55 protein-coding genes, 1 tRNA gene and 1 riboswitch are annotated in these 54136 nt (G+C 59.7%); of the genes, 25 read left to right on the top strand and 31 right to left on the bottom strand.

Annotated features, from left to right (window positions below):
• Positions 1-75: 75 nt before the first annotated feature.
• From tolA to AQ12_RS07550, 9 genes are read right to left on the bottom strand one after another with little or no spacing between them, the layout of a single operon-like run.
• Entirely contained in the window at positions 76-1080 is a 1005-nt protein-coding gene (gene tolA, locus AQ12_RS07590; RefSeq protein WP_048439280.1) for a cell envelope integrity protein TolA, read from the bottom strand.
• Between the two features lie 3 nt (positions 1081-1083).
• On the bottom strand, positions 1084-1509 hold the full coding sequence (locus AQ12_RS07585; RefSeq protein WP_048439279.1) for a biopolymer transporter ExbD: 426 nt from the start codon (positions 1507-1509) through the stop codon (positions 1084-1086).
• 1 nt (position 1510) lies between these two features.
• Positions 1511-2203: a protein TolQ gene (gene tolQ / locus AQ12_RS07580; RefSeq protein WP_048439278.1), complete on the bottom strand. Its 693-nt coding sequence runs from the start codon at positions 2201-2203 to the stop codon at positions 1511-1513.
• Positions 2200-2604 (bottom strand): tol-pal system-associated acyl-CoA thioesterase, encoded by a 405-nt coding sequence (gene ybgC / locus AQ12_RS07575; RefSeq protein ID WP_048439277.1) that lies wholly within the window; start codon positions 2602-2604, stop codon positions 2200-2202. The genes tolQ and ybgC overlap by 4 nt, the downstream gene beginning before the upstream one ends.
• A gap of 1 nt (position 2605) precedes the next feature.
• On the bottom strand, positions 2606-3790 hold the full coding sequence (locus AQ12_RS07570; RefSeq protein WP_048439276.1) for a pyridoxal phosphate-dependent aminotransferase: 1185 nt from the start codon (positions 3788-3790) through the stop codon (positions 2606-2608).
• 21 nt (positions 3791-3811) lie between these two features.
• A complete protein-coding gene (nusB, locus tag AQ12_RS07565; protein ID WP_048439275.1) occupies positions 3812-4318 on the bottom strand; it encodes a transcription antitermination factor NusB in 507 nt (168 codons plus the stop codon).
• The gene (gene ribH / locus AQ12_RS07560; protein WP_048439274.1) at positions 4318-4779 is read right to left on the bottom strand and encodes a 6,7-dimethyl-8-ribityllumazine synthase; all 462 of its coding nucleotides are present in this window, start codon (positions 4777-4779) and stop codon (positions 4318-4320) included. Before ribH ends, nusB begins: the two co-directional genes overlap by 1 nt.
• A complete protein-coding gene (ribBA, locus tag AQ12_RS07555) occupies positions 4780-5928 on the bottom strand; it encodes a bifunctional 3,4-dihydroxy-2-butanone-4-phosphate synthase/GTP cyclohydrolase II (protein ID WP_048439273.1) in 1149 nt (382 codons plus the stop codon).
• Complete coding sequence (locus AQ12_RS07550) at positions 5925-6566, bottom strand: riboflavin synthase (protein WP_048439291.1); 642 nt, start codon at positions 6564-6566, stop codon at positions 5925-5927. Before AQ12_RS07550 ends, ribBA begins: the two co-directional genes overlap by 4 nt.
• Before the next feature lie 168 nt (positions 6567-6734).
• On the opposite strand from AQ12_RS07550, the gene AQ12_RS07545 reads away from it, so the two are divergent.
• The 7 genes from AQ12_RS07545 (at position 6735) to AQ12_RS07515 (ending at position 13636) form a co-directional block, all read left to right on the top strand.
• Positions 6735-7127 (top strand): type IV pilin protein, encoded by a 393-nt coding sequence (locus AQ12_RS07545; protein WP_048439272.1) that lies wholly within the window; start codon positions 6735-6737, stop codon positions 7125-7127.
• Positions 7128-7180: 53 nt separating this feature from the next.
• Positions 7181-7711, top strand: a complete 531-nt coding sequence (locus tag AQ12_RS07540; protein WP_048439271.1) for a pilus assembly protein — start codon at positions 7181-7183, stop codon at positions 7709-7711.
• A complete protein-coding gene (locus tag AQ12_RS07535) occupies positions 7651-8898 on the top strand; it encodes a PilW family protein (protein ID WP_053076615.1) in 1248 nt (415 codons plus the stop codon). The genes AQ12_RS07540 and AQ12_RS07535 overlap by 61 nt, the downstream gene beginning before the upstream one ends.
• Positions 8895-9386 (top strand): PilX N-terminal domain-containing pilus assembly protein, encoded by a 492-nt coding sequence (locus tag AQ12_RS07530; RefSeq protein ID WP_048439269.1) that lies wholly within the window; start codon positions 8895-8897, stop codon positions 9384-9386. The genes AQ12_RS07535 and AQ12_RS07530 overlap by 4 nt, the downstream gene beginning before the upstream one ends.
• Before the next feature lie 16 nt (positions 9387-9402).
• Positions 9403-12456, top strand: a complete 3054-nt coding sequence (locus AQ12_RS07525; RefSeq protein ID WP_152682719.1) for a pilus assembly protein — start codon at positions 9403-9405, stop codon at positions 12454-12456.
• Positions 12453-12983 carry a GspH/FimT family pseudopilin gene (locus AQ12_RS07520; RefSeq protein WP_048439267.1) on the top strand — a complete coding sequence of 177 codons (531 nt, stop codon included), beginning with the start codon at positions 12453-12455 and terminating at the stop codon, positions 12981-12983. Before AQ12_RS07525 ends, AQ12_RS07520 begins: the two co-directional genes overlap by 4 nt.
• Before the next feature lie 80 nt (positions 12984-13063).
• A complete protein-coding gene (locus AQ12_RS07515; RefSeq protein WP_053076614.1) occupies positions 13064-13636 on the top strand; it encodes a GspH/FimT family pseudopilin in 573 nt (190 codons plus the stop codon).
• A 13-nt stretch (positions 13637-13649) separates the two neighbouring features.
• On the opposite strand, the gene ribD is transcribed toward AQ12_RS07515, so the two are convergent.
• From ribD to AQ12_RS07490, 4 genes are all read right to left on the bottom strand, one after another.
• Positions 13650-14738, bottom strand: a complete 1089-nt coding sequence (gene ribD, locus AQ12_RS07510) for a bifunctional diaminohydroxyphosphoribosylaminopyrimidine deaminase/5-amino-6-(5-phosphoribosylamino)uracil reductase RibD (RefSeq protein ID WP_048439266.1) — start codon at positions 14736-14738, stop codon at positions 13650-13652.
• Positions 14739-14782: 44 nt separating this feature from the next.
• Positions 14783-15232: a transcriptional regulator NrdR gene (nrdR, locus tag AQ12_RS07505; RefSeq protein ID WP_048439265.1), complete on the bottom strand. Its 450-nt coding sequence runs from the start codon at positions 15230-15232 to the stop codon at positions 14783-14785.
• A 6-nt stretch (positions 15233-15238) separates the two neighbouring features.
• Positions 15239-16483, bottom strand: a complete 1245-nt coding sequence (glyA, locus tag AQ12_RS07500; RefSeq protein ID WP_048439264.1) for a serine hydroxymethyltransferase — start codon at positions 16481-16483, stop codon at positions 15239-15241.
• A gap of 20 nt (positions 16484-16503) precedes the next feature.
• Positions 16504-16661, bottom strand: a riboswitch (ZMP/ZTP riboswitch).
• A 16-nt stretch (positions 16662-16677) separates the two neighbouring features.
• Complete coding sequence (locus AQ12_RS07490; protein WP_048439262.1) at positions 16678-17532, bottom strand: lytic transglycosylase domain-containing protein; 855 nt, start codon at positions 17530-17532, stop codon at positions 16678-16680.
• A 756-nt stretch (positions 17533-18288) separates the two neighbouring features.
• Between AQ12_RS07490 and AQ12_RS07485 the strand changes: the two genes are divergently transcribed.
• The gene (locus tag AQ12_RS07485) at positions 18289-21297 is read left to right on the top strand and encodes a DUF349 domain-containing protein (protein ID WP_048439261.1); all 3009 of its coding nucleotides are present in this window, start codon (positions 18289-18291) and stop codon (positions 21295-21297) included.
• A 9-nt stretch (positions 21298-21306) separates the two neighbouring features.
• On the opposite strand, the gene AQ12_RS07480 is transcribed toward AQ12_RS07485, so the two are convergent.
• The 6 genes from AQ12_RS07480 to AQ12_RS07455 form a co-directional block, all read right to left on the bottom strand.
• Positions 21307-22077: a zinc-dependent peptidase gene (locus AQ12_RS07480; RefSeq protein WP_048439260.1), complete on the bottom strand. Its 771-nt coding sequence runs from the start codon at positions 22075-22077 to the stop codon at positions 21307-21309.
• Complete coding sequence (locus AQ12_RS07475; protein ID WP_048439259.1) at positions 22077-22844, bottom strand: UDP-2,3-diacylglucosamine diphosphatase; 768 nt, start codon at positions 22842-22844, stop codon at positions 22077-22079. The genes AQ12_RS07480 and AQ12_RS07475 overlap by 1 nt, the downstream gene beginning before the upstream one ends.
• A gap of 2 nt (positions 22845-22846) precedes the next feature.
• Entirely contained in the window at positions 22847-23353 is a 507-nt protein-coding gene (locus tag AQ12_RS07470) for a peptidylprolyl isomerase (RefSeq protein WP_048439258.1), read from the bottom strand.
• 18 nt (positions 23354-23371) lie between these two features.
• Positions 23372-24067, bottom strand: coding sequence for a peptidylprolyl isomerase (locus AQ12_RS07465; RefSeq protein ID WP_048439257.1), 696 nt, complete (start codon positions 24065-24067; stop codon positions 23372-23374).
• On the bottom strand, positions 24034-25281 hold the full coding sequence (locus AQ12_RS07460; protein WP_048439256.1) for a murein L,D-transpeptidase family protein: 1248 nt from the start codon (positions 25279-25281) through the stop codon (positions 24034-24036). Before AQ12_RS07460 ends, AQ12_RS07465 begins: the two co-directional genes overlap by 34 nt.
• Before the next feature lie 67 nt (positions 25282-25348).
• A complete protein-coding gene (locus AQ12_RS07455; protein WP_048439255.1) occupies positions 25349-26371 on the bottom strand; it encodes a tetratricopeptide repeat protein in 1023 nt (340 codons plus the stop codon).
• A 213-nt stretch (positions 26372-26584) separates the two neighbouring features.
• On the opposite strand from AQ12_RS07455, the gene cysS reads away from it, so the two are divergent.
• Genes cysS through AQ12_RS07440 form a run of 3 tightly spaced genes read left to right on the top strand, consistent with a single transcriptional unit; the run spans position 26585 to position 29619 of the window.
• On the top strand, positions 26585-27958 hold the full coding sequence (gene cysS / locus AQ12_RS07450) for a cysteine--tRNA ligase (protein ID WP_048439254.1): 1374 nt from the start codon (positions 26585-26587) through the stop codon (positions 27956-27958).
• A complete protein-coding gene (locus tag AQ12_RS07445) occupies positions 27955-28602 on the top strand; it encodes a DNA-3-methyladenine glycosylase (RefSeq protein ID WP_048439253.1) in 648 nt (215 codons plus the stop codon). Before cysS ends, AQ12_RS07445 begins: the two co-directional genes overlap by 4 nt.
• 39 nt (positions 28603-28641) lie before the next feature.
• The gene (locus AQ12_RS07440; protein WP_048439252.1) at positions 28642-29619 is read left to right on the top strand and encodes an acetyl-CoA carboxylase carboxyltransferase subunit alpha; all 978 of its coding nucleotides are present in this window, start codon (positions 28642-28644) and stop codon (positions 29617-29619) included.
• Positions 29620-29787: 168 nt separating this feature from the next.
• Here the strand turns inward: AQ12_RS07440 and AQ12_RS07435 are convergent, their stop codons facing one another.
• Positions 29788-30459, bottom strand: coding sequence for a TonB family protein (locus AQ12_RS07435; protein ID WP_082151458.1), 672 nt, complete (start codon positions 30457-30459; stop codon positions 29788-29790).
• A 113-nt stretch (positions 30460-30572) separates the two neighbouring features.
• On the opposite strand from AQ12_RS07435, the gene tilS reads away from it, so the two are divergent.
• The 8 genes from tilS to AQ12_RS22030 all read left to right on the top strand — a co-directional run bounded on the left by tilS (position 30573) and on the right by AQ12_RS22030 (position 39157).
• Complete coding sequence (gene tilS, locus AQ12_RS07430) at positions 30573-31514, top strand: tRNA lysidine(34) synthetase TilS (RefSeq protein ID WP_048439250.1); 942 nt, start codon at positions 30573-30575, stop codon at positions 31512-31514.
• A gap of 112 nt (positions 31515-31626) precedes the next feature.
• Positions 31627-32895 carry an aspartate kinase gene (locus AQ12_RS07425; RefSeq protein WP_048439249.1) on the top strand — a complete coding sequence of 423 codons (1269 nt, stop codon included), beginning with the start codon at positions 31627-31629 and terminating at the stop codon, positions 32893-32895.
• 54 nt (positions 32896-32949) lie between these two features.
• Positions 32950-33042: transfer RNA gene (locus tag AQ12_RS07420), tRNA-Ser, on the top strand.
• 184 nt (positions 33043-33226) lie between these two features.
• Positions 33227-34462 (top strand): tyrosine-type recombinase/integrase, encoded by a 1236-nt coding sequence (locus tag AQ12_RS07415; RefSeq protein WP_048439248.1) that lies wholly within the window; start codon positions 33227-33229, stop codon positions 34460-34462.
• A 7-nt stretch (positions 34463-34469) separates the two neighbouring features.
• Positions 34470-35207, top strand: a complete 738-nt coding sequence (locus AQ12_RS07410; protein WP_048439247.1) for a hypothetical protein — start codon at positions 34470-34472, stop codon at positions 35205-35207.
• An 88-nt stretch (positions 35208-35295) separates the two neighbouring features.
• Positions 35296-35595: an AlpA family transcriptional regulator gene (locus AQ12_RS22435; RefSeq protein ID WP_082151457.1), complete on the top strand. Its 300-nt coding sequence runs from the start codon at positions 35296-35298 to the stop codon at positions 35593-35595.
• Positions 35595-36143 (top strand): hypothetical protein, encoded by a 549-nt coding sequence (locus AQ12_RS22690; RefSeq protein WP_152682717.1) that lies wholly within the window; start codon positions 35595-35597, stop codon positions 36141-36143. Before AQ12_RS22435 ends, AQ12_RS22690 begins: the two co-directional genes overlap by 1 nt.
• A 257-nt stretch (positions 36144-36400) precedes the next feature.
• Positions 36401-39157 carry a DUF927 domain-containing protein gene (locus AQ12_RS22030; RefSeq protein ID WP_053076613.1) on the top strand — a complete coding sequence of 919 codons (2757 nt, stop codon included), beginning with the start codon at positions 36401-36403 and terminating at the stop codon, positions 39155-39157.
• A 316-nt stretch (positions 39158-39473) separates the two neighbouring features.
• Here the strand turns inward: AQ12_RS22030 and AQ12_RS22955 are convergent, their stop codons facing one another.
• Complete coding sequence (locus AQ12_RS22955) at positions 39474-39725, bottom strand: hypothetical protein (protein WP_048439245.1); 252 nt, start codon at positions 39723-39725, stop codon at positions 39474-39476.
• Positions 39726-39863: 138 nt separating this feature from the next.
• Between AQ12_RS22955 and AQ12_RS07390 the strand changes: the two genes are divergently transcribed.
• The 3 genes from AQ12_RS07390 (at position 39864) to AQ12_RS07380 (ending at position 41986) form a co-directional block, all read left to right on the top strand.
• Entirely contained in the window at positions 39864-40604 is a 741-nt protein-coding gene (locus tag AQ12_RS07390; protein ID WP_053076612.1) for a uracil-DNA glycosylase family protein, read from the top strand.
• A 51-nt stretch (positions 40605-40655) separates the two neighbouring features.
• Entirely contained in the window at positions 40656-41384 is a 729-nt protein-coding gene (locus AQ12_RS07385) for a S1/P1 nuclease (protein ID WP_202967492.1), read from the top strand.
• Between the two features lie 119 nt (positions 41385-41503).
• On the top strand, positions 41504-41986 hold the full coding sequence (locus tag AQ12_RS07380; protein WP_193387968.1) for a hypothetical protein: 483 nt from the start codon (positions 41504-41506) through the stop codon (positions 41984-41986).
• A gap of 17 nt (positions 41987-42003) precedes the next feature.
• Here AQ12_RS07380 and AQ12_RS07375 read toward each other — a convergent pair whose 3' ends face one another.
• The 6 genes from AQ12_RS07375 to AQ12_RS23520 form a co-directional block, all read right to left on the bottom strand.
• Positions 42004-42855 carry an SHOCT domain-containing protein gene (locus tag AQ12_RS07375; RefSeq protein WP_048439243.1) on the bottom strand — a complete coding sequence of 284 codons (852 nt, stop codon included), beginning with the start codon at positions 42853-42855 and terminating at the stop codon, positions 42004-42006.
• Between the two features lie 169 nt (positions 42856-43024).
• Complete coding sequence (locus AQ12_RS22025; protein WP_053076610.1) at positions 43025-43966, bottom strand: J domain-containing protein; 942 nt, start codon at positions 43964-43966, stop codon at positions 43025-43027.
• A gap of 104 nt (positions 43967-44070) precedes the next feature.
• Positions 44071-44748, bottom strand: a complete 678-nt coding sequence (locus tag AQ12_RS07365) for a hypothetical protein (protein ID WP_048439242.1) — start codon at positions 44746-44748, stop codon at positions 44071-44073.
• Between the two features lie 414 nt (positions 44749-45162).
• On the bottom strand, positions 45163-46068 hold the full coding sequence (locus tag AQ12_RS07355) for a restriction endonuclease (protein ID WP_048439241.1): 906 nt from the start codon (positions 46066-46068) through the stop codon (positions 45163-45165).
• Positions 46055-46369 (bottom strand): hypothetical protein, encoded by a 315-nt coding sequence (locus AQ12_RS22430; RefSeq protein WP_082151455.1) that lies wholly within the window; start codon positions 46367-46369, stop codon positions 46055-46057. The genes AQ12_RS07355 and AQ12_RS22430 overlap by 14 nt, the downstream gene beginning before the upstream one ends.
• Before the next feature lie 31 nt (positions 46370-46400).
• Positions 46401-46997 carry a DUF4124 domain-containing protein gene (locus AQ12_RS23520; RefSeq protein ID WP_369798999.1) on the bottom strand — a complete coding sequence of 199 codons (597 nt, stop codon included), beginning with the start codon at positions 46995-46997 and terminating at the stop codon, positions 46401-46403.
• A gap of 256 nt (positions 46998-47253) precedes the next feature.
• Here AQ12_RS23520 and AQ12_RS22020 point away from each other — a divergent pair, with 256 nt between their 5' ends.
• Complete coding sequence (locus tag AQ12_RS22020; protein WP_238587674.1) at positions 47254-47943, top strand: HNH endonuclease signature motif containing protein; 690 nt, start codon at positions 47254-47256, stop codon at positions 47941-47943.
• Between the two features lie 38 nt (positions 47944-47981).
• Complete coding sequence (locus AQ12_RS07340; protein WP_048439239.1) at positions 47982-48659, top strand: hypothetical protein; 678 nt, start codon at positions 47982-47984, stop codon at positions 48657-48659.
• Positions 48660-48786: 127 nt separating this feature from the next.
• On the opposite strand, the gene AQ12_RS22015 is transcribed toward AQ12_RS07340, so the two are convergent.
• The 3 genes from AQ12_RS22015 to AQ12_RS07325 all read right to left on the bottom strand — a co-directional run bounded on the left by AQ12_RS22015 (position 48787) and on the right by AQ12_RS07325 (position 51304).
• Positions 48787-49611 (bottom strand): lambda-exonuclease family protein, encoded by an 825-nt coding sequence (locus AQ12_RS22015; protein ID WP_053076607.1) that lies wholly within the window; start codon positions 49609-49611, stop codon positions 48787-48789.
• Positions 49608-50243 (bottom strand): DUF1071 domain-containing protein, encoded by a 636-nt coding sequence (locus tag AQ12_RS07330; protein ID WP_053076606.1) that lies wholly within the window; start codon positions 50241-50243, stop codon positions 49608-49610. The genes AQ12_RS22015 and AQ12_RS07330 overlap by 4 nt, the downstream gene beginning before the upstream one ends.
• Before the next feature lie 104 nt (positions 50244-50347).
• Positions 50348-51304 carry a DUF932 domain-containing protein gene (locus tag AQ12_RS07325; protein WP_048439238.1) on the bottom strand — a complete coding sequence of 319 codons (957 nt, stop codon included), beginning with the start codon at positions 51302-51304 and terminating at the stop codon, positions 50348-50350.
• 273 nt (positions 51305-51577) lie between these two features.
• Between AQ12_RS07325 and AQ12_RS07320 the strand changes: the two genes are divergently transcribed.
• Entirely contained in the window at positions 51578-53245 is a 1668-nt protein-coding gene (locus AQ12_RS07320) for a P-loop ATPase, Sll1717 family (RefSeq protein ID WP_048439281.1), read from the top strand.
• A 194-nt stretch (positions 53246-53439) separates the two neighbouring features.
• On the opposite strand, the gene AQ12_RS07315 is transcribed toward AQ12_RS07320, so the two are convergent.
• Positions 53440-54136 (bottom strand): type ISP restriction/modification enzyme (locus AQ12_RS07315; RefSeq protein WP_048439237.1); only part of this gene is annotated, 697 nt, incomplete at its 5' end.

The raw sequence follows: 54136 nt of genomic DNA, 5'->3' as shown, positions 1-54136 counted from the left end.
GCAATCCACCGCGAAGCGGCTCCGCCCTCTGAAAGCGTCGATCCCGGGTCAAGCCCGGCATGACAAGCGGCGTGGCTAGTTGCGGCGCTTGAACACAATCACCAGCGGTGTAGGCACCCGGCCGTCGACATCGCGTGGGAGCACTTCAGCTTTTCTCAGCGCGGCAAGCACCGCGTCATCCCATGCCTTGACCCCACTGGGCTTGACGATTCGGCTGCCGACAATCGTGCCGTCGGGTGAGGTGCGCACTTCCACTTCGGCTTGCGGATTGCCCGGAGCGTCTTCGGGGAAGACGATGTAGGGGCGCACGCGCGCTTGCACTCGGCCACCGTAGCTGGCCGACGGACCGCTGGATTGCCGCGCGCTTCCGCCGGATGACGGAGCCCCATCCCCGCCCGTCGCGCTCTGCATCATTCGCGCAATGTTTTCCTTGCGCTGTGCTTCGAGCCGAGCGGCTTCCTGCTTGGCCTTCGCGGCTTTGGCGAGTTCGTCCTTGCGGCGGTCTTCTGCGGCCGCCTTCTCCGCAGCCTTGTCCGCCGCGACTTCTGCCGCCCGCTTTTCGGCCAGCTTCTTTTCGGCGGCCTTCGCCTCCGAGGCCTTCTGGGCTGCCTTCTCGGCTATCTTCTTCTCGGCCAATTCCTCGCGGCGCTCTTCTTCCTTGCGCCGTTTTGCCTCAGCCTTCTTCTGCGCTTCCTGCTCCAGGCGCTTTTCTTCCAGGCGTTCCTGCTTGCGCTTCTCGCGTTCGATGACGATCTGCGCATCGCGCTGCACAGGTGGCTCGATGACCGGTTCTGGCCTGGGAGCAGGTGGAGCAGGGGGCGCCTTGACGACCGCTGGTTCGGGCACGGGTGCAGGAGGGGGCGGGGGAACAGGCGAAGGCGCAGGCGGCGCGGCCTGCTGCGGCATTGCCGACCAAAGCTCTGCCTCGGCCGCGACGTTTTCAACGTCTTTCTTCCAGTTGATGCCCCAGGTAAGCGCTGCCGCAAGCAGCAGGTGCGCAATCACTGCGATCACAAAACCGCGTACCGCTGCCGGTTCATCCGGCGGGGCGAATTCGAGCCGTTCTGCAGCCGCGTCCATTGCCTACTTGGCCAACTGCACCGACAGGCCGACCCGCTGCACGCCGGCTCGCTGCAGGATGTCCATGACCTTCACCACGTTTTCGTAACGCACGTTCTTGTCAGCAGCGATCACGACGGCCACCGAACCCGCAGGTTTACCCGCCTGCGCCTTGCCGATCGCAGCCGCGATGGCGTTGGCAGGCAGGCGCGTGGTGCGCTCGCCGATCTTCACGTCCAGGCCCTCGTCGCGCGCGATGACGACCTGGATCACCTCGGTGGGTTGCGTGGCAGCCTTGCCGATGCTGGGCAGGTCGATCATGCTCGGTGCGATGAGCGGCGCCGTCACCATGAAGATGATGAGCAGCACCAGCATCACATCGATGAACGGGACCATGTTGATCTCGTTGATCGTGCGGCGGCCGCGACCGCGGGAGACCATGGACGGCATGTCAGTGGCCGGACGCCGAATGGGCGCCGAGGTTGCGCTGCAGGATGTTGGAGAACTCTTCGATGAAGGTCTCCAGCTTGATTGCGACGCGGTCGATGTCGCGCGCGAAACGGTTATAGGCAACGACCGCCGGAATCGCCGCGAACAGGCCGATGGCGGTCGCGACCAGCGCCTCGGCAATGCCGGGCGCGACGGTGGCGAGTGTCACGGTCTGCAGCGCGGCAAGGCCGGTAAACGCATGCATGATTCCCCACACAGTGCCGAACAGGCCGATGTAGGGCGACACGGAACCCACCGATGCGAGAAACGACAGGTGCGTCTCGACCGCATCCATCTCGCGCTGGAAGCTGGCCCGCATCGCACGGCGTGCACCGTCGAGCAGCGTGCCTGCGTCTTCGATGCGGCGCTCGCGCAGCTTCTGGTATTCGCGCATGCCGCTGGCGAAGATGCGTTCCATCGGGCCGGAGAGCTTGGCGTTCTGGGCGGCGGCAGCAAAGAGGTCGTTGAGACTTGTGCCCGACCAGAACTCGCGCTCGAACTCATCATTGAGCGAATTGATTCGCTTGAGCGAGAACAGCTTGCGAAAGATCGCCGCCCAGCTCGCAATCGAGATGCCGACCAGAAGCAGCATGACAAGCTGGACCACCCAGCTCGCGTGGAGGATGAGTTGCAGGATCGACAGGTCAGGGGTCATCGTGGGTTCAGTGCTTCCAGGATAGTGGGCGGGATTCTCTCAGGCTTCATCGATTGCGCCTGGACCCAGCCGATACGGATGGTGCCTTCGCAGAGCCGGACACGTTGCGGTGCGAGGAAGGCCTCCTGGACGATTATCAAAGATGCACGCCCTGTTTCTTCGAGACGCGCCGTAACAAGAAGTTCATCGTCCAGCCGTGCGGGGCGGTGGTATTTGATGGCGGTCTCGCCAACGACGAACATGCAGCCCGTGGTCTCGCGCAGTTCGCGCTGGCTGATACCGAGCGCGCGCAGCCATTCGGTGCGGGCGCGCTCGAAGTACTTGAGGTAGTTGGCATAGAAGACGATGCCGCCCGCGTCTGTGTCTTCCCAGTAAACGCGGATGGGGAACTCGAACGCCATGTCAGGCCAGCAGTGCGCGCAGGCGTTGCACCGCTTCCTGCAGGTGTTCCATCGAGCTTGCCGTGGAAAAGCGGATGAAGTTGGCCGTCTGCGCCACGCCGAAATCACGCCCCGGTGTCACAGCGACATGCGCGCGTTTCATGATCTCGAAAGTCAGCTCCCAGCTGTCTTTCACGCCCAGGCGGCGGCAGGCATCGGTGCAGTCGGCCCATGCGTAGAACGCGCCGTCGGGCATCACGGGCACCGCGAGGCCCATCGCGTTGAGCTGCGGTATGAACCAGTCGCGGCGCGCCTTGAACTCTGCGCGGCGGCGTTCGTATTCGGCCAGGCTGTCGGGCTCGAAGCAGGCAAGGGCTGCGTGCTGCGCAATCGTGCTGGGGCAGATGTAGAGGTTTTGCGCAAGCTTCTCGATGCCCAGCGCGACTTCGTCAGGCGCCACGATCCAGCCCAGGCGCCAGCCGGTCATGTTGAAGTACTTGGAAAAGCTGTTGATGCTGATCACCTGGTCGTCGATGCCCAGCGCCGTATGGCCGAAGGTGTCGTCGTAGGAAAGGCCCAGGTAGATTTCGTCGAGCATCGTGATGCCGTCATGCGCCTTCACGAATTCATGGATGCGCCTGAGTTCATCCGGGTGAATCGAGGTGCCGGTTGGATTCGAGGGTGATGCCAGCAGCACGCCGCGCGTCTTCGGTCCCCAATGGGCCTCGATCTTGTCGGCAGTGAGCTGGAAGCGCTCGGCAGCCGTGGCCGGTATGCGAATCGGCTCGCCGCCAGCCACCGTCACGAAGTGGCAGTTGCAGGGGTAGCTCGGGTCGGGCATCAGGATCTGGTCGCCGGGCTCGACGAGCGCCAGGCACGCGAGCTGCAAGGCAGCAGATGCGCCGGCAGTGATGACGATGCGGCGCGCAGGCACATCGACGCCGAAGCGGGTCGCATACCAGCCGCTGATGCGTTCGCGCAGCGCTTCCAGGCCGGTTGCGTGGGTGTACTGGGTGAGGCCGCGCGAGACGGCGCGCGCCGCGGCTTCCTGCACCAGGGGCGGCGCGGTGAAGTCGGGCTCGCCGATGTTCAGGAAGATCATCGGCCTGTCGGTGTGGGCGACTTCGCGTGCCAGCGCGGAGGCGGCCTTGGCGACCTCCATCACGTAGAACGGTTCGATCTGATCGATCAGGCGGGCGAGTCTCATGATTGCGTGGGTGCCATGCCTTCAGCGCGCCTTGCCGCTTTTCTTGTCGGCTTCGACTTCAGCGGGTCGCAAGGCCGGTGCAATGCCGTTCAAGACTGCGTTCACATACTTGTGGCCGTCTGTGCCGCCGAACTCCTTGGCCAGTTCGATGCATTCATTGAGCACCACGCGCCAGGGCACTTCGAGCGCGTGCTTGAACTCATAGGCACCAATCCACATGACGGAGCGCTCAATCGGCGAGATCTGCTCGAGCTTGCGGTCGAGCAGCGGGACGATGAGTTCGTCGAGCTGCGCGGCTTCGGCGATGCAGCCATGCAGCAGCGCGTCGTAGTGGGCGGAGTCGGCCTTGTGGAAGCCCGAGAGTTCGCGGGTGAAGGTGTCGATCGACTGCGCGTCATTGCCGCCGACGATGTACTGATACAAAGCCTGCAACGCAAATTCGCGGGCGCGGCTGCGATCCGATTTGGCGGAAGCCTTGCGCGCGCCGGTAGAAGTGCGGCCAGCGGCTGGCTTGGGGATCTCATTCATCAGATTTCGTCCAGCAGGTTGCACATCTCGACCACCACGCGCGCTGCATCGCTGCCTTTTTCGCTCTGGCGGGCAACGGCCTGTTCCAGGTTCTCGGTGGTGATGATGGCGTTGGCGATCGGCACCTGATAGTCCAGCGAGACGCGCGTGACGCCGGCTGCCGACTCATTGGCGACCAGCTCGAAGTGATAGGTCTCGCCGCGAATGACGCAGCCCAGTGCGATCAATGCGTCGTAATTGTTCTTTTCGGCCATCGCCTGCAGCGCGACGGGCACCTCCAGCGCGCCGGGTACTTTCAGATGGTCGATGCGGTCTTCTTCCACACCCAGCGCGATCAGTTCCGCCATGCAGGCCGCAGCGAGCGCGTCGGTGATGGTTTCGTTGAATCGTGCCTGCACGATGCCGATGGTGAGGTCCTTGCCATCGAGCGTATGGCTCTTGCCTTTGTTTGCGCCGAACATTTACTGGTTTTCTTTCTTCTCTGGGGGTGTGATGTAGCCGGCGATTTCGAGCCCGTAGCCGGCCATGCTCGGCATGCGGCGCGGATTGCCCATGAGGTTCATTCGCTGCACGCCGCATTCGCGCAGGATCTGCGCGCCGATGCCGTAGGTTCGCAGGTCCATGCGGCCGCTTTCGGGTGCTTGCGAGGCGCGCGCCGTGCCTTCAAATTGCCGCAGCAATTGCGCAGCGCTTTCGCCGCAGTTGAGCAGCACCGCCACACCCTTGCCGGCTGTCGCAATGTGGGTGAGGGCGGCGTCGAGATTCCATGAATGCATCGAGCGTCCGGCTTCCAGCGCGTCCAGCAGCGAGAGTGGCTCGTGGACCCGCACCGGCACGACCTCATCGGGCGACCATTCCCCGCGCACCAGCGCCAGGTGAAGGCCGTGGGTCGGCTTGTCTCGCCATGCGTGAGCCGTGAACCCGCCGTGGGCCGTCTGCAACATGCGGGTTGCGACTTTTTCAACTTGCGATTCGCTCTGGCTGCGGTGCTCGATCAATGACGCAATCGTGCCGATCTTCAGGCCGTGCTCGCTGGCGAACTGCTGCAGGTCCGGCAGGCGCGCCATCGTGCCGTCGTCCTTCATGATTTCGCAGATCACCGCTGCGGGCTCCAGCCCGGCCATGCCCGCCAGGTCGCAGCCCGCTTCGGTATGACCGGCGCGCATCAGAACGCCGCCATCGACCGCCTGCAAGGGGAAGATGTGGCCCGGCTGCACGAGGTCGTGCGCACTCGCATTGCGTGCGACAGCCGCCTTGACGGTGCGCGCACGGTCGGCAGCCGAGATGCCGGTTGTCACGCCGTGGGCCGCTTCAATGGAGACGGTGAAGGCTGTTCCCATCTTGGTTCCGTTGCGCGCCACCATCGGCGGCAACTGCAGCAGTTCGCAGCGTTCGCGGGTGAGTGTCAGGCAGATCAGGCCCCGGCCGAAGCGGGCCATGAAGTTGATGGCCTCGGGCGTCACGTGCTCGGCGGCAATGACCAGGTCGCCTTCGTTTTCGCGGTCTTCTTCATCCACGAGGATCACGATGCGGCCTGCGCGCAGGTCATCGACGATGTCCTGTACCGGTGATATGGAGGCGGGAGCGAGGGATGCGGCAGGGGCGCTCATGCGGCGGCTTTCGAAAGTGTGGTGCCCGCTGTGAGCATGCGCTCCACGTAGCGGGCGATCAGGTCGATTTCCAGGTTGACGCGCGAGCCTGCGGCAAGGCTGCCCAGCGCGGTGTTCTGGACGGTGTGGGGAATGAGGTTGATGCTGAGTTCGCAGCCCTGGTCGCTATCGGCCACCGAATTGACGGTCAGGCTGACGCCATTGACGGTGATCGAGCCCTTGTAGGCGAGGAACTTGCCCAGGCTGGTGGGCGCGAGGATGCGCAGTTCCCAGCTTTCGCCGACCTGGGCAAACCGGGTGACCTCGCCCAATCCGTCCACATGGCCCGAGACGATGTGGCCGCCCAGCCGGTCGTGGGCACGCAGGGCTTTTTCGAGATTGATCGGCCCCGGCGTGGAAAGCCCTGCGGTCAGGCGCAGCGACTCGGCGGAGATGTCGATCTCGAAGGTGGAAGATGCCTTGTCGAACGTGGTGACCGTCATGCAGGCGCCGTTCAGGGCGATGCTGTCTCCCGGGCCGACGTCGTCGAGGTACCCGGCTGGCGCTTCGATGGTGAGGCGCTTGCCGTGCTGTAAAGAGCTACCCAGGTCGTGGACGGCGGCGATGCGCCCCACGCCGGTGATGATTCCGGTGAACATGGGCGCCATTTTCCCCCAGAACCAGTTCACCTCCCGAAATCCGTTGCGCGCGCGCCGTGTTGCCGACCGCCCGGCGCGGTCGCGCTACCGGCTGTCGGAGCCCCGGCGGCGCGCTGCAGTCGGCTCGCTACATTCGCTTTCGAGGGCAATTGCGTCAAAGGAGACGGTATGCGACGAGGGATTTCCAGGGGTTTCACGCTGATCGAGCTGATGGTGGCAGTCGCCATCGTCGCCATTTTGTCCAGCGTCGCGTATCCGGCCTACACCAGCCATGTGAAGAAGGGCGTGCGACGCGCGGCGCAGGCCCAGATGATGGACCTGGCCAGTCGCGAGCAGCAGTTCATGCTGTCCAACCGTGCCTATGTGCCTTACAACACCATCACGAACAGCGGCTACGCGCTCCCTGCAGACCTCGCCCAGAAATACACGCCATCGATCACGGTGGGCACCAGCACCGTGCCTTCCTACACGGTCACCTTCACCGCCATCGGCACCCAGGCCAGCGACGGCAACCTCACCCTCAATAGCGAAGGGACGAAGCTCCCGGCGGACAAGTGGTGAGCACGCGGTCAGGCGTGAGATCGCCGCCCCGGCGCGCGATCAGGGGGACTTCCATGGTGGAGGTCCTGGTCACGCTGGTCATCATCGCTTTCGGCCTGCTCGGGATTTCGGGCATGCACCTGCGCCTGCAGACGGTCGAACTGGAGTCCTACCAGCGCTCGCAGGCGCTGCTGCTGCTCAACGACATGGCCAACCGGCTCATGACGAACCGGACGGTAGCCGCGTCTTATGTCACCGGCAGCGGCAATCCCCTGGGCGCCGGCATGACATGCCCGACCACGACGTCAACCGTCGTGCAGCGTGACTTGACCGAGTGGTGCAATGCCCTGCAGGGCGCATCTGAAACGACCACCGTGGGCAGCGTCACCAGCCGGGTCGGCGTGATGGTCGGTGGTCGCGGCTGCGTGGAGACCGTGGGTTCGGACTACCTGATCACCGTGGCATGGCAAGGCATGGGCGCGGTCTCGGCGCCGCCTACATCGGTTGCCTGCGGGCAAGGCAGCTACAACACGGCGGGTACGTCATGCGTGAACGACGCCTGTCGCCGGGTGGTGACGACCATCGTGCGGGTGGCTGCGCTATGAGGCGGCAACTCAGGTCCCTGCGCCAGCGCGGCTTCACGCTGGTCGAGCTGATGGTGTCGCTGGCCATCGGCCTGCTCATCATCCTGGCGCTGTTGACGCTGATGATCAGTGTCAATCGCAGCAACAACGAGATGGTCAAGGCCAACCGGGTCATCGAGAACGGCCGGTTCGCGCTGATGCTGCTGGCGGCGGATGTGTCTCATGCGGGGTTCTGGGGCGGGTACATTCCGCAGTTCGATGACTTGACCGCTTCCACCACGATCGCACCGGCTGATTACCCGACGGCTGTTCCCGACCCGTGCCTGGCCTACGCCTCCTGGACCGCGCAATACAAGACCAACCTGATCGGGATTCCGGTCCAGGGATACGAAATTCCTGCGACGGTGCCGTCGCCCACCTTGTCTGTTTGCGCGACGAAGGTTGTCAGTCCCAAGGCGAGTACCGATGTGCTGGTGATCCGGCATGCCGAACTGCGCGATTTCAAATGTGTGCCAGGTGCGTCCGGCTGCACTGCAGTTGATGGCGATGTCCACTTCCAGATGGACCGGACCTGCGGCACGGCAGCGCCAACGGTTCCGTATGTGATGGATGCGGACAAGACACAGTTGACCCTGCTCCAGCGTGCCACTGCATCGTCGAGCTGCGCTACCACCGAAATGGCGGCGTATCGCAAGGTGATCTCCAATCTTTACTACGTTCGCAACTATGCGGTGACAGCGGGTGACGGCATTCCTACGCTGATGCGTTCACAACTGGGGTCCGGGGGCGGTGTGGTGGAACACAAGGCCGCCGAACCGCTCATCGAGGGCGTCGAGGGTTTCCGTGTTGAGTTCGGTGTCGATTCGCTCAGTGATTCGGGCGCTGCGGTGAATCACGCTGCAGCGATCAACTGGTCCAGCGCCACCACACTGACTTCACCCACCAATCGCGGCGACGGGATTCCCGAAGGGGCCTATGTGCGGTGCACCACGGCCACGCCATGCACCATCGCCCAGTTGGCCAACACAGTCGCCGTCAAGATCTACGTGCTGATCCGCTCCGACAACATCACGCCCGGCTACACCGACGACAAGACCTACACCCTGGGCAGCACGACGCTCGGTCCGTTCAACGACCGCTACAAGCGGCACCTGTTCCAGCAGACCATCCGCCTGCAGAACGTGTCTTCGCGCAGGGAGACGCCATGACGCGCAGTTTCAGCGCCCGCCAGGCGCAGCGCGGCGCGACGCTCATCATCGGCCTGATCATGATGGTGCTCATCACGCTGATCGTGTTGAGCGCGTTCACGCTCAGCTCGACCAACGCGAAGTCGGTGGGCAACATGCAGGTTCGCGAAGAAGCCATCGCAGCCGCGAACCAGGCGATCGAGCAGGTGATGAGCACCGATTTCACCGCAGCTCCAGCGGCTGAGTCGATCGACGTCGATATCAACAAGGATGACACGATCGACTACTCGGTGGCACTTGCAATACCCGTGTGTGTGCGTGCCATCGCGGCGACCACCAGCGTCGGCTGCGATACCGAACACCCCGAGCTTTGCACCGGCTCGACCTGGCATTCCGAATGGGATATCAACGCGACAGTCACCGACGCCGCCAGCGGCGCGAGGGTCAACATCAAGCAAGGGGTCCGCGTGTTGCTGACCGACTCCCGCAAGCAGTTAGTGTGCCCTTGAGGCTCAGGGAAACATCATGAAAACGATTTTCAGGCGGTGCGCCGCCATCCTCTCGATCTTGTGTTGCATGCCCGTGATGGCAGAGGACATCGACCTGTTCGTCGGCACCTCGACCGCCAGCACCGACATACCGAATGTGCTGATCATCCTGGACAACACGGCCAACTGGAACACGGCATTCGTGAATGAGAAGGCTGCGCTGGTGTCGGTGTTCAACGGGTTGACAGCCAACAAGTTCAACGTCGGCCTGATGATGTTCACCGAGACAGGTGGCGGCAACAGCGGCAATGACGGCGCCTATGTCCGAATGGCGATGCGCAAGATGGATGCGAGCACCAAGGCGTCTTACGCCGCCATGATCAATAGCCTGGACCAGACGGCGGACAAGTCCAATGGCGGCAAGATCGGCAAGGCGATGTGGGAGGCTTACCACTACTACAAGGGCCTGGCACCGCACGCCGGCAACGAGAAGGCCAAGACAGACTACCTGGGCAACACGTCCGGCACGACCCAGAGCCAGGCTATCTATGCCATGGCGGCCAATGCGCTGGCCAGCAAGAACGCGACCTCCTACCGGTCGCCGATCGACTGGAGCGGCTGCGCCAAGAACTACATCATCTACATCAGCAACGGCGCGGCGCAGGACAACACTTCTGACACCACCGCTTCAAAAAATGCGTTGGCTGCAGCCGGCGGTGTGACCACAACCATCCCCATCAGCCCCAGCGGCTCGCAGGACAACGTGGCCGACGAGTGGGCGCGCTTCATGAAGAAAAGCACGGTCGGCGCGACTGTCTACACGATCGACATCAACAAGGTGACCACCGGCCAGGGTCCTGGATGGACCTCATTGCTCAAGAGCGTCGCAGGCCAGTCCTCGGGCAAGTACTTCGACGTCGCCAGCACCGGCACCCAGATCATGGATGCCCTGAACGACATCTTCTCGGAGATCCAGTCGGTCAACAGCGTGTTCGCATCGGTCAGCTTGCCAGTCAGCGTGAACACGCAGGGCAATTACCTGAACCAGGTGTACGTCGGCATGTTCCGTCCCGATGCAGACTCGGCACCGCGCTGGAACGGCAACCTCAAGCAGTACAAGCTGGGCCGCACCAACGGCGTTCTGCGGCTGCAGGATGCGGACAGCTCACCGGCCATCAATAACCAGACCGGTTTCGTGACGGAGTGCGCCCGAAGTTTCTGGACGCCCAATGTGCTGGACACTGAATTCGCGTCCAGGGAGCAGGGGGATTGCCTGACCGTCGCCAATTCACGAGCGTCGAACTATCCCGATGGAAATATCGTGGAGAAGGGCGCCCAGGCCTACCGATCCCGGGCCACAGCGACTCGAACGGTCTACACCTGCAGCCCGGTCTTTATTGACTGCACGAACCTGGATCCTTTTGCCGTGTCGTCGGTTTCGACGGCTGCGCTGGGTGCGGCGGACTCCACTGAAAGAAATGCGCTCATCAACTGGGCCAAGGGCACGGACGTCGATGACGAAGACCTCGACGGCAACTCGACGACCGAGCGCCGCCTCACGATTCACGGTGACGTGGTGCACTCCCGGCCGGTTGCCCTGAATTTTGGCAGCGACGATGCGAATGCCAATGTGGTGGTGTTCTACGGCAGCAACGACGGCTGGTTCCGCGCCGTCAATGGCAATCGGACGAACGCCATCGGCACCATCCCGGCCGGCGGTGAGATGTGGTCGTTCATGCCTCCAGAGTTCTACAGCAGCGTGAAGCGCCTGCGTGACAACACCACCCAGGTGAGCACACCGGGCAACAGCGGCGCTGGCACGGCTCCCAAGCCTTATGGCATGGACGGCCCGATCACCGCTTTCAAGGGCACGATCAGCGGCAACGCCAAGGCGTTCGTGTATGCCTCCATGCGCCGCGGCGGCCGCGCGATCTATGCATTTGACGTTACCAACAGCGTCAGCTCGCCCACCTCCCCGGTGCTCAAGTGGAAGATCGGCTGTTCGGCCGACGGATCGTCCTGCTCGACCGGCATGACCAACATGGGCCAGTCATGGTCTTCGGTGCGTACCTTCACCACCACGTCCGTCGGCTCCGGCGCAACACCGCTGTTGATCTTCGGCGGCGGCTATGACACCTGCGAGGATTACGACAGCGGCTCTGCCAATCACAACTGCACATTGACCTCCAAGGGGAATGTGATTTATGTGGTCAATGCCGACACGGGTGCGCTGGTCAAGACTTTCAACACCGGTGGAATTCGCGGCGTCATCGCTGACGTGACTTTTGTGCGCGACTCCCTGGGGCAGGTCGTGTATGCCTACGCGGCAGACCTGGGTGGTGACATCTATCGCATCACCTTTGCCAGCACGGTCGCCACCTGGGCGATGGACAAGATTGCTTCGCTGGGATGCCCGACGATCGTTGCATGCGCCGCACCCCGCAAGTTCATGTTTGCCCCCAGCGTTGTGCAAAACACCGATGGCAGCTACCAGATCATGATCGGCTCCGGCGATCGCGAAAAGCCCCTGTTGACCTACGCCGTGACGAGCAGCGTTTCCAACTACTTCTTCTCGTTCAAGGACAAGCCGACAGTCGCCGCTGCCGTGTACCCCGGACTCACCTCCTGCGGCACGATCATCTGCCTGACGTCGCTGTGGCCCATCACGACTTCGGCGACGCCGACGGACGCCGAACTCGCGACCAAGCAGGGCTGGTATCTTGGCCTGACTTCAACCGAGCAGGTCGTGACTTCGGCCCTGACGGTTTCCGGCACGGTGACGTACAGCACGCACCAGCCTGCGGTTGCGACAGCAGGCTTGTGCAGCGCCAATCTGGGCACCACCCGGGTCTACAACGTCAGTTTCAAGAACGCTGCGAGCGCGAATGGCACCGACGTCCGATATGAAGACGTTTCGGGCGACGGCCTGCCCCCGTCTCCTGTGGCGGGTCGCGTGACCCTGGACGACGGCAGCCAGCTGCCGTTCTGCATCGGTTGCAGCAAGGACTCTCCGCTGGAGGGCAAGGAGCTGAGCGGCGGTGGCGGAATCGTGCAGCCCAAGGCTCGTCTTTACTGGTACATCCAGAAATGAAGCAACGCGGCTTCACGCTCATCGAACTGCTGGTCACCATCGCGATGGTCGGCATTCTGGCGGCGCTTGCCGCGCCATCTTTCAACAATGCGATCCTGAGCAACAAGCTGACGACGACCGCCAACACCTTCATGTCCAGTGCGCTGTTCGCGCGCAGCGAGGCGATCAAGCGCAATGTGCCGGTGACGATGTGCCGTTCCGCCGACGGCCTGACTTGCGCAACTACCGGGACATGGCAGCAAGGCTGGATCGTGATGTGCAACTTCAACACCGCGACACCGGGTGTTTGTGTCACTGGTGGTTCCGATGTTCAGGTGTTGCTGCGGCAGCAGGCGATTTCGTCGGACTATCACTTCACGGGTGATGCCTATAGCCTGTCGTTCGATCCGGCTGGCGCAGGTACGACAACGGCCGCTCTTATCCTGTGCCGGGCGTTGCCTGCCCCCGGCGCGCAAGAACGCACCATCGCAGTCTCGGCCACGGGGCGTCCCACGGTGGCGACCACCAAACTCGGTGTCTGCGCATAGGAAATTTGTCACCGTGCAACCGCGGTAGATTGCGCATCAGTCGCAGGGTCGCAGCGGCGGTAGCGACCTAAATTCCGGGCATGAAAATGCCCCTGCACATTCCTGCGCACTGCCGATCCCGTCACAGCGGTTTCACCCTCACCGAACTGCTGCTTTCCATCGCAATCTCTGGCGTCTTGCTCGCCGTCGCATTGCCCAGTCTGGGCAGCGTGATGTCGTCGACCCGGCTCAATTCGGCATCTGCCGAATTCTTTTCTTCGCTCCTGCTTGCCCGCAGTGAAGCGATCAAGCGCGGGGCTAACGTCACGGTCTGCAAATCGGCCGACGGTGTGGCCTGTTCCCTGGCCGGCGGCTGGGAGCAGGGATGGGTGGTGTTTGGCGACACCAACGAAGACGGGCTGCACGATCCCGCGGAAACCGTCATCCACCGTGGCGCGGCGCTGGACGGCAAGGTGCGCCTGACCGGCAACCTGAATGTCGCGCGCTACATCACGTTTACCGCCGCTGGTGCGACACAGCTGACGAGCGGAGCCTTCCAGGCGGGCACATTGACGTTTTGCCGGGAGTCCGAAACGGCCGGCCCGGCAAGGCAGATCATCCTGAGCGCCGCAGGCCGTCCCAGGCTGCACAAGCTCACGGTTCAGAGCTGCTGAACCTGGCCTTGTGTCAGGCGCTGGTGCCTCGGTCGACCCGGGCGAGGATTCGCAGGTCGTCACCTATCAGTGCGGTCTCTCGAAAAGAGAGCTGCAGCGCCTGGGTCAACGCGGTCAGCGGACCGAAGTCGGCCATCGGCTGGCCGTGTCCGAGCAATTTCGGCGCAAGGTACAAAAGGAACTCATCGACGAGCGCTTCCCGCACCAGCGAGCCGTTGAGCTTGTGGCCGGCTTCGACATGCAGTTCGTTGATTCCCCGAGCGGCCAGGTCGCGCAGCATGGCGGCCAGATCGACCTTGCCGCGCGAATTGGGCATGACAAGGACCGTTGCGCCTTGGGCTTCGAGTGCGGTGCGCCGGTCGGGTTCTGAATTCCCGGCGTAGATCAGCACCGGGCGACCCTCGATGAACACCTTGGCGTCCAGCGCAAGCTGCAGTTGGCTATCGACGATGACGACAGGCGGCTGATGGGTCACCGGAGCCAATCGGACATCGAGCCGGGGGTTGTCAGCTACCACTGTTCCGATGCCCGTGAGGATGGCGCCCCCGCGCGCGCGCCAGGCATGCCCGTCGGCGCGAGCTTGCGCACCGGTAATCCACTGGCTGGCGCCGTTGTCCAGTGCGGTCCTTCCGTCCAGCGACGCAGCGATCTTCAGGCGCACCCACGGCAGTCCGCGTTCCATGCGGCTGAAGAAGCCGATGTTGAGTTCGCGCGACTCATTGGCACCAGGACCGGTTTCGACGGCGATGCCGGCTGCGCGGAGCCGGTCGAAGCCCTGGCCCGCGACCTGGGGATTGGGGTCAGCCAGCGACGCAACGACACGCGCCACGCCCGCTTGCACCAGCGCATCGCAGCAGGGAGGCGTACGGCCATGGTGCGAGCAGGGCTCCAGCGTCACGTAGGCGGTTGCGCCCTGAGTGCTGTTGCCTCGCCGGGCGGCATCGCGCAGCGCCATGACTTCTGCGTGCGGCCCGCCGGCCTGCTGCGTGTGACCTTCACCCAGCACCTGATGGCCATCGGGCGAAACAATGACGCAGCCGACTCGTGGATTGGGCTCTGAAAGACCGATTGCGCAGCGGGCCAGGGTGAGAGCCCGGTCCATTGGCGCAACCTGTTCAGGCGAGAGACTCGCTGGAGTCACGCGACCTACCGCCTCACCTCGTCCACCAGCGTCTTGAACTCGTCGATGTCCTCAAAGCTGCGATAGACGCTGGCAAAGCGCACATAGGCCACCTTGTCCAGCTTCTTGAGTTCGCGCATGACGAGCTCGCCGATCCGGTTGGAGGGCACTTCGCGTACACCGAGGTTCAGGAGTTTTTCTTCGATGCGCTCCACGGCGTTGTCGATCTGCTCGGTGCTGACCGGGCGTTTGCGCAACGCAAGATTCATCGATGCGAGCAGCTTGACGCGCTCGTAGTCGATGCGCCGCCCGTCCTTCTTGACGATCGCAGGAAAGGTGACGTCGGGCCGCTCGTAAGTGGTGAAGCGCTTTTCGCAGCTCAGGCACTGCCGCCGGCGGCGGATGAAGTCCCCGTCTTCGGCGACGCGAGTCTCCACCACCTGGGTCTCGTCGTTGCTGCAGAAGGGGCACTTCATCGCAGCTTATCCATAGACAGGGAAACGGCGGGTCAGCGCGTGCACCTTCTCGCGCACGGCGGCGATGTTGTTGGCGTCGCGCGGGTTGTCGAGCACGTCGGCGATGAGGTTGGCCGTGATGCGCGTTTCTTCTTCCTTGAAGCCGCGCGTTGTCAGGGCCGGTGTGCCGATCCGCACGCCGCTGGTGACCATCGGCCGCTCGGGGTCGTTGGGGATCGCGTTCTTGTTGATGGTCATGTGGGCCTCGCCCAGCACGGCCTCGGCTTCCTTGCCGGTGATGCCCTTGGCCCGAAGGTCCACCAGCATCACGTGGCTTTCGGTGCGGCCGCTCACGATGCGCAGGCCGCGCTCGACCAGCGTCTCGGCCATGACCTTCGCGTTCTTTGCGACCTGTTCCTGGTAAGCCTTGAATTCGGGTTGCAGCGCTTCCTTGAATGCGACCGCCTTGGCGGCGATCACATGCATGAGGGGGCCGCCTTGCAGGCCGGGGAAGATGGCGCTGTTGATGGCTTTCTCGTGCTCGGCCTTCATCAGGATGAAGCCGCCGCGCGGGCCGCGCAGGCTCTTGTGCGTGGTGGACGTGACGACATCGGCATAAGGAACCGGGTTGGGATACACGCCCGCTGCGATCAGGCCTGCGTAATGCGCCATATCGACCATGAAGATCGCGCCGACGTCCTTGGCCACCTTGGCAAAACGCTCGAAATCAATCTTCAGGGAATAGGCCGAGGCCCCCGCAATGATCAGCTTGGGCCTGGATTCGTGGGCCTTGCGCTCCATGGCGTCGTAGTCGATCGCTTCATCGGCATCGAGGCCATAGGAGACGACGTTGAACCACTTGCCGCTCATGTTCAGCGCCATGCCGTGCGTGAGGTGACCGCCTTCGGCCAGGCTCATGCCCATGATGGTGTCGCCGGGCTTGAGGAAGGCCAGGAATACGGCCTCATTGGCTTGCGCGCCGGAGTGCGGCTGCACGTTGGCGGCGTCGGCGCCAAAGATTTTCTTGATGCGGTCGATCGCCAGCTGCTCGGCGATATCGACGTTTTCGCAGCCGCCGTAATAGCGCTTGCCGGGATAGCCCTCGGCGTACTTGTTGGTGAGCTGCGTGCCCTGCGCCGCCATGACGGCCGGCGATGCATAGTTTTCGCTGGCGATCAGCTCGATGTGATCTTCCTGGCGCTGGTTCTCGGCCTGGATGGCGGCCCAGATTTCGGGATCGGTTTGCTCGACGAGATTGTTACGTTGGAACATTGGCAGTCCTATGGCTGGTGGGTAGCTGCCCAGGCGAACGGCTGATCACCGGCATTGAGCCGGCGGTGCGCTTCCCAGTGGTTGATGCGGGGGTTGCCCGCATGGATTTCCACGTCAGCGCCGGCCGTCTGGGGATGAATTCAGAGAGCGGCGCCTATCGCCAGTCGCGCACGGCGCTAGTGTAACGCGCGATCTCAGGAGACCGAGAGCACCGCGATCTTGTCTTCGGCAGCCGGGGAGGGCATCGGAAGGGGAGCCGATTCTGGAAGCGGCATGGCCAGCGGGGCGGCGGGAGCCACGGTGCGAATCACCGTCGGAGCCGCCAGCGGCACTGCACGGCCAGTAGCCACCATGAGCAGGCGCCCATGTTCGGCCATCACCTTTTCTGCGTAGCCTCCGTCGTCGGCCTGGTTGGCTGCGCCTACGTAAAACTTCAGCCCGGCATGCAGTGACCCGGCGCGCTGTATGCATTCCTGCAGCACCTTCACGCCGACACGCAGGTTGGTGACCGGATCGAAAGCCGCGTGCTTGCCGCCAAAGTTATCGTATTTGTCCTTGTGAATGCCGGTCATGACCTGCATCAGGCCCTGGGCACCCACGGGGCTCTGGGCAAAAGGGTTGAAGCCGGATTCGACCGCCATCACGGCGAGGATCAGCGTCGGATCCAGCTTGGCGCGCGCGCCGATTTCATAGGCTTCGGCAACCAGTGCGCTGACCGGTTCAGGCGCGACCCGATATTTCTTGCTGAGCCAGTAAGCCACGGCGGCCTGTTGCTTGGGCAGGTCATGCGGGTTGGCTGCCGTGGCGCGATCAATCGCGTCCAGCTCGATTGGCAAACCGACCACTGCTTCCTGGCGGGCCTGCAGCCAGCCCATGAGGCGGGTTTCGCCTTCCTTGCGCAGATCGTCGCGGGCGACCAGGGTAACCATGCAGAACACGGTCGCGAGGCCTACAAGGGCGAAGCTGTTGTGGGTGATTTCAAAAAAGCCCGATGCGACGTCGGACGCAAACGTCCTGAGGCCCTGAGCGGTTCTTCCTAGCGCTGTCATAGCACTTCCTTTCTACGCGCGGGCCCGGTTAGTAACACTGCCTTTCAGCAGGATCACAGAACGCTCGGGCTCCTCGTTTGGATTGGTACGCCATCGAATGGTCATGAGCTTTCGTGGGTGCTCTTGGGACCGGTTCAACTTAGCCGGGTTCGGCAGCGAATTCGGGTTGTCCCTAGTGCTTTTGCCAGGGACCGGCGGATTTTAGAGGTCAGCTAAATATCAAGTCAAGCATATAAATGCTGTTTTATATGCATCTGGTTGCATGTCGTTAAGCGAATTTACAGCTCGGGCGGTACTATTTCATGTCAGCCCCGAGAGACTTTTCCTGTCGGAAATCGCTGACATGCGCTGGGGTCGACATCAGATTTCACTCACCCCTGCGTGCTGGATGTCAATTCAATCCGTGCAATCGCAGCCCTCGTGCCGATTGAAATTGACTCCTTGAATTGCGCGCGAACGACGACTACCTTGAACAGGTCCGAGCGATCGGGCATCAGCCGGTAGGGCCATCGCAAGGTGGCAGCCCCGGCCCAACTTGGAAGCAATCCCTTGCTTCCGGCGCGACCGGGGACATAGACCTCCCTGTTCGCGAACCCAGGCGGCGAAGGACTTGGAGTCAGCCGTCAAGCCCGGCGGGTGGTTTTGCTGCCCGTCCGGGCTTTCTCTTTTTTTGGGCGCACCCGTTTAGCGGCGAGAATAGCGGTCCTGCCCTCTGCGCGAGGGCAGTCCCTATTATTAGATGGACAGACAAGAGCAGTGACCCAAGCCACCCAGAAGCCCAACGACACCCGTACCCTCGACGCCCTGACTGGTGGCGCCTTTACAGCCCCTACCGCTGGCGAGCGCGCCGCGCGCGTGCGTGACTGGCTGGCGACAAGTCCCGCCGTCGAGCAGATCCAGGAAGTTTTTCGCGAACTGAGCGGGCGCGACAAGGGTGCAGCCAAGCTCCTTCGCGAACGCCTGGACGAGATCAAGCGCACCAAGGGCCAGGAAGCGATTGCCACCGAGTGGGCCGAAAAGGCGACTGCGTTGCTCGCCCTGCCCAAGGTCAATATTGCCGATGCGATGGCCTGGCAGCGTGATGCAGCCAAGGCCGGTGCACCGCTGAGCAAGGAACCGCTTGCGTCGCTCAAGGCCCAGTTGGCCGACCGCATCAGGGGGATCGAAGATCTCCAGCATCGCGTACAGGTCCAGCGCGAGGCCGCAGTGTTGCTGGCCCAGCGGATCGAAGTGCTGTCCACCAAGTCATGGCGCGATGCGCAAGCGGCGGGTGAGGCCCTGGCAACCGACGTGCCTGATTGGCAAGCCCAGGCGCAGTCACTTCTGGCCGACGCGAACTGGGCCAGCGTTGACACCAAGTTCCCTCCTTTGCTCGAGGCATCGCGTACGCAGCTGCAGGCTGTGTGGGACGCCTTCCAGAGCGCGGTGGCACAGGCCATTGCGGCCGCACAGGACGCATCAGCGCCCCTGCCGCCGGTGCCGGTCTGGGCAGACGAGTTGCGCGTTGCTCGCGGCGTACCGGTCGAGGCGCCGTCCAAGCCGTCACGTCCCAAGGTAGATCCTGAAGTGCGCGCCAAGGCGACGGCCGTTGTTCGCGACGTGCTGGCCAAGCTGGAGGCCGAGATTGCACAGGGTCATGGCAAGGCCAGTGCAGGCGCAGCGCTGGCGCTGCGCAATGCGCTGAAGGAACATGGCAAGCTCGTGGACGACAAGCTGGAGAACCAGGCCCATGCGGCGCTTTCGGCTGCCGGCGAGCTCGAAGGCTGGCAGCGCTGGCGTGCAGACCAGTTGCGCCACGAGCTGGTCGCCAAGGCAGAGGCGCTGTTTGAAGATGTGCCAGTGAAAGAGGCGAACGCCAAGGCACGCCCGATCACTGAGGCCCCCGCCGAGGCGGCCGCCGAGCTGGCGACCGAGGCGCCAGTGGATGCGGCAGTTGCCGCGCCTGTGGAAGCAAACACTGAAGCACAGGCCGAAACCATCGAGCCGGTGGAACAAGACGGTGCGGGCGTTGCAGCCGTTGAGCCAGAGGCTACCGAGCCATCGGCTGCGGCACCCGCCGCGCAGGATTCGACGAAACCCCAACCCCGCAAACCTCGCCAGCGTGCAGAGCGGCGTCCCCGCTTTGGCGGACGCAAGATGCAGGAGCAGCTGCGCGCGCTTCGCGAGCAGTGGAAGCAGACCGACCAGGGCGGCCCGCCCAACCACGCGCTGTGGAAGCGCTTCGACGACGCCTGCAACGAAGCCTATAAGGTGGTCGAGGCCTGGCTGGACAAGGTCAAGTCCGAGGCCGCCGAACACAAGGCCCACCGCATCGCGCTGATGGACGAGGTCAAGGCCTGGGCCGCTGACAACGTCACAGCCAAAGATGGCGACTGGAAGGGCTTTGCCCGCATCCTGAACCAGTTTGAATCGCGTTGGCGCGATGCCGGCCACTTGAGCGAGAAGGCGTTTGCTGAAATGCAACCGTTGTGGAAGGCGGCCATGCATGCGGCTGCGGCCCCGCTTGAGGCCGTGCAGAAGCAGAGCCTGGAAATCCGTCACGCGATGATCGACGAGGCCAGGGCTGTCGGTGCAGCGGCGCAGCTTCGGGTGGATGCCGTCCGGGCACTGCAGCAGCGCTGGCAGGCCGAGGCCCAGCGTATTCCGCTGGACCGAAAGCACGAGCAAAAACTTTGGGATGCGTTCAGGAAACCGATCGACGAAGCCTTTGGTCGCAAGGACGAGGAGCGCGAGAAGGCCGCGTCTGCATTGAGCGATCGCGACCGCACGGTGCTGGAGGCATCCAGGGCGCTGGAGGCGGCCAACGCCGCGGGCGATGCCCAGAAGATCAAGGCGGCGATGACGGCGCTTGAAAATGCACTGCGCGGACAGGCCCAGGCCGCCGCCGCGGTTGCGGCCGCTGGACCCGCGGTGCAATCGCCTGTCGTCGAGCAGGCGGATGCGCCTTCCGACGATGCGGCAAAGGCGAATGACGCGGTCAGCACGGATGGCGAAGTTGCCAATGGCGGCGATGCAGCAGAAGGTGCTGCGGCCGAGTCCGCGCCGGAGACTACGGCGCAAGCGTCCGCTCCGGTGGCCGCCCCCAAAGCGCCGCCCAAGCCCGTGATCGCACGGCGCGGTGATGACAGGCCCGGCATGAAGAAGACCGAGCCTGCGGCACCGATGCGCGGTGGCAAGTTCGGCAAGCCTGGCGAGCGTCGCGATGACCGCGGTCCGCGTCCTGATTCGCGCGGCCCCGATGCTCGCGGCGATGGCCGATTTGGCGGTGGCCGCTTTGGCGACCGACCTGCGCAGGAAGATCGCGGTCCCCGTCTGGGCGATGTGGCTTTCCGTGCGCAGCGCGATGCCCTTGAAAACGCGCAGCTCGCATTGAAGAAGCTTGCGGCGCAGGCGCATGGCGAGGCACTGACGCAGTTGATGACGGCCTGGGAGCATCGCTCGGGTGACCAGGTGCCGGGGCAGCAGGAATTCGGCAGGGGCGTGACGCCGGCAGTTCGTGGAGCTTGGGCGAAGGCCGTCTCCGGTGCGCCGTCGGGCGATGCAAGCGAGGCACTGCTCAGGTTGGAGATTGCTTCTGAGGTGCCGACGCCGGCCGAGCATCTCAATGCGCGCCGCGCCCTGCAGCTCAAACTGCTCACCAAGCGCAACGATCCGTCGCCACAGCAGACCTGGGGTGAAGATGCGGCTGCAGTTCTGGCCGCGCCTTTTGAAGGTGGCACCGCACGGCGACTGCAGACGGTACTGAAAACGCTGCTTCGCCGCTAAACCAGGGCGCTATTCAGGGGTGCTCCCGGCGCCCTTGAAAAAGCTGTCCAGCAGCGGTGCGAGCGCAGGGAACTCGGCTTCGAATCGGGGCCGGTTCACAAAATACGCCTCGCAGGCGACGGCAAAAAATTCGTCGATGGACTCGGCCCCGTAAGGGTCGAGCCAGGGCGTGTCGCCGCCAAAGCGCTCGGCCACGATCACCTTCTCGCGGAAGGCGTCGTATTCGGCCTGCATCACACCCAGCCATGCCTTGCGCGAGGTTCGCGATGCCAGGGGTGGGCAACCGTCGGGCGCGCCGTCGCGCATGTCGATCTTGTGGATGAACTCGTGGATCACCACGTTGTACCCCTGCGAAGCGGATTCGCCGGCGCTGGCGACGTCGTGCCAGCTGAGCATGACCGGCCCGCCGTCCATTGCTTCGCCCGTCAGCACTTCGCCGTAGTTGTGGACCACGCCGTCCTCGCCGGTGACCGTGCGATGCGCGAGCACTTCATCAGGATGTACCACGATGCCCACGAAGTCGTCATACCAGCCCAGTCCCAGGTAAAGCACGGGAAGCACCGCCTGCGCGGCGATCGACACAGCAATAGCGTCTGTGATGACCAAGCCATTTGCGCCGTGAAATTCCTTGTCATCCAGGAAACGCGAGGTGAGCTCGCGCAGCCGGATCTGCTCGTCGAGGGGTCGGTCAGAAAGAAAGGGATAGCGAACAAGCACGTCCGTCCACAGCGCGTCCGGAATGGCGCGCCTGGCGCCGAGACTGCGTAACCAGCCGAACATCAGGACAGGCGCAAGCGCTGCGCGCCGGCGGCGGTCAGGCGCAGCACTTCCATTCGGGCAGGAGCCGACCCGGCGTCCCAATCGCTGAGCACAATGCGCGGGCGGCCATCGGGCAATACATGGTCGGCAGGGCGATGCGTGTGGCCGTGAATCATCGCTGTCGCATTGCCGGCTGAAAGCCACTGGGTCGCCGCGTGCGAATCAACATCGGCATAGGCCTCGCCGGTGCGCTTGCGCGCTTCGCTTTGCTCTCGAAGGGCGCGGCCGATGGCCTCACGTTCGGCCAATGGCTTCGCAAGGAAGGCCTGCTGCCATTGGACCGAACGCACCTGCTCGCGAAACCGGAGGTAGTCGACATCGCCCAGGCAGAGCGCATCGCCGTGCGTCAGCAGCCAACGGTGGCCTGCGAAACCAAGGACCGTCGGATCCGCGAGCAGGGCGACTCCGTGCTCCTTCAAAAACGCTTGCCCCACCAGAAAGTCACGATTGCCGTGCATGAAAAACAATGCAGTGCGCGTTGATGTGGCACGCAGCACTTGCGCGCAGTCTGCAAGAAAGCCCGGCTGCTGCGCGGCGTCATCGCCGACCCAGACTTCGAAGAGGTCACCGAGGATGAACACCGCATCTGCCAGCGTCTGCCCCATGAAGCGCGACCATGCCTGGAAAGTCGCGGGATCCGACGCGTGCAGGTGCAGGTCGGATATGAAGTCAACCGTGCGCCACGACGCGGGAGCTACAAGCTCCGCGACGTGCGGCGCTGGGGACAGGCTCAGACAGCGACCGCTTTTTCGATGATGACGTCGGTGGCCGGCACATCGCCATGGCCGCCCTTGTTACCGGTCTTCACGCCGGTAATCTTGTCCACGATTTCGGTTCCGCCAACGACCTTGCCGAACACCGCGTAGCCCCAGCCTTGCATGCTGGGTGCGGTGTGATTGAGGAAGCCGTTGTTCGCCACGTTGATGAAGAACTGCGCGCTGGCCGAGTGGGGCGCCTGGGTACGGGCCATTGCGACCGTGTACTTGTCGTTCTTCAGGCCGTTGTTGGCTTCGTTCTCGACGGGCTCATCGGTTGGCTTTTGCTTCATGCCGGGTTCGAATCCGCCGCCCTGAACCATGAAGCCGGGAATGACACGGTGAAAAATGGTGTTGTCGTAGTGGCCCTTGGCGACATACGAGAGGAAGTTGGCGACCGTCTTGGGCGCCTTGGCTTCGTCGAGTTCGAGCGTGATGACGCCTTCGCCTGCGATGTGGAGTTCAATTTTGGGATTGCTCATGGGTGCGTGCCTTGGTTTTTATTTGAGGACGGTTGCCGAGGTGATGACGATGGGTGTCTTTGGAACATCGGACTGGAATGGGCCGCCGTTGCCGGTGGGGGTGATCTTGATCTTCTCGACCACGTCCATTCCGCTCACGACCTTGCCGAAGACGGTGTAGCCGTAGAGCTGCGCCGCATTCATGAGTTCGGCGCGGGGCACGTTCTCATACACGCGACCGCGATATTCAAACTTCGCGACCGGGTCGCCGGCCGGGATCAGTGCCGGGTCGAGGCTGGGGTTGTCCTTGACGTTGATGAAGAACTGCGAGGTGGCCGAATTCGGGTCATTGGTGCGTGCCATCGCAAGGGTGCCGACGACATTCTTGGGGCCACCCTTGGCCAGGGCTTCGCGGCCTTCGTGCTGAACGGGCGGGCGTGTGACCTTCTCGTTGTACTTCCCGTCGTAGCCGCCGCCCTGGATCATGAAGTTGTCGATCACGCGGTGGAAGATGGTGCCGTCGTAGTGTTTGGCGTTGACGTACTTGAGAAAGTTGTCGACGGTCTTGGGTGCCTTGTCAGGATAGACCTCGACGACGATGTCGCCTGCCGTGGTGGAGAACTTCACCCGGGGCGCGTCGGCCGCTGCTGCGGCGCCCATGGTTGCTGCAAGGCCCAGGGCCAGCAATGCGTTTGCGATTTTCAACCGATTACTCCTTCGAAAAATATCTTCCATTGAGAGCCTGAGCCCGTGCCCTGTCGCAGCCAGTACTGGCGCTTGACCGGGCCGGTGCGGTCTCCGTCAGTCACTTCGCCGAAGGTGACCACCATTGTCTCGGACCGGTCGCTGCTCCAGTGAAGGTATGACAGGTCTTTCATCTGTATGTTCCGCCCGCGCGAACGATCGGCCTCCTGCTTGAGCGTTGGCGCCCATTCGGCCAGCGATTTTCCGTTGCCGTTGAAATCGGCGGCATAAAAGCCCAGCAGGCGCGCGGGGTCGCCCGAAGCTTTTGCCGCGCGCCACGACTGCAGCACGCCAGCGAACTTCTGGCTTTCGGGTTGTAGCTGGTGCTGCGCAACCCAGTTCAGGCTGGATGCAATGACCACCGGGGTCGTGCGGACAGCTACCGTGCGGATGACGCGCTGCAAGTCGGGGTTGGCCAGCACGACGCAGCCATCGGTGGCCTTGGGTGCGCGCGCAAACTGGCTGGGCGGTGAGCCGTGCAACCAGATGCCGCTGCCTGTCTTGCCGCGACGCGCGTCGTATGCATTGGGGTAATTGATGGGCAGCGCACCAGCACCGTAGAAGTCTTTCAACGACTTCGGGTCGAGGTTGCTGGTGACGAAGTAAACGCCCAGCGGGGTGCGAAGGTCGCCTTCAAGCGACTTGTCCACACCCGACTTGCCCACCGAGATGTAGTAGTCGGCCAGCAGCTTGAGGCCTGTGGACGTGTTCTCGAACAGGTAGAGCCGCGCGCGCGACGTGTCGATGGCAATCGCGTGGCGGTTTTGCGGCGAAAGCTGCAGGAACTGCGCGGGCACCGAGTCGGGCGGTGGGCGCTCGCGCAGCGCGCGCAGGCGAAGCTGCGACTCTTCACGCAGTTCGGCAAGCTGCCCGTTGAACTTGAGGCCGGACTCGGCCACGTCGCCCAACATGCGCACCGGGCGAGCCTGGGCCGCGAGCAGGTCGCCGTAGACCAGTTGCGCCAGCTGGAAATTCGGATGGTCCTTGACCAGCGATTCGGCCCTGGCCAGCGCATCGCGCGACTTGGCCTGGCCCAGCAGGCGATAAACCTCGATCAACCGCACTTCTGCATCACCATCGCGAAGGACCGGCTTTTTGGCTGGCTCCTTGGAAGCGTGCTTGCGGCCGTGCGCAGCCTGCGCCGGAAGCGTGGCAAGAAGCGCCATCGAAGTGACGCAGCAAAGCGCGAGCAACGCCGGTTTCATGCGGTAGACAAGGTCCGAAATAGATTCACAACCCGACAGCTGTCCGCCTGTTGCGCACAGCGCGCACTCAGGCGCCTGTGCTTTCCCTGACGATCACCCAGCGATCGCCGGCCTTGACGAGTTCGAGCGTCTTGCGGCTCGAAACGTTCAATGAGTCTGCGCTATAGGTTTGCTTGAATCTGGCCACAGCCGTCGTGCCCTTGACCGATACCGTGACATCGTTGAGCTTCACTGTGATCCGGTTCTTGCCGACGATGCGAGAGCGACGCTCTTCTTCCCAGGCCTTGCGCGACAGCTTTCCGGGTGGATCGAACTCCTTGCCGTAGGCGCCGAGGTAGCCGTTCATGTCCTTGCTGGACCAGGCGGCGGCCCATGCCTGCACGGCGGCTTCGACGTCGTGCGAGCCGGCTGAGCTTGCGGCGGGCGGGGATGCAGGTGCGGGCGAGGGTGCGGTGGACGGTGCGGCCGCAGGCGCCGGCGCCGCAACCGGTGCCTTGGCAACCACCGCGGGTGCAGGCGCTGAAACCGGGGTTGGCGCAGGCGCCGCAGCCAGGGGGCGCCCCTTGCCGGGCGTGAAGAGCTCGCGGATGAGCGCGAGCTTGGGCTGAAGTCCCGTGTTGGTCGAGTCGAGCTGGAGCGCCTTGCTGTAGGCCTGGCTGGCGAGCTTGGCGTACACGTCGCCCAGGTTTTCGTGCGCCGTCGAGTAGCTGGGGTTGGTGCGGATCGCTGCCTCCAGCGTGGCACGGGCCTTGTCGAACTGGCCCTGTCCGGCGTACAGCACGGCCAGGTTGTTGTACGGCTCGGGGAGTTCCGGAAATTCTTCGGTGATGCGCGTGAACGTGGTGAGGGCGTCAGCCGTGCGGCCCGACTCGGCCTGGGCCACGCCCTTGATGAAGCGCATTTGCGGGTCCTTGGGCTTGGCCGCAAGGTACTGGTCCGCCTTGGCAATCGCTTCTGCGGGCTTGCCGGCACGCATCAGCTTGGAAACTTCTGCGTAATCGTCGGCCAGCGCCGCAAATGGCAGGCAGAGCGCGGCTGCGAGCGCGACCTTACGTGCCAGATGAGGAATGGTGGTGCCGGCATGCATCATGTAATTCGAGGCCTTTTATTAGAGCTAATGTTTAGCGATCAGCTCACTGAGTTGCTCAATGACTCGCCCCCAAACGCAGGGCTATATACTGCGCTGCATTGTAGCTGGCGCCTCAACAGTTGATGTTGCGCACCAGCAGTAAAAACGTACAGAATCAGTCACCCGCGCTACGCCGCAACATCCCGCGGCCGGCGGCGCAAAAAAACAAGTTCCATGAGCCTTCGTATCCACAACACGCTGTCGCGTGCACTGGAAGACTTTTCTCCGCTGGAGCCGGGACACGTGCGGATGTATCTGTGCGGCATCACCGTCTACGACCTGTGCCACGTGGGTCACGCGCGCTCCAACATTGCCTTCGACATCATCTTTCGCTGGCTGAAGGCGAGCGGCTATCGCGTGACCTTCGTTCGCAACATCACCGACATCGAAGACAAGATCATTCGCCGTGCGGTCGAAAACGGCGAGACCGTGCGGGGCCTCACCGATCGCATGATCGCCGAGATGTACGTCGATTTCGACAAGCTGGGCATCGAGCGTCCCACGCACGATCCGCGTGCCACCGACTACGTGCCGCAGATGCTGGACATCGTCAAACGCCTGGAGGGCAAGGGCCTCGCGTACCGCGCTGAAGGCGGCGACGTGAACTACGCGGTCAGGCGCTTCCCCGGATACGGCAAGCTGTCGGGCAAGTCGCTTGACGAGCTGCACGCGGGCGAACGGGTGGCCGTGCTGGAAGGCAAGGAAGACCCGCTTGACTTCGTGCTGTGGAAATCGGCCAAGGCCACCGAGCCGGACGATGCGAAGTGGGACAGCGAATACGGCAAGGGCCGACCCGGCTGGCACATCGAGTGCTCGGCAATGTGCGAGGAATTGCTCGGCAAGACATTCGACATCCATGGTGGCGGCGCCGACTTGCAGTTTCCCCATCACGAGAATGAAATCGCCCAGAGCGAGGGGGCCAACGGCGTGCCGCTCGCGCGCTTCTGGCTGCACAACGGCTTCCTGAATATCGACAACGAGAAGATGTCGAAGTCGCTGGGCAACTTCTTCACGATCCGCGAAGTGCTCGAACGTTTCGATGCGCAGACGCTGCGATTTTTTCTGGCGCGCACGCACTACCGCAGCCAGTTCAACTACAGCGATGTGCACCTGGAAGACGCGCGCTCATCGCTGCGGCGGCTGTACACCGCGCTCGACCTGGTCAAGCCGGCGCAAGTCCAGATCGACTGGAGCGACGCGCACGCTGCCAAGTTCAAGGCCGCGATGGACAACGATTTCGGCACGCCCGATGCCGTGGCCGTTCTGTTCGAGTTGGCCGCCGAAGTCAATCGCAGCAAGTCGGCGCAGACAGCCGGGTTGCTCAAGGCGCTGGCCGGCACGCTCGGTCTTTTGCAAGGCGATCCGAAGGAATTTTTGCAATCGGGCGCAACGCTGGGCGAAGCCGAGATTCACGCGCTCATCGAGCAGCGCGCTGCGGCCAAGAAGGCCCGGAATTTCGTCGAGGCCGATCGCATTCGCGATGACCTGCTGACGCGCGGCGTGGTGCTCAAGGATTCCCCCACCGGCACCACCTGGGAGGCTGCTTGAGTCCCGCGCCGGTGCCATCCGTCCTGGCCACACCCGACTACTGGGAAGAGGCGTGCAAGCACCTCTCCAAAAAAGATCGCGTGATGAAGCGGCTGATTCCGCAGTTCGGCGATGCGTGCCTGCAATCGCGAGGCGATGCATTCACCACGCTCGCGCGCAGCATCGTGGGCCAGCAGATTTCGGTGAAGGCCGCGCAGACCGTGTGGGACCGCTTTGCCAAATTGCCGCGCCGCATGGTGGCGGGCAATGTGCTCAAGCTCAAGGTCGATGACATGCAGGCTGCGGGCCTGTCCGCGCGCAAGATCGAATACCTGGTGGACCTGGCGCTTCACTTCGATTCGGGCGCGATCCATGCGGATGCCTGGACCTCGATGGAAGACGAAGAAATCATCGCCGAGCTGGTGGGCATCCGGGGCATTGGCCGCTGGACGGCGGAGATGTTTCTCATCTTTCACCTCATGCGGCCGAACGTCTTGCCGCTCGATGACATCGGGCTTATCAACGGCATCAGCCGCAACTATTTTTCGGGCGATCCCGTCAGCCGCAGCGATGCGCGCGAAGTGGCGGCCGCCTGGGCGCCATTTTGCAGTGTTGCAACTTGGTATATTTGGCGATCGCTGGACCCGCTGCCGGTCGAGTACTAGAGCGACGTTGCAGCCGACATAACAGGCAAGGAGTTCACCTTGGCAAAGAAGACTTTTCTCGATTTCGAGCAGCCCATCGCGGAGCTTGAAACCAAGATCGATGAGCTGCGCTACGTGCAGACCGAATCTGCGGTCGATATCTCCGAAGAGATCGACCAGCTCTCCAAAAAGAGCCAGCAGCTCACCAAGGATATCTACAGCGACCTGACGCCGTGGCAGATCACCAAGATCGCGCGCCACGCCGAGCGTCCGTACACCATGGATTACGTGAACGAAATCTTCACCGATTTCGTGGAGCTGCATGGCGACAGGCACTTTGCCGACGATCTTTCCATCGTGGGTGGTCTTGCCCGTTTCAACGGCAACGCCTGCATGGTGCTGGGCCACCAGAAGGGCCGCGATACGAAAGAGCGCGCGCTGCGCAACTTCGGCATGAGCCGCCCCGAGGGTTATCGCAAGGCATTGCGCCTCATGAAGACGGCCGAAAAGTTCAAGCTACCCGTGTTCACGTTCGTCGATACGCCTGGCGCGTATCCAGGCATTGACGCAGAAGAGCGCGGTCAATCCGAAGCGATCGGCCGCAACATCTTCGAGATGGCGCAGCTCGAAGTGCCCATCATCACCACGGTGATCGGAGAGGGCGGCTCGGGCGGGGCGCTGGCGATTTCAGTTGCTGACCAGGTGCTGATGCTGCAGTACTCGATCTATTCGGTGATCAGCCCGGAGGGCTGCGCATCGATTCTCTGGAAGACATCGGAGAAGGCGCAGGATGCGGCCGACGCGATGGGCATCACGGCGCATCGCCTGAAGGCCTTGGGTCTGGTGGACAAGATCGTGAATGAGCCGGTGGGCGGCGCGCACCGTGACCACAAACAGATGGCGGCATTTCTCAAGCGCGCGCTCAACGATGCGTGGCGGCAGCTTGGCGACCTCAAGGTCAAGGAACTGGTTGATCGCCGCTATGAGCGGCTGCAAAGCTACGGGCGCTATACGGACACCAAGGCCGAGGCCAGGTAGCGAGCGGACTGCGCCTGATCGGATGCCGTCTGGATTGCGGATCAAGTCCGCAATGACCTCCTGGATTGCGGAACGAGTCCGCAATGACAGCCGGTGGTTGGTTGTCATGCCGGACTCGATCCGGCATCCATCGCGAAGCGACTGCTGCGCTCGTCAGCCCAGGCGCGGTCAGTTGCTGTAATTCAACTCGATCTCCAGCGAGCGCGTGTCGTCGATCGGCTGGAATTTCCACTTTTCGACCGCGTTCACCGAGGGACGATTCAAGCTGCTGTTCGAGCTTTTGGTCACCCGTGCACCCGAGACATTGCCATCCGGATTGACTTCGAACGCCACAGTCACCATGCCTGATGGCCGTTCGCGCATGAGCATCGCACTCAGCTCGGGTGGGTCTTGCCGCACCGGGATGAGCGCCTTGCGCACGGCGGCCACGGGGGCGGGGATCGCTTGCGGTGCAGCGACCGCAACGGGCGTAGGCACCGGTGCGACCGGCTCGGGCTGCGCCGCAATGGGTTCGGGCGTCGGGACCACGCGCTGCCGGGCCGCAGCAACAGATTCAACCGGAGCGGCACGCCTGGCCGGTTCCTTTTCAACCACCGCCGCGGGCGCAGCGGCAGCAGCAGGCTTGGGACGTTCGCGAATCGCTGCGTTCTGCAGGATGAACCGATAGGGACTTTCAGCCGCTCGACGCGCGGCTTCACTGGGGGCGCCATCTTTGGCTTGAGGCGCTGCTGTCTGGGCCATGCCTGGGGCCGCGACTGCCATCCCTGCTACCGACACGACTGCTGTTATCCAGGCGTTCAGGGCCTTGTGGGCCGACACGCCGTTTCGTTGGGCTTGCATACTTCACCTTGCTTCATGCGCCGCGAATTTTATGTCGCGACCTTCGCCCCGCTAGATGGGGTTAGTGCCCATGCCTCAGGGGTCCTTCACGGGCACGGAAGATAATCCGGCCGATGTTCGATCAAGCCATCGCAAGTTTCAGGCCGGGGCTGCCGCTCGCAGTGGCCCTGAGCGGTGGCGCGGATTCCACGGCATTGCTGCTGGCGTGTGCGCTGAAGTGGCCGGGGCAGGTGAGGGCGGTTCACGTTCATCACGGACTGCAACGAGCCGCCGACGACTTTGAAAGGCATGCGGTGGACTTGTGTGCGCGAATCGGTGTCCCGCTGGTTGTTCGCCGAATCGATGCGCGCCATGCACCGGGCGAAAGCCCCGAAGACGCAGCGCGGCGCGGACGCTATGCGGCCATTGCCGATGCGGTCAGGACGCATTGGCCCGATGACGCGATCGGCGACGTCGCAGTTGCCCAGCATGCCGATGACCAGGTGGAGACCTTGCTGCTCGCGCTTTCACGCGGTGCGGGTCTGCCAGGCCTGTCGGCCATGCCTGCCCATTGGAAGCGCGATGGCCTCAACTGGCATCGGCCCCTGCTGCGAGTTCCGGGGGCGCAGCTGCGCGAGTGGCTCATTGCGCGCGGCGTTACGTGGATCGAGGACCCATCCAACGCCGACGAAAAATTCACGCGCAACCGGATTCGCGCGCAACTGCTGCCTGCATTGGAAAATACGTTTCCCCAGTTTCGTGAGACGTTCGCGCGCAGCGCGCGCCATGCCGCGCAGGCGCAGGAACTTCTCACTGAACTCGCGGCGCAAGACCTGGAGCGCACTGGCAATCCCCCGGTGATTCATGAATTGCGCGCACTGTCTGCGAATCGCCAGGGCAACTTGCTGCGTCACTGGCTGCGCACCTCGCACGGCACGGCGCCGAGCGCGGCGCAGATGGGCGAACTCCTGGCGCAAGTCGCTAATTGCGCAACGCGCGGCAACGACATCCGCATCAAGGTTGGACTGGGGCGGGTGACCCGGGCAGGCGCGCAGTTGCAGTTCGAGCGCGACTGAGTTCGCGTTGCAAATCGGGGGTCGGCGGCGGTCCTGCTGCAATGCAATAAAATCCATGCTTTTCGCGGCTAAAGAAGCAAATTCGCGGCACCCGCACTCACTATCCAATCCAATGGCATTGATCGTTCACAAATACGGCGGCACGTCGATGGGCTCGACCGAGCGCATCCGCAACGTCGCCAGGCGCGTGGCCAAGTGGCACCGCGCGGGGCACCAGATGGTGGTCGTACCCAGCGCCATGAGCGGCGAGACCAATCGCCTTCTGGGCCTGGCCAAGGAGCTCTCTCCCGCAAAGCAGGACGACGCGCTCTGCCGCGAACTCGACATGCTGGCAGCGACCGGCGAACAGGCGTCATCCGCATTGCTGGCGATCGCCCTGCAAGCCGAAGGCCTCGAAGCCGTGAGCTACGCCGGCTGGCAGGTGGCGATCAAGACCAACAGCGCCTACACCAAGGCCCGCATCGAATCGATCGACGACAAGCGTGTGCGAGCCGACCTGGCTGCTGGCCGGGTTGTCATCATCACGGGCTTTCAGGGCGTCGATGACCTGGGCAACGTGACGACCTTGGGCCGGGGCGGCAGCGACACATCAGCAGTTGCCGTTGCGGCCGCGATGAAAGCCAAGGAGTGCCTGATCTACACCGACGTGGATGGCGTTTACACCACCGACCCGCGTGTCGTGCCCGAAGCGCGGCGGCTGAGCACGGTGAGCTTCGAGGAAATGCTGGAAATGGCATCGCTCGGCTCCAAGGTCCTGCAGATTCGCTCGGTCGAATTTGCCGGCAAATACAAGGTGCGGCTGCGAGTGCTTTCGAGCTTCACGCCGTGGGACATCGATATCGAGGAAGAGGCCGCATCCGGCACCCTGATCACTTTTGAGGAAGACGAACAAATGGAACAAGCCGTCGTTTCCGGCATCGCCTTCAACCGCGACGAAGCCAAGATCTCCATCCTGAGCGTGCCCGACAAGCCGGGCATTGCGTACAACATCCTGGGTGCCGTCGCCGATGCCAACATCGAAGTCGACATGATCATCCAGAACATGTCCAAGGACGGAAAGACCGACTTCAGCTTCACCGTCCATCGCAACGACTATGCAAAGACCGTGGACCTGCTCAAGACCAAGGTTTTGCCGGCGCTGGGCACGGATCACATCGAAGGCGACACGCGCATCTGCAAGGTCAGCATCGTGGGCATCGGCATGCGCAGCCACGTCGGCATCGCCGCCAAGATGTTCCGTTCACTGTCCGAAGAGGGCATCAATATCCAGATGATCTCCACCAGCGAAATCAAGACCTCGGTGGTGATTGACGAGAAGTACATGGAACTGGCCGTGCGGGCATTGCACCGCGCGTTCGATCTGGATCAGGCCGTTGCGTGATCTGGATCAGGCCATTGCCTGAGCATCAAGGGTTTGGGGCATAATTGCCCCACTGGAAACGTGACCGAGTGGCCGAAGGTGCTCCCCTGCTAAGGGAGTATGGGGTGTAGAGCCTCATCGAGGGTTCGAATCCCTCCGTTTCCGCCAGAAGACGTCCGAAGAGGTCCCACTAGGTCCTCTTCAGCAGCAAAAAGCCTTGAGAAATCAAGGCTTTTTGTCTTTCTGGGTCCTGTGAGTTCCACCGAGTTCCGGTCCCATAACAGGGTACGAAACAGGGTAGTGCGGCAAGCGGTATCGAGGTATTTTTCGACCTTCACAACTGCTCTCGCATATGACCGAAATCCAATCCCACGTCAGGCTCCATCGTGTACGCAAACCTATAGGCCGCCTCTCCGACGCACTCATTCGAAACCTCAAAACGCCTGAGAAGACCTACAAAGAGCCGGACGGCAACTCGTTGTATCTGCTACTGACTCCTACCGGACTTCGTTCCTGGCGTTGGGATTACAGGTTCAGAGGTGCGGCAAAAACTTTCTCGATTGGTCGCTTCCCCGACGTTGGACTAGCCCAGGCTCGCACAGCACGTGACGAGGCTCGACGGAAGGTGCTGTCCGGCGTGGATCCTATGGAAGAGCGTCGGGAGACGAAGCAGGCTTCGCTCATCGCACACGAAAATTCGTTTGAGAGCGTTGCACGTGCTTGGTACGAGGTCTGGTCAATTGGACGTCACCCTCGCTACACCAAGGACGTTATGAGCAGGTTCGAAAGAAATGTATTTCCGGCTATTGGCCACAAGCCGGTGTCGCAGATCGAGGCACCAGACTTGGTTCGAATGATGACCAAAATTCAGGGACGTGGTGCAACAGACATCGCACTGCGAGCAAGAAACACTAGCAGCCAGGTTTTCCGCTATGCAATCGCCCATGGGCTTGCCAGGCGAAATCCCGCTGTCGATTTTTGCCCCTCAGATGTTCTGCCGAGGCGCTCCGTACGAAATCACGCTCGCATTGACGAAAACGAGCTGCCCGACCTCTTACGAAAGATCGAAGCCTATCAGGGGACACCAACTACGCGTTTTGCCATCAAGTTGCTGGCTCTGACCTTCGTGCGGACATCCGAACTGATTGAAGCCGAGTGGTCGGAATTCGACCTGGTCAAGGGGGAGTGGCGAATCCCCGGTGAGCGTATGAAGATGGGGAGAACGCATGTCGTCCCGTTGGCGAGGCAGGCCCTCGAAATTCTGAAAACATTGAGACTGATTTCGGGGAACTCGCAGTGGCTTTTTCCCGGGGAGCGGAGCAACAAAAAGCCCATGAGTAACAACACAATCCTGAAAGCTTTGGATCGCATGGGCTATAAGGGCCGAATGACCGGTCATGGCTTCAGGGGCTTGGCCAGTACGCACTTGTATGCCATGCAATTTCCGGGTGATCACATCGAACTCCAACTCGCTCACACCAGAGAAAAAGTGCGGGGTGCTTATGACCATAGTGAGCAAATGCCGCAGCGACGGAAAATGATGGACTATTGGGCCGCATATTTAGATGGGTGTTTAACAAGGGTGTGAACCGAATATGGACATCATCGACGCGTGGAACGAAAAACATGCCGTTAGACGGTTGGTCACTGTGTTCCGAGAACTGCTCTCCGAACGAACTGATGCCGAGTTGGACCTGTTATGGGAGGGCATGGTCAGACTGATGTATCGGACAGATGTTTGGTGGGCGGATACATGGACTCGGCAACTCCTGTTCACTGCTGGCGAGGTCGTCTCAACAGGCATCGAGGGAGTTTCGAATCTCGAAGTGCACGAGCTTTTCGCCCTGCTTGGAATGCAGCTTGCGGAGGACGAGTTGCGTCAGCACGGATGGGTCTCGAGAGAACAGGAAGTTAGCGCTTGTGCCCCCTTAATGGAACTGTTGCAACTCGCTCGAATCGTCGAAGGATTCAGCAATAGGTCTGTTCGTCAGGTCCTGTCAGGGGCAACTACAAGACTTATGCCGGAGTTTGAAAAGCTGATCACTCTGGCCGGGAGTGAAGGCAAAAAGGCGATCCCGAGTGCGGGTGGCAAGGGGAAGCACAGCGAAGGCAACAAGAAGAAGGCCGAGCTGCTGGAAGAGGCCAACAACGGAATAGCAAAGGGCCTATGGGCGACGGCCAGCGAGTGTGCTACAGACTTGCAACCTAGATATTTCCCTGACGAAGGGCCACTTGGATCGGATGATCCGTGGAGCAGAGTGTTGATCTGGGTCAGCCCACTCTTTCTTGCCCGAAAACGCCTGCAGAAAAATCCAAGTGTAAAACCTTTGTAGTTCCTGTGCTAGCAGAAGGCTGGTGACTAACTAGGCTGTGTTTCATGATTTGACTGTGCAATAGCGCACGTCACTTAGGGAATATGAAATGCAAATTGTCCACCTACCAGACCTGCCGCATGGAACACCGCAGATCATTCGACGACCCACTGTCGAACGAAAGTCAGGCCTTTCCAAATCTCAAATATACGCCTTGATGGCCGACGGAAAATTCCCACGACCAGTTAGCCTCGGGAACCGGGCAGTTGGTTGGGTTGCCTCTTCGGTCGACAACTGGATCACCAGCAGGCCAATCGTCGACAGCCTGCCATATGCAACCGCATCTAATTGCATTGATCGAGGTCTGCTGTCGGACTCCCAGACGCGTACTCAGGGAGTGAACAAGTAATGTTGAACTCAATGACAATGACTGGTTCACGGTCAAACGCAGCAAAAGAACCCGAACCACCGGCACTTGCAGATAGCAGCAGCACGCAAGGCGAATCTTCAGGACTAACTGGCAAGAAGCGGGTTGTCAACCGTCGCAAGCGCATACAACCGACTGGGGGCACTTACTGGCCCGGACTGAACAAACGAGCCGCTGAAAGACGAATTCTGAAGTTCCTGGTGCCCACATCAACGAGACTTGGGACGGACGACGAATTCGCTGCTGTACGCACGTTAGCCGCTGAATTGCAGGAGCTGGTCGAGCATTCCGCCATCCATGCGGTCGGAGTCGAAGATGACGTGTTCTCTGTCGGCTTGCTGGTCCGACCAAATCCGGACGGCAACGACGCCGAACTACTCTCGGGGATATTCCGCGATCTTCAGCCATTCATCGAAGATAGTGATCTCCTACAGGCGGGGCTCTCCGGAAAGCTACCGTCCTGGAAATTCCTGATCAGAGACTTCGTTGCGGCGGACGGTGGATTCGTCATAGAGGACTCAGCGGGCTAGGGAAAATTCTTTCACCTTGACATTGCACAGGTTCCAGTTGCTCCACCGTCGCAAGGAAGCAACGGACCTGAATCCGCGAACTAACATAGATTAGTGACACGAAGTTGATACCAGGTTGACGACTCTCCGGGGTCGTTAACTTTCACCCCACCTTTTTCCCCCACCCGAAGGCCACATCCTTCGGCAAGGCCAAGTCACGTCCGGCGCTAAGTGCATGGTGCGTTTAGCGGCGAGAAATCAAGGAATTGAGAGTACCCATGAAAGAAAAGTTGAATCCGCTCGAAGCGGAAATTGAGATAGCTGAGAAGGAAATTGCCTTCTGCACATTTCGGAATGCGAAGGACAACAATCCTCAGCAAAGGTCGATGACCTGGACAGAGATAAAGAAGCAATTCTTCAGCAGGCACCACATACGAGAGGTCAAAGATGGCCCCACATACTCACCTGTCAGCTACAAGCCTGGCGGCAAGCGAGGGGTTGCCGGTGTGGAAGCCGTGTACTGTGCCGTGTTCGACGTTGAGCACCACGGCTCATTCGACGCGATTGCGCAAAAGTTGTACGGGTATGCGTACGTCGCCCATTCAAGCCACAGTCACACGTTGGCAGATCCGCGATTTCGTATCGTCTTGCCGCTCGACGCTCCAGTGGCTGCCGACGACTGGCCACCGGCGTGGGCCAAGTTGAATCAATGGCTAGGTGATGTAAATGATCGGAGCACAAAAGACGCTTCGAGAATCTATTACCTGCCCAGCCGACCGAGCAGTTCCAAGGACCATTTCATCCGCGTCGGCGAGGGGCGACCTCTGTGTCTGAGTCAGCTTCCTCAACTGCCGCCCGAGCTGGGGACTCAAGCGGTTCGTCGCCGTGTCGTCTCCAAAACGATTGACGGGCTAGAGGACATCCCTCCTGAACCACTATCCCCGGCGGACGGCTTGGCCAGGGTTGTCAGTCGATGCAAGTTCATGGAAGACGTGTCAAGGGTGCAGCGTCAGCCGACAGTTTCGCGGCCACTCTGGATGGCCATGGTTTCCAACGCCTCACGGTTTGAGGCCAGCGATGAATGGATTCATAAGGGCAGTTGCCATCATGAGAAATACGACGAGGTCGAGACGGCCAAGATGATCGAAAGCTGTCGAAACTTTCAGGGAGGACCAATCACCTGCCAGAAAATCCGTGAAGACGGCTACGTTGGTTGTCCAACAGGCGGTTGCAAGACGAAGAATGGGAACGTGACAGGTGCTCCTGCGGGATTGTGGATGGGTGCCTCCCGTAGTGCCGCCGAAAGGCTGAAGTCCGAGTACAGCGTTGGCAGTTTTGACGTGTCCGATAGGGGTGTTGAAAGCATTCGATTCAAGGATGGAGAGATATTTAGAGTCCCCGTTGCTACACGCATTGACGTGTTGGCCCAGACAGTTGCGTCGAACCAAACTGATTGGGGGTACTTGCTGTCCATTAGAGATCCGAACGGAAAGGAAAATCAATTCCATCTTCCCCGATCCATGCTGACGAACAAGCCGCTTTGGCAATCGGAATTACTGAAACGTGGAGCGTCGATCTACGGTACTGCTGACAACGTCTATTCGTACCTCATGGCCTGCGACGAGGTTGTGGATCGGGTGGTGAGCGTGTCCCAGCCTGGTTGGGCACTTGACGTGGACGGCGAACGAATCTTCGTCCTACCCGGACAGATCATCCACGCCCAGGCGAAGGAAGTCAGAGCTCTACTGCAAGACGAGGACGCGGCAGGTCGATTGGCATTTGCCCGTGCTGGGTCTCTAGAAGATTGGCGAGCGAAGATTGCTGGCCCCGCATCCGGCAACAGTCGGCTGACATTTGCGATATCGGTGGCGTTCACTGGTCCGCTTCTATCTCTGCTAAACGTAGAAGGTGGCGGCTTTCATATCGTTGGTGAATCTAGTTCAGGAAAAACAACTGCAGTTGAAGTCGCGGCGACAGTCTGGGGAGGACCTGGGTTTGTTCAGCAGTGGAGACTCACGTCAAACGCTTTTGAGTCGATTGCTGGTCGCCACAACGATACGTTGCTCGTGCTCGATGAAATCAACCAGGCCAGCGCGGAAGATGCAGGCGAAATTGCGTACATGTTGGGAAATGGCCGAGGCAAGACCCGAGCGAACAGGGATGCGACAGCTCGCAAAGTCGCTACGTGGCGATTAGTGTCTCTCTCAACGGGCGAGAAGTCGCTTGCAGAGCACTTGCAATCAGCTGACGCCCAGGCAATGGCAGGCCATGAAGTTCGAATGGTGAGCTTCCCAGGAGACGCTGGCGTGGCACGCGGTGTGTTTGAAGATTTGCACGGCCTACCGACGCCTCAAGCCTTCGCTGACTCTTTGAAGGAGTCCTGTACACAGGTTTTCGGCACCGCTGGGGCTAAATGGGTTCAAGCAATCTTGACTTCGGACCTGAAGCAGTTGACGGCCGAGGTCTGGGCGGATGTCAACCGGTTTGAAGCTGCAAACGTACCTGCAGATGCGGCTCCTCAAGTTCGCAGAATCGCTAGGCGATTTGCCCTGGTTGGGGCCGCTGGAGAGGCAGCGATCAGAAGTGGAGTGTTACCTTGGAGTGAGGGCGAAGCACTTACAGGGGCTAGAGCTTGCTTCCGATCTTGGCTTGCTGATCGTGGGGGCGTTGAGAATCAGGAGGAGCGTCAGGCAGTTGCACAAATTAGACGGTTTCTTGAACAGCACGGCGAATCTCGGTTCACAGCCTGGGACGAAATTGGTGATGCGCCTGGTGTGATTCGCACGGTAAATCGTGTGGGGTTTCGGAAGGTCGCCGACGATGGTCGAACGGACTATCTCGTTTTGACTGAAGCCTACAAGACCGAGCTGTGTGCCAACCTGAATTCCAAGGATGTCACGAAAGTCCTGCGTACGAAGGGGCTTCTGGTGCTGGATCCTGATGGCGGCAGCACTCGAAAAGAGCGCTTGCCGGGATTGGGCTCCACCAGGGTTTACCGTATCAAGGCAGACATTTTTAACATGGATGAGGGCTGATCTGTTCCAGTTGTTCCGCTCGCTCAAACGATCCGCGGAACATAAAAAATTCGGGGAAGAGCGGAAATTATTGAAACTCCCAAAGTCTGTTCCGCTGTTCCACTTGTTCCGTCATTCTCATAGTAATCTTTTCGGCTTCGTCTTCCCATTCTCCTGTGCAAACTGCCTCTACGTTCTAAAAATCGACGGAACAGCGGAACAGATCGCATATCGATCTTGTGCCAAAGGAAAAGAACTGTTCCGTTCAGTGTTCCGTCGAAGATGATTTGTTCCGTCGGAATCTAGCACTCCACATCCGACGCAGACTGGGATCCGATCAGTCCTCGCTCCGGTACAGCCCCGCTTCCAAATCCACGTTCAGTGCTTCGAGCCACGCTCCACCCTTGGTCCAGGTGTAGGTCGCCTCGACCGGACCTTCGAGCTTCAATATTCGGACTTGAGGCCCAAGGTCGGCTTGGTATTCAGACAAAGCAGCGCTGAAGTGATCGGGATCCAAGCCATGCTGTTCCAGCATTGCCTTCAGTGCGGCCAGCTCTTGCTCCGGCACTCTCAATTCTTGGACTCTCATACCGTCTCCTTGGGTAGCGGCATACTAGCCTCACTAGGAGAGTTGAGCAATGCAGGAGGTGACACGGTCGGTAGTCCGAATTTTTCTTTCCAAGACTATTCCGATTCAATTGCCCGCAGTTCAGATTACGCTTTACGTATGAGCACTTCCCCAGCAAAGTTCCGCCTGCAAGTTCCCGCTCCCGGCAATCTGGTAGTAGACAGAATGGTCTCCGAATTCCTAAACCTGCAGCCAAGCCAGATCGATGCTTTGGATCAACAATGCTACGTGGACCACGCTCAAGGCGAGTTCCGACCTGTGTTGTCCCCCCCAAGTCGCAAGGCGTCGATATGCTTCTTTGGCCGTGATCCCGGAAAGGACGAGGTTAAAGCCGGACTTCCATTTATTGGTGAAACCGGGCAAACCGTTCGAAAGACGCTCGCCGAAGTGATTGAGCCTTCCAAGCCGTACACACCTGAACTCGGGCTAAGCATCGGAGAGAGCTTCTTCTGGATGAACACCGTCCCTTTCAAGCCAGAAGGAAATAAGCCCTGGAGAATCGCCGTTCGACGGGCTTTCCAACCCGTCTTGAAAGACGTTCTGGTGAGCCAATGGGAAGGCTCTCACGTCATCACCCTGGGCAGTCAAGCGTTCCACTGGTTCGGCCTGAATCAACCAGCCCTGTCCCGCCAGCGCTTGGCAACGTTTTGGGCGAAGACCGATAAATACGCATCGAGCATCGAGGTCCAGCTCAAAGAGGGAAAAGGGGAGCGAACTTACACATTGCATCCCCTTCCGCATCCATCAAGTGCGAACGCAACCTGGAAGGGCAGGTTTTCAACGCTGCTGAAAGCGAGGCTGCTGGATCTAGACCGGCAATGCCTTTCGGCGAAGACGTAGATTGCAGTGAAAGCAGTATTGTCGAGACTGATAGCCGGTGTGGCATCTGGCTTGATCTGCACCGTCGTTCATGCCTTCGGCAACGAGGGCCACCAAGTTGTCGCCCGACTCGCCGTCTCCCAGCTCACACCCCAGACCAAAGCCAAGATCGACCGCCTGCTTGCCCTTGAGCCGGGCTCTTCGTTGGCTTCGATCTCGACCTGGGCCGACGACACGAAGAACCGTCACACTGCACCGTGGCACTACGTCAATTTCCCCAGAGAAGCGGACTGTCACTACGTCAAAGAACGTGACTGCCCCGAAGGTCGTTGCCTGGTGGAAGCAGTGAACACACAGCTCAAGGTCTTGAATTCCGCATCAGCCCCAGACCAGGCCAAGCTAATCGCCTTGAAGTACGTTATTCATCTCGTAGCCGATCTCCATCAGCCCCTTCACGCTGGCTTCGCCGACGACAGGGGAGGGAACATGTACCAAGTTCAATTCATGGGTCGTGGAACGAACCTGCACGCTGTCTGGGACACTGGACTGCTCCGAGGTGAAGGTCTCGAAGTTGAGGCCTTGGTGAGCCTTCTGGGGGCCTTGCCGACCCCTTCTGAAGCCACCGAACTAGACCCAGACCGAATCGCAGAAGAGTCGTGTCGAATCGCCAGCAGTGAAGGCTTCTATCCAGCCAGGAAGATGAGCCCGGAGTACGTCGAGTGGGCAAGAGCGACGTTGAGAGCCAGGTTGGTCTTGGCTGGGGCTAGGTTGAGCGGTATCTTGAATGCGGCACGGAGATAGGCTATTGTGTTGCGGGACTTCATTACTTTCGCTCTTGCCGCGTTGGTCAGCGTCGTAACCGCCTAATCCTCGACGGTGACTTTGCTATCCGTTCCGATGTGTTCCAGTTCCAAGATGACATGGAGAAGCCAATGCACAGAGCGACACTGCTCGTTGGAGTGCTAGTCCTACTTTGCGGTTGTGCAAACCGCCCCGATTCGATTCGAGCATCCTTCGTTTCGCACGAGCGTTTCATCAGCGAGGATTGTGACTCTCTCTCCCTCAAAATATCGGCCTCTAAGAGGGAGTTGGACCGCGTTTCGCGGATGCAGGAGAGCAAGGCGAATTCTGACGCGGTAGGCGTATTTCTAATAGGTATACCGTTCAGCAAGCTGTCAGGAGACCATGAAGGTGAAATTGCCAGGTTAAAGGGAGAAGTCGAAGCAGTCGAAACTGCTCAACTCAAGTCAAAATGCTTTTCCAGTGCTGCACGCGAGGCATCCCCCGTGGCTCCAAGTACGGTGCAGTCACGCCTCGAAGAATTGAAGCGAATGTACAACGGAGGGCTGATCACATTTGATGAGTACGAGGGAAAGCGCAAGAAGATCGTTGAGGAACTCTAAGCAAGGACTATGTCAACCTACAGGTCTTCTAGAATTTTGGTGCGCTTACCTTCATAATCTTCCTTTGTGATTAAGCCCTTCTCGAAAAGGGACTTCAGCTCCCGGATCCTTGACTCAGCACTCTTTGCCGTTTGACTCGATGACGGAATCTTTGGACGAACCCTTTCGTCAGGCGCAACCAGAACTCCGGGCATGGGGGATACAGTGGCTACTTTGGTTTGTTGCGTAACGCCAGCACTGATTGAGGAAGCCAGCTGGCGGCCCCACGACTCAATCCATGGCATTGATTCGTGCGTTCCGGCCAAGTAAAGATTGGCCCGAACATAGCCGCCTCTATAGAACTTGGTGTAGAAAACACGCGTAAACTGGTCAGGCCACGTCAGGCGAGACTTCGCTACCCAGTTGACGACGTCCGGAAAAGCACCTCCGGCGGCAGCGTTCCTGAAGACTTCCGTGCGGTGCCTTTGAACAGCAAAACATTCGGGCATCATGAACGTGGAATTCATTTTGTCCTTGACGATGAAATCGTTCACTTCAGCGCACGGCTCGTCACTCCATCGATTGCCATACGGCTTCTCCGGTGCGGTGAAGATGAAAACCGCAGATAGCTCTCCACCAGCTGATTGTGCGACAGCGATGGTCTGGCGAACAGGCTGATCCCAAGACGCCGTGTCCCTTCCTGCCTGAACAGCCTGCTTTGAGACTACGGTCCATCGCCCAGGGGCTGGAAGTTGAATCCGAAAATTTCCGACTGATATCGCATCATCAGCAAGTTCCTGACCCACCGTGAGGCGGTCGAAGTCCGTGGCCAAAGCAGCGAACGGCAGTCCGACAAGCAGAGCGACAAATGTCTTCAGCGAAGTCGTCATCTAATATCCTCCGACCTATCAGAGCAGCGAATTTTTTCGGTGGTGTGTCATAAAAGCTCAATACCGAAGAAGATTTCAACCTTGCGCAAGTGCGGTACCGTCCAACATTACCAGAACCCCCCTTATTTTTTGATTCGAGGTCTTGAAGCCTCAGCATGCTTCCTCGTCACTAGTCTCGAAAGAGGTTTTGCCGTGCCCATTCGACAAACGCATTCTCGGACGTAAAGCGGTGTGCCACTTGACCTTGACGGCTTAGTTCAAATTCAGATCCGCGTAGCCAGCCTTTTTCGGTGACCGAAACTGAAAATCCTAGGAGTTCGGCTAACTCCTTGGCCAAGCTGACGTATGGCTGCGATTCCAGCCGCTCCCGCAACATAGCGATCCGATCAGAGCGATTCCGTGTTTCACGTTGAGCTTTTGCCTGTTTTTCGCGTTGAGACGCTTCGGCTGCCTCCGCATTCTTGCGGTCCTGGCGAAACTTTTCGACCGCGAATTCTTTGGATATCTTGTTCATGACAAGGTGGGGAGCTATCTCCGATCCAAGCACATCCACAAGCCTGTTGAGCGCACGAATTGCATCTCGCATGCCAAGAGAGATGAGTTCCTGGGCGAAAGCGATGATCTTCTCGTCGGTTCCGAAATGCCGTTGTAGAAAGCTCATCTCCATAGACGACGCCAGAACGTCGGCGTCTCTAAATCTCTTCGTCTCCAAAAGTACAGTGACGAATGCAAAAGCCAACTGATGCGATGTTCTTTCCAAGCGGGTCCGAATAGCCTGCAGATTTGGCAATACACCGGCAGCGAGATCCCAACGCTGCTCGACTGCTTGCAACGCCTCATCAAATGCCTTTGAGGCTTCGTCCGAAGCATCGTCAAAATCTGGGTGCGCATTTGTCCGTTGCTTGTCGTAGGCTTGACGACTTTCCGGGTTGCCTAGGGTTTCGTAGGCCCGGTTGATATCAGCCATTCTTGCGTGTGCCACCTCCGCAGGACCTTGCCAGCGATCAGGGTGATACCGGGATGCCAATGCACGATAAGCCGCAACGATCACCACTGCTTCCGCGTCCGGAAGGACGCCGAGGATGGAGTAGAAGTCTGCTTGTTCTTTCACACCGGATACCCTCGGTAATTGGGAACTTTCATTGCGCTAGGGGATTAGTCGAACCATTTCCTATCGGTAACGGTACCCATTTGACCTCAAATTTCTCAGCGAATTTAACCACCGACCACTTCCCCATCGCACCACCCCAGATATAGCCTTGGCCTCTGAAACCGCCTCACAACCTTAAGCCCTCCAGGCAACTCCTCCGCTCCCAGTGCTTCACAGAACCGTTCGAAGTCCCGTCGCAGCTCTGGGTTTGTTCCCCAGGACTGAATGAGCATCACAGCAACGTCAGCATGGAAGTCTTTGGCTGTGAGCAACGCTGAGGCTGTTCGGTGAAGCAGTTGATACCTTACCTTTCCGTCGAAGTGGGGCACACCTAAAAGTTGATTAAGGTAGTGCAGCCGTTGGGTTTGTCCCGGACTGGCTTCGAGCCCCTTCTCTGTGAGCGTGGGGCCGAAATCCTCGTTCACCTTGGCTTCAACACCGATCACACACAGTCCTTGTTCATTCCTGGTCAGAGCTAGAACGTCGGTGAACGACGAGCGACTTCCGCCAGGTAGCGGCACCTCCCACTCAGGAATGGCGGCAAGGAGTTTGAGGTTGGAAATCGGGGGCTCTTGCGAAGCGTCGAGAAGTGCCGAAATCTCTGGAGGAAGCTTGTCACCTGCACCTTCCCAAGACAGTGCAGCGGACATTGCGCTGCGACCCGGCTTCCAGTGCAGGTCGGGCTTTGCAAGAAGGCGTTTCCAATCCGAGGCTGCCTGGGTGGGGACGAAGATGCGTTTCATTGGGAAGGCTGGCCGAGCAAAACATGTTCGATGACGTCGTTCAATAGTCCCCTGTCTGCGTCCAGTCCTTCGGTTGCGTATTCACTAGTGTCCCGACTGACCCACGACTCGGCGACCGTGGCTCCCTCAGGCGTTGGGTCCAAGCGAAGAGCAAAGATCAACGCTCCTGTCCAACTCCGATGAAAAAAGACCCAGTCTCTCTCACAGTAGATGAACCACTTGTCTTCCATCTGAACTGGGACGACACCGTGTTCGACGAATCGAAGCTCTGAAGAATTGAAGGCCTTTTGGAAGTCGAGAACCTCCCGACGAGACGGCTGTGGAAGAATCTTCCAAGAGGACCTTGTAGCGTTCATGATCTTGCGGTTCGTTGTGAAGTAGACACGGTCCAAGACCTACGTCCGCTTTCGAGCGTCACTCAAAGAATTCTTCGTCCAATTTCTTTATCTGAATGGTTTCTTCGGATCTACAGCCGATGTCATAGCGAATCATCAGGTGTGTGAGCATCTGGCCGTCAATCAAGACTATTCGCTTGCTAAGGAGTTCGGCAGTCTCCCTAGCACCTGCCGAAAATCCCGTCGTAGTTACGAAGAGCCCCTTGGACGCCTTGAAACGGTCGAGCGAGCCAAAAAAATCTCGAATGTCAGATGCTTGGACCTTGACGTCTGTATATCGCTTGGCTTGAACGTACACCCGGTCGAGCCCTAATGCGTCTTGGTGAATAACTCCGTCAACCCCACCGTCGCCACTTTTACCGAGAGCCTTTGCGGCCTCAATTGCTGTACCGCCATAATTCATCGCCACAAGCAATTGCACGACGAGCCGCTCAAAAAATGCTGGCGGTGAGGAAACAATCTTTGCCAGCATTTCCGCAGAAAGAGCGTCGTTTAACTCTGCGTGAGCTGAGCGGATTACTTCGTCTGGCGTGAGATCTTTGAGGCTGGCTGAACCGTTCGGTATCAGTGCTGGCTTCTGTGAACCCGTGTTTCGAAAGGCCAAAAATTCAGGGTAAGCCTCCAAGAACTTGATCGTGATTTTTGGCGGCGGCGAGGCAAGTACCTTCTTGCCCGTATCGCTGACCAGAAAATAGCCTCTCTTCGTCAGAAGGATCAATCCCGCCTTTCCAAGGTAGCTCTTCGCCCAGTTGACGCGGTTGGCGAAAGTCGTTTGTTTCCCGGACGGTAAAAGTTCAGAAAGTTCGTCGTCAGAAAGGCCCAGCTCTGTGCCAAGGCTCTCAATCACATCGGTCGTCTTAACTTCGCCGTTGGCGGAAGCCTTTAGGACGGGAAGCATCAGCGATTGAAAATCAGGAATTGCCATCTTGGACTCCGGGAATCTCATTCCAAGCGGCGTCTGCCAAACTCGCAAACACAGACTCCCGACCCGAGGAAAATCCCCCACTCCTGTAAGCGTTCAGCACGAGCTGCAGCCGCAACTGGACAGCCTCGTTCGTTCCTCCCTGTTGCAGGAAGCCTTGCTTTTCACAGTAGGCGGCATGGGCTGCCATCGTGTCGTCCTTGCCCTTCAACCGGAAGTGATGAAGCCGAGCAAAGGCGGCGTCCGTAAACCCGAGTGCTTTCAGGGCGTCGAGCAGTTCAATTGTTCTTTGTGGATTGGTCATTGCTTTTGGTGGGTGCGGGACGGCGATGCGGCTACGGGCAGCGGAGCATCGTTCCCGTTTGAACACAAGCTCCTCTCGGACCAAACAAGGTACCGCCTGACCGGTTGTACCGAGTACCTGCACTATCCCAACAACCGCCTGAATCGCAGTTCGTAATTGGATTGGGCGGTGCTCGGCCCAGATGCACATTGGTGACATTGATCACCGTTTTGTCTGGGGGCTTGATTCCACATGCGCTGTACATCGCCAGCTCGTCTGCATCGGTGTTCCGGTTCGGCTGGATTGAACTGGTGGCAACCTCATAGTTTCGCTTTGCCCTTGCACACTCCATCGTCCCGCCTTTCTCCGCAGCGAGGTCAGACTCGGTCCGCCCAAGTGCCGAGGTATTCGCCGCCGTAGGCAGCTGGGGCTGGCTCGAAATCTTGTTAACTTCCAGCTGCCTACGTAGGCGTTCGTTCTCGTCCCTCAGCACCTGTTCACGGTGCCCGGAAGACGGAATGGAGTTTTGATTGACTTGAACTGGTCGGCTGGTGCCGTTGACGCAAGGACCGTCCGTGTACTCCACTTTTCCGGCCGCTGTGGTGCAGCGGGAAACTTGCGCATGTGAAGGCGCAGCAAATGCTAACACTGCCACCAGCAGTATGTAAAAGTGACCTATCAACTGCTCCTCCTTGCCTGAACGCCATGCAATTCGAACGATTGCTTGTACTGAGCAATGTTGCAACACTCAAGCTGCGTGTGTCAATATGTGAATGAGGAGGGTGGAAATGCGGGTCAATCAGTCAGCGAATCAACTCGTAAGAACCCGAGCTGACGTGGCGAAGAACATTCGCACGTTCCAGGCTGCTCGGAAGTCCAAGGACCCCGAGCTACATGACACTTTCGTGAAATTGCTGAAACGAGGGACATGCTTCGTGGCGTATCCCGGACCGCTTGGCGTCGAGTTCATTCCGTCAAAGTTTGTGGGGTATTTTGCTAATGAGGTGCAGTATCACGTGAAGAATCAGAAGCTACGTGATGGTCGTGCAACGAACATTGCGTTGGCCAACGTGTTCGGGGCAAAGGCAGTTGTGGACGCCGCCGCAGAAACTGCCTACCAGGCGTTTCTTCTGAGCCTTGGCGTGACCGCAAACACCAAGGGCAATTACGGTAAGCCACGCAGGTATTGGTTCACCCCTGACTTGGTGTATGACGTGCCCGCCAATGCACTTTTGTTAGCGTCACGCACAGAAGAGGACTACCGCAGTCAATTCGAGGCAGCCGTTACTAGGTCGCTTCATGACCCCCGTGGGGAGCGACAAGCACGCCTCAAGAAGGCAAGCAAGATTGCGCAGAAGGTTTTCGTCCGAACGACCGCCTACCTCCGGAACCCGGACGTGGTCGCTGAAACTCTGGCCCGAGCCAAAGGGAAGTGCGAGAGCTGCTTGAGGAAGGCTCCCTTCTCCAAGGCAGCCGATGGTTCACCGTATCTTGAAGTCCACCATCGCATACCGCTCAGTCAAGGCGGCGAGGACACCGTTGCCAACGCTATAGCTGTATGTCCAAACTGCCATAGAAAACATCACTACGGTTGAGTGCTCGGCTTATTTGAACGATATTCCTGGACAAGAGAATGCAGATCAACATAAAAGAGCTGATTCACTTTTACGACTGCGACCGTCTGGCTGCTAACCACTCGAACGCATTGAAGACTCTCGCAGGCGAGGAGCTTGGCTTCTGTTTGCTGTCGAAATACTTCACCGAGTCTAGAGGGGCAACAATCGCACATCGGTTGGACGGGCCTTGCACCCCAGGCACAAAAAAGGGGCAGCGACTCGACGGGTGGTTCGAAGTGCAGTTTCCAAACAGGACGCAGCACTTCCAAGTCGAGATCAAATCCTGGTCCTTCCATGGTTATGGTCCAAACGGCGGCTCCCTTGCGCACGATTGCAGTTCTCAGGAGCTAAGTGCATTTCAGATTGCGGACTGGGCGAGGTACTGGGGCAACGGCGCATTCAGGAGTGAAAAGCTTCAGAAGGTGTTGTTAAGGATGACACCAGCCCGCAAGCATTCGCACATTAGGGTTCATAGTGCCCTTGCCTGTCTATGGGCACCTGTTCATCCGTCGGGGAAGCTTGAGCCATTCTTCAAGGTGGCAACAAAGGCGGGTTCTCCATTTTCCGAGGTCTGGGTATTCTCGATGTCGAACTACTTGCGCTTGTTGCTACAGCAGGGGCGGAAGTTCTTGAGTGTTGATATGCCCGCCACACAGGCACGACTCCGTCACTTGAACCAGGTCTTTCAGATATAAACCTCAAACGTGCGGGGACGGTCCCGTTACCTACAGATCGAATTGACCAGCACACCAAGCAGCCACAACCACCCTACGCACACCACGATCACCAACACGGGTCCTACCACGATCCAGAACAAGATGGTCAGCATGGCTCTCCCTCCTGCTGCTTCAGGACCGTCACTCGAACTTCCTCCTTTGAGTTGACCTTTCCCTTCCAGAAGCGGCACACCGCCACGCCAAATCCCTGCTCCCGGTTGTGGTTTGCCAGTGTGACGAGCCGTTCCTTGGCCTTCTCCGCCAGTTCTACGGCGTTCTCAGCGGACTCTTTGGCAAGTACGTACCTCTCCGCTGCTTCCCTCCACGCCAGGTCTTCCCGCATGACCGTGTCCCGCTCTGTGATGGGTGGCGGGGTGTCAGATACGACGAACTTCCAGAACTCGTCCCACGCCTGTCGAATGGATCCGAAAGTCTCCTCACTCGGCGAGACCTCGACCGTGACCCCAGTCTTGCCATCGAACACGTAGAAGTCGCAATGACCGGCCCCCGAAACCATGAGCTGGTGTTGAACCTGCACTTCATAGTGCGGCTCCAGAAGCCCCTTCTCTGCAAGCTTCCAAGTTTCAGACTCACGACCCTTGAGCGGGCACTTCACCTCCAGGATCCGCTCCAGGTCGAACGTGATCCCGTCGAGGCTCGCCGAGTAGTCGCCATCGACCATCACAGCTGGCTCCATGATCCTCCCGGTTTCCGCCTCATACGCCTGTCTGGCTAAGGGTTCAAGCTCGATCCCACGAAGCATCGGGAACGTCTGTTCCTGCACCCGTCTTCCGGTCTTGATTTCCCAGAGCTGGTACGGCGTCTGCCAAGGTGACAGACCCATGACTGCAGCCGCTTCCGAAGCGTTGCGATAGAGGATCCGATGCCGGTGCCAGTCATCTGACCCTTGAAGAAGTCTGATGATCTTCATGCTGCTCTCCGGTGTTCCAGGCTTCGAACGACCCGGTCGAATTGGTTGGCCCGGATGTCGGCCAAGCTCTCGACGTTGTAGTAATCCAGGAGTCGAGCCATGTCCGCTTTGGTTTGCTCCACCAGCTTCTTGACCCGGTTCTGCTGTTCCACCGAGAGGCATGTGCCCACCTGTTTGAGCTGGGTCGCTCTCTTGGCTGCAGCGGGCCTGGGTGGGGGGCTCACCGGCTGCTCCTCAACCAAAGACAGATCTTCTCCGGCGAAGACTGAAAGCCCGAGTCCATGCAGTGCGATTGCTTTGACCAGGCATCGCTGGATCGAAGTGTTGACGTCGAATGCAGTCGGGCAAACGATAGGTCTGTTCTTCGTGTCCAGGATCGGATGAATCTGAGACAGCGTCACGCCGCCTACCGTCACCGCCACTTCGACGAAGAATCCCAGGTCCGTTTGCAGATACGGCAATTCCCCGTCGTGGAAACGTCTGACCTCCCAGGACGCCGACGGCTCGACCTTTCTAAGTTCCGCCACGGCGAACGGCCACGACAGATACGAGAACTGTCCTTTCATTTCCAAATGCCCTGAGACGTTCACCGCATTCAGTCGAGCGAATGCGCTTTGTTCCACTTTTTCCATGATTTCTTTCCTTTTGAATGGTTCCGAAAACGGCAAAGCCCCAGCAGGTCCATTGCCTGCCGGGGCTCATCGAGTTGCTGTCCTCAGACAGCGGTTGGCGATGCTCAGGCTGTGAGCTTCATCGCCTCTTCAAATGCTTTTGCCTTCATCTGCGATCCAATTCCAAACCAGGCGGAGTCGAGTCTCGTGTCGGGAGACTTCGCTGCACGCCTGTGGTCGGTGAGCTCCGTAACAGCGTTGAGAAGGCCCCAAGCGGTCCCCTTGGCAGAAGACATGCCTGCGCCTATCCCACCGCCTGAGAAGAGCTCTAAGGCCGTCTTGACGGGTTTGGGCTGCAGTTCGAACGGGTTGCTTGGGTCACCCAGTACATCAACCAGGTACGCCTTCGCTTCAGCTTCGGAAACTGGTCTTGCTGCCAGCTTCTTGATGGAGCGTTGAAACTGATCCCAGGACGAGAGGCCCAAGCCAAGCTGGTGCTTGACCGAGGTCGGATCGAAGACCGTCGAGTGAGGGACTTTGATTACGCCTTCTCCCCCACGTAAGGACAGCTGCAGGGTGTTGTTGCAAACGACGCGAACGCTCGTGAAGAACGCCGAGGTGGCCAGCGTCCCGTCGCAACTTGTAGCCAGGAGAAGGTAGGCCTTGACCTGGTCACCGCCTTTGAGGCTCGTGGACTGATTGGTTTTGGCCAATGCCCAAAGCTTTCTGCCTCCCTTGAGCACTCCCGCTGTTTCCAGCTCGAATCCCCCGGCGGCTACCAGATCCCGGTAGAACTCCAGGACCTGTTGCGGCTGAACGACCTGATAGCGGTTGCTGACGACCGAAAGGGCGGCCATGGAGTCCGAGCGGAACAGGACCTTGCTGTCTGGGTTGGTCCTGAACGTGACGCCACCTTCGGAAGGCGTTGCGAACATCACTGGCGTCTCGATGATGTCCCAGTTCATTCCTGCAGCTTGTTGCCAGGTTTCGATGCTCTGACCCGGACCTGAAGGGAGGTTATTGCCCAACCCGTGCCAGGGTGTCGCGTTGACGTAAGCCATTGTTTGCACTTCATGTGCCATGTGAATCTCCAAATGGAAAAAGCCCCAGACGGATCTCCGAAAGGGGCTTGGGGTTGAGGTCTAGCTCGAAGGCTAGGTGAGGGGCTATGTGCTGGTCTTGTCGTCAGCCGGTAGCTTGGCTTTTGAGAGATGATCGATTACGAACATCGCCACGGCCACAGCGACAGCTTTCAACGCCTCCAGCAGGATGTGAGGCATGAAAAGGCTCCTTGGTTGTTGTACTCTTCTTATACCCAAAAGCAAGTTCATAATTGGAGAAAGGAGGAGGAATCGATGGCTGAAAAGGAGCAGGCTGCGCCAGCAGGTGCGGTATTCAGATTCAAGAAGAACGATGTGATCGGGAGCGCTGATGCAGAGTCCGACGAATCTTTCTTGGGACAGTGTTTCGTAGACACCGGTGATCTTGAAGTTCTCCAGAATATTAAGGACAACAAGAGAATTTTGGTGGGTCGCACCGGCGCTGGTAAAAGTGCGCTGCTGCGGATGCTGTCGGACCGCGAAGAGCATGTTGTGCAGCTTAAGCCTTCGGACCTTTCCCTCGGGTACCTTTCCAATTCTGAAGTCTTGCGCTTCTTCGAGAATGCCGGTGCGAATCTCGATGTCTTCTATCAGCTCCTATGGAAGCACGTTCTAGCAGTTGAACTCGTACGCTACAAATACAAGATCATCAACGACGCCGCTCAGCGGTCATTTTTGGATCGTATTGCCTCATTCCTGACTCGAGATCGAGCAAAAGAACAGGCCGTTCAATACCTGCAACAGTGGGGGTCCAGCTTCTGGAACGAAACTGAAAACCGAATAAAGGAAGTAACCACAAAGATCGAATCCGATCTGAAGGCTTCGATTTCTGGAAGTGCTGCTGCTGCAAAGCTAGAAGCTGGAGCATCGGAAAAACTGACTGAAGAAGAGAAGGCTGAGGTGGTTGTGCGTGGTGCCCGTGCTGTGAACCAAGTTCAAATTGCATCTTTAAACAACGTCTTGCGTTTGCTGGCTGATGATATTTTTAACGACGACCACGACGCTCACTATGTTGTCATCGATGACTTGGACACGCGTTGGGTAGATGACGTCCTAAAGTTGAAGCTCGTTCGAGCTCTCATAGAGACCTGCAAAGCGTTCAAGGTCGTTCGTCAAGTCAAGGTAATCGTTGCTCTCCGATTAGACCTCCTTCAACGGGTCTTGGAGGCAACCAAGGATTCGGGTTTCCAGTCGGAGAAATACGAGCCCTTGTACTTGAATTTGAAGTGGGACAAGCCGCAAATCGTTGAAGTAGTAGACCGGCGGTTGGGAACCCTCGTCCGCAGAAGGTATACGTCTCACAGTCTCGGGATCGGCGAATTGTTTCCGCCAAAGATTCATCAGGAGAAGATGACAGACTATCTTTGCGCTCACACACAGCTTCGACCTCGTGATGCCATTCTTTTTGCGAATGAGTGCATTTTCAGGGCTGCGGAGCGACAGCAGATTACTGTCCAAATCGTCTCAGATGCCGAAGCGGCATTTTCGCAAAAGCGTCTGATTTCGCTTACTGAAGAGTGGTCTGGCGTGTATCCAAAGCTTCGAAAATATCTGGAACTCTTAGAGGGCCGCCATGCGTCGATGGCACTAGGAGATCTTAGTCAAGGCAGCGTGGAGACTTGGTGCCTCAACTCGCTCCTGAATGACATGCAATTTTCTGACCCCGTCGCAGTTGTTGCGAAAGAGGTCTACTTAGATGGTCGGCGACCTTTTGAGGATCTTTTAGCTGCGCTCATTGACGCTTTGTACGTCGTAGGAGCTGTTGGTGTGAAGCCCGACAACCAATCACCCTTTTACTGGTCGTTTTTCTCCGAATATCGCCCAGCCCCAGCTTCTCTTTCTTCTAAGACTTCGCTCGAGATCCACCAGACACTGTGGCGAGCCCTTGGGATTCAGCCAGGATCAGGCAAGAAAAGGCACTGACTTAGTAGTTCTTTCATGCAATTACCTGCTGGAGCCGCTGGCTAGGCGAGGCCAAATTAGGCATGACCCCTGCAGAGGTTGTCGACGTAGGTATGCGGCTCGACAATCCGGCATTCCCCGTAATAGGCAGGTCGAAGTAGCTTGCGGGTCTGGACTGCGGACTGAATTTTCATCGGACCTGTGCTTTCGAGTGCTCAGTGAACAGGAGACGTGTTGGCTTGGAGATCAACCGCCTCTCCCTCCATGATCTCCAAAGGCGGAAGTGACTTCACGATCTTCATCGTCTCCAGGCTCACCGTGATCACTCGCTGGAACAGCTCCAATGGGTAGCGAGGATTGTTCATCGTCTCGATGGCCCAGTCGTTGGCGTCGTTGACGATGCCGCTGTCCTTGTCAGTCTTCACGCACTGACGTTCTACGACCCAGTCTAAAGCGGGCTTACCGTTGACCACGTACTCGTAGGCTTCCAATGGGATGCCGGTCAAGGTGATCTTGTCGTTGTAGTGGAGCGTGGTCAGGTCTTTTTCCTTGCCCTTCTTGCCGTACTTCATCCTGGTGACTCGGTAGTCAGCATTGGAGAGGGTCATGCCGCCTGTGTTGTCGGCTACGGGGTATGGTTCCACTGTTTCGTAATTCAGATGGAGGTCAGCGAGCTTTCGACCTGCCGCACAAAAGTTCCAGAAGTGAACAGCGAGCTTGACACGAGGGATTCGGGGCAGTTCCTTGACCAGGTTATCCGCGTAACGATCCCGGTATTCCTGAGAGTGAAGAATGCCGTAGACATAGTAAAAGACATCTTGTTTGCTCAGGTCGTCATCGCAGTAGGCTGATTGGAAGTGGGACTGAACCGCCCCGGTATTTGAGGAGGCTCCATTCTCTGAGAGGATTGAG

Source organism: Caenimonas sp. SL110, assembly GCF_001044395.1.
Taxonomy (GTDB): domain Bacteria; phylum Pseudomonadota; class Gammaproteobacteria; order Burkholderiales; family Burkholderiaceae_C; genus Ramlibacter.
This window is presented reverse-complemented; position numbering and strand designations above follow the sequence as displayed.

What these genes read in the sequence shown, in the direction of transcription:
- tolA (WP_048439280.1), bottom strand. Translation starts at nt 1,080, where the DNA reads ATGGACGCGGCTGCAGAACGGCTCGAATTCGCCCCGCCGGATGAACCG.
- AQ12_RS07585 (WP_048439279.1), bottom strand. Translation starts at nt 1,509, where the DNA reads ATGCCGTCCATGGTCTCCCGCGGTCGCGGCCGCCGCACGATCAACGAG.
- tolQ (WP_048439278.1), bottom strand. Translation starts at nt 2,203, where the DNA reads ATGACCCCTGACCTGTCGATCCTGCAACTCATCCTCCACGCGAGCTGG.
- ybgC (WP_048439277.1), bottom strand. Translation starts at nt 2,604, where the DNA reads ATGGCGTTCGAGTTCCCCATCCGCGTTTACTGGGAAGACACAGACGCG.
- AQ12_RS07570 (WP_048439276.1), bottom strand. Translation starts at nt 3,790, where the DNA reads ATGAGACTCGCCCGCCTGATCGATCAGATCGAACCGTTCTACGTGATG.
- nusB (WP_048439275.1), bottom strand. Translation starts at nt 4,318, where the DNA reads ATGAATGAGATCCCCAAGCCAGCCGCTGGCCGCACTTCTACCGGCGCG.
- ribH (WP_048439274.1), bottom strand. Translation starts at nt 4,779, where the DNA reads ATGTTCGGCGCAAACAAAGGCAAGAGCCATACGCTCGATGGCAAGGAC.
- ribBA (WP_048439273.1), bottom strand. Translation starts at nt 5,928, where the DNA reads ATGAGCGCCCCTGCCGCATCCCTCGCTCCCGCCTCCATATCACCGGTA.
- AQ12_RS07550 (WP_048439291.1), bottom strand. Translation starts at nt 6,566, where the DNA reads ATGTTCACCGGAATCATCACCGGCGTGGGGCGCATCGCCGCCGTCCAC.
- AQ12_RS07545 (WP_048439272.1), top strand. Translation starts at nt 6,735, where the DNA reads ATGCGACGAGGGATTTCCAGGGGTTTCACGCTGATCGAGCTGATGGTG.
- AQ12_RS07540 (WP_048439271.1), top strand. Translation starts at nt 7,181, where the DNA reads ATGGTGGAGGTCCTGGTCACGCTGGTCATCATCGCTTTCGGCCTGCTC.
- AQ12_RS07535 (WP_053076615.1), top strand. Translation starts at nt 7,651, where the DNA reads ATGCGTGAACGACGCCTGTCGCCGGGTGGTGACGACCATCGTGCGGGT.
- AQ12_RS07530 (WP_048439269.1), top strand. Translation starts at nt 8,895, where the DNA reads ATGACGCGCAGTTTCAGCGCCCGCCAGGCGCAGCGCGGCGCGACGCTC.
- AQ12_RS07525 (WP_152682719.1), top strand. Translation starts at nt 9,403, where the DNA reads ATGAAAACGATTTTCAGGCGGTGCGCCGCCATCCTCTCGATCTTGTGT.
- AQ12_RS07520 (WP_048439267.1), top strand. Translation starts at nt 12,453, where the DNA reads ATGAAGCAACGCGGCTTCACGCTCATCGAACTGCTGGTCACCATCGCG.
- AQ12_RS07515 (WP_053076614.1), top strand. Translation starts at nt 13,064, where the DNA reads ATGAAAATGCCCCTGCACATTCCTGCGCACTGCCGATCCCGTCACAGC.
- ribD (WP_048439266.1), bottom strand. Translation starts at nt 14,738, where the DNA reads ATGGACCGGGCTCTCACCCTGGCCCGCTGCGCAATCGGTCTTTCAGAG.
- nrdR (WP_048439265.1), bottom strand. Translation starts at nt 15,232, where the DNA reads ATGAAGTGCCCCTTCTGCAGCAACGACGAGACCCAGGTGGTGGAGACT.
- glyA (WP_048439264.1), bottom strand. Translation starts at nt 16,483, where the DNA reads ATGTTCCAACGTAACAATCTCGTCGAGCAAACCGATCCCGAAATCTGG.
- AQ12_RS07490 (WP_048439262.1), bottom strand. Translation starts at nt 17,532, where the DNA reads ATGACAGCGCTAGGAAGAACCGCTCAGGGCCTCAGGACGTTTGCGTCC.
- AQ12_RS07480 (WP_048439260.1), bottom strand. Translation starts at nt 22,077, where the DNA reads ATGTTCGGCTGGTTACGCAGTCTCGGCGCCAGGCGCGCCATTCCGGAC.
- AQ12_RS07470 (WP_048439258.1), bottom strand. Translation starts at nt 23,353, where the DNA reads ATGAGCAATCCCAAAATTGAACTCCACATCGCAGGCGAAGGCGTCATC.
- AQ12_RS07465 (WP_048439257.1), bottom strand. Translation starts at nt 24,067, where the DNA reads ATGGAAGATATTTTTCGAAGGAGTAATCGGTTGAAAATCGCAAACGCA.
- AQ12_RS07460 (WP_048439256.1), bottom strand. Translation starts at nt 25,281, where the DNA reads ATGAAACCGGCGTTGCTCGCGCTTTGCTGCGTCACTTCGATGGCGCTT.
- AQ12_RS07455 (WP_048439255.1), bottom strand. Translation starts at nt 26,371, where the DNA reads ATGATGCATGCCGGCACCACCATTCCTCATCTGGCACGTAAGGTCGCG.
- cysS (WP_048439254.1), top strand. Translation starts at nt 26,585, where the DNA reads ATGAGCCTTCGTATCCACAACACGCTGTCGCGTGCACTGGAAGACTTT.
- AQ12_RS07435 (WP_082151458.1), bottom strand. Translation starts at nt 30,459, where the DNA reads ATGCAAGCCCAACGAAACGGCGTGTCGGCCCACAAGGCCCTGAACGCC.
- tilS (WP_048439250.1), top strand. Translation starts at nt 30,573, where the DNA reads ATGTTCGATCAAGCCATCGCAAGTTTCAGGCCGGGGCTGCCGCTCGCA.
- AQ12_RS07425 (WP_048439249.1), top strand. Translation starts at nt 31,627, where the DNA reads ATGGCATTGATCGTTCACAAATACGGCGGCACGTCGATGGGCTCGACC.
- AQ12_RS07415 (WP_048439248.1), top strand. Translation starts at nt 33,227, where the DNA reads ATGACCGAAATCCAATCCCACGTCAGGCTCCATCGTGTACGCAAACCT.
- AQ12_RS07410 (WP_048439247.1), top strand. Translation starts at nt 34,470, where the DNA reads ATGGACATCATCGACGCGTGGAACGAAAAACATGCCGTTAGACGGTTG.
- AQ12_RS22435 (WP_082151457.1), top strand. Translation starts at nt 35,296, where the DNA reads ATGCAAATTGTCCACCTACCAGACCTGCCGCATGGAACACCGCAGATC.
- AQ12_RS22690 (WP_152682717.1), top strand. Translation starts at nt 35,595, where the DNA reads ATGTTGAACTCAATGACAATGACTGGTTCACGGTCAAACGCAGCAAAA.
- AQ12_RS22030 (WP_053076613.1), top strand. Translation starts at nt 36,401, where the DNA reads ATGAAAGAAAAGTTGAATCCGCTCGAAGCGGAAATTGAGATAGCTGAG.
- AQ12_RS22955 (WP_048439245.1), bottom strand. Translation starts at nt 39,725, where the DNA reads ATGAGAGTCCAAGAATTGAGAGTGCCGGAGCAAGAGCTGGCCGCACTG.
- AQ12_RS07390 (WP_053076612.1), top strand. Translation starts at nt 39,864, where the DNA reads ATGAGCACTTCCCCAGCAAAGTTCCGCCTGCAAGTTCCCGCTCCCGGC.
- AQ12_RS07380 (WP_193387968.1), top strand. Translation starts at nt 41,504, where the DNA reads ATGGAGAAGCCAATGCACAGAGCGACACTGCTCGTTGGAGTGCTAGTC.
- AQ12_RS07375 (WP_048439243.1), bottom strand. Translation starts at nt 42,855, where the DNA reads ATGACGACTTCGCTGAAGACATTTGTCGCTCTGCTTGTCGGACTGCCG.
- AQ12_RS07365 (WP_048439242.1), bottom strand. Translation starts at nt 44,748, where the DNA reads ATGAAACGCATCTTCGTCCCCACCCAGGCAGCCTCGGATTGGAAACGC.
- AQ12_RS07355 (WP_048439241.1), bottom strand. Translation starts at nt 46,068, where the DNA reads ATGGCAATTCCTGATTTTCAATCGCTGATGCTTCCCGTCCTAAAGGCT.
- AQ12_RS22430 (WP_082151455.1), bottom strand. Translation starts at nt 46,369, where the DNA reads ATGACCAATCCACAAAGAACAATTGAACTGCTCGACGCCCTGAAAGCA.
- AQ12_RS07340 (WP_048439239.1), top strand. Translation starts at nt 47,982, where the DNA reads ATGCAGATCAACATAAAAGAGCTGATTCACTTTTACGACTGCGACCGT.
- AQ12_RS22015 (WP_053076607.1), bottom strand. Translation starts at nt 49,611, where the DNA reads ATGAAGATCATCAGACTTCTTCAAGGGTCAGATGACTGGCACCGGCAT.
- AQ12_RS07330 (WP_053076606.1), bottom strand. Translation starts at nt 50,243, where the DNA reads ATGGAAAAAGTGGAACAAAGCGCATTCGCTCGACTGAATGCGGTGAAC.
- AQ12_RS07325 (WP_048439238.1), bottom strand. Translation starts at nt 51,304, where the DNA reads ATGGCACATGAAGTGCAAACAATGGCTTACGTCAACGCGACACCCTGG.
- AQ12_RS07320 (WP_048439281.1), top strand. Translation starts at nt 51,578, where the DNA reads ATGGCTGAAAAGGAGCAGGCTGCGCCAGCAGGTGCGGTATTCAGATTC.